Raw genomic sequence first — 56,729 nt, forward strand, 5'->3', positions numbered from 1 at the left:
GGGGCCCGCCCGGGCCGCCTGGGGCTCCTGGTACGCCTCCGCCTCCGCCGGGTTCGACGCCTCCGCCGGGTGGCGGTGTGCATCATGCCGCGACGATGTTGGCCGATCCGAGCATGATGGGTGGCCCCGGTGCGCCGCAGCCTCCGGGCCCGCCCGGTGCTCCGGGTGCTCCTGGTGCGCCGCAGCCGCCTGGTCCTCCTGGTGTTCCTGGGGCGCCGCAGCCTCCGGGCCCGCCCGGGCCGCCTGGGGCTCCTGGTACGCCTCCGCCTCCGCCGGGTTCGACGCCTCCGCCGGGTGGCGGTGTGCATCATGCCGCGACGATGCTGGCCGATCCGAGCATGATGGGTGGCCCCGGTGCGCCGCAGCCTCCGGGCCCGCCCGGACCTCCCGGTGCTCCCGGGATGCCGCCGGGTCAGCACACCCCGCCGCCCGCCGCGTACGGCTATCCGCAGGCGCCGAGCGGTCAGCCGTCCGTCGGCCCCGGCTACCAGGCCGTGCTGCGCTACCGCGGGCCCGACGGCAGCGAGCAGCAGCTGATCCGCCGCTCGGCGCCCGGCACCCCGCACCCCGAGTGGCAGATGCTGCACGAGCTGCGGGCCATGAACGTGCCGCCGCAGCAGGTCATCGAGCTGCACACCGAGCTGGAGTCCTGCGAGCTGCCCGGCGGTTACTGCGCGCGGATGATCCGGGAGACCTGGCCGCAGGTGCGGATCACCAGCGTCGCCCCGTACGGCACGGATCACGCCAGCCGTCAGCAGGGCATGCAGCACCTGCTCACGCACCAGGGCGAGCTGCACCAGGTGGCGGACGGCCCGGCCCGGCCGGCGCCGGTGCGGGCCCCGCTGCCGCAGCTGCCGCCCGCGCCGCAGGTGCCGCCGGAGGCCATCGCGGAGGAGCTGGCGCAGGCGTTCGGGCCGCAGGGCATCCTCCGGTTCGACCAGCGGTCCGTGTCGCGTCAGGGTGTGCCCGAGGAAGTGGCGCGCACGCTGGTGTGGGGCGGGCTGCCGGCGGACTTCGGTCCGTTCTTCTGGGCGCAGCCGGGGCAGCCGGTGGTGCCGACGCTGGCCGAGCTGGCCGCGCAGCGTCAGGTCCAGGCCGCTCCGGACGCGGGGTCGTACCTCGTCATGGGGTCCGACTTCGGGCGGGCGCTCTGTGTGCAGTACGGCACCGCGAACATCGTGGCCGTGCCGGTCGAGGCCGGGCCCGGCGGGCAGCCGGCGCCGCCGCAGTTCGTGAACACCGGGCTGGCGGAGTTCCAGCGGTCGATGGCGCTGCTGGGCCGGATGTGGCGGCTGCGCTTCGGGCTCAACCCGGAGCAGGCGGGCCGTTGGACGGTCGACTTCCAGGCACAGCTGGTGGCGCTGGACCCGGCGGCGCTGGCGTCGCCGGAGAGCTGGTGGTCGGTGCTCCTGGAACAGATGTGGGACGGGTTGCTCTGACCCGGCAGGTTCCGTACGGTGCCCGGCTCCTCGACGAGGGGCCGGGCACCGCGCTGTGCACGGCGGGTCACGGACCGTGCGGGGCCCCGGCCTGTGATGCCCGTCGCTTCCGTCCGGAAAGCAGTTGATCGATTCCGACTTCTTGACCAATTGCCGCATCCTTGACGTAATGCCGGTGGTCGGAGAGTCGGAAAGAGGCGTCAAGGGATGAGTTCTGCACGGGTGTCCGCGCATGGCTTCGTCGGCGTACGGGGACGTGGCTACCGTCCGGAGCAGGTGGACCGTTTCGTGGCCGGGCTCTCGGCCGAGCGGGACGCGGCGCTGGAGGAGCTGTCCCGGCTCACGGCGCTGGTGGAGGAGCTGTCGGCCGAGTCGGTGCGGCTGGGCGAGGCCGTCGCCGCACTGGCCCCGCAGGAGTACGAGTCGCTGAGCGAGCGCGCCCGGCAGATCCTGGCGCTCGCCCGGGAGGAGGACCGGGCCCTGCGCGAGGCGGCCGAGGAGGAGGCCCAGGCGCTGCGGGACGCGGCGGCCGAGGCGGGCGCGGCGCTCGGCGAGTCGGCGCGTACGGACGCCGGGGCGATGCGGGAGGCGGCGGAGAAGTACGCCGACGAGACGCTGGCCGTGGCCCGGGGCACCGCTGACAGGACGGTCGAGGAGGCCCGCGAGGAGGCCGCCCGGGTGCGGGAGGAGGCGGAGGCCATGATGGCCTCGACGGCCGAGCGCACCGCGAGCGTCCTCGCCCACCAGGAGCAGGAGCACGCCGAGCGGTGGCAGGCGGCCGAGCAGGAGATGGCCGAGGCCGAGGCCGCGCAGGCGGCGCGGCACGACGAGGCGATCCGGCGGGCGGAGGACGGCCTGGCACAGGCGCGGCGGGCGCTCGCGGAGACCGAGGAGGCGGCGCGGCACGGCCAGGAGGACGCCGAGGCGCGGGGCGCGGAGCTGATCGCGGAGGCCCGGGTCCGTGAGGAGCGGGTGGTGCGGGAGACGGAGCGGATCCTGCGGGAGCACGAGGAGGCCCGGGAGGAAGTGCAGGCGCACATGACGCACGTACGGAACTCGCTGGCGGCGCTGACGGGCCGGGTGGCCCCGGCGGAGAACTGAGGCCACCGGACCCGTGCCGGCCCGGTACGCCCTGCGGCGCGCCGCATCACGGCGCCCCGGCCCCGTACCGCGTCGCCCGGCCCCGTATCGTGCCGCACCGCGTCGCCCGGCCCCGCAGCGCGCCGCACCGCCCCGGGCCTCCCGTTCCCGCTCCGGGAACCCCCGCTGCGGAGGTTTCGATTCCGCCCAATCGGCGGCTCCTTGAACGCAGTTGGGGTGTTCGTTTGCCCGTTCGGGCTGGGCTAGCCTGTGGCCATGCACGGGGGGCCTGAACAAGAATCACGTTTGCGGGGCAGCGGGGCGGAGCCGACGGAGCCGGACGATCCCCGGCGGATCGGCGCCTTCAGGCTGCTCGGCGTGCTCGGTACCGGTGGCATGGGCCGGGTCTATCTCGGCACCTCGGCGGGGCGGTACGCGGCCGTCAAGCAGGTGCTGCCGGTGCTCGCCGCGGACAAGGACTTCCTGTCCCACTTCGGGCACGAGCTCGACAACCTCGCCAAGCTGCCGGCCGGGGTCAGCGCGCGGCTGCTGGCCAGCGACCGCACGGCGCAGCCGCCGTGGTTCGCCACGGAGTACATCCCCGGCGTGACCCTGAGCGACGCGCTGCGGCTGAACGGCGGCCCGCTGCCCGCCGACAGCCTCTGGCGGCTGCTGCGCGACGGGGCGAAGGGCCTGAGCGCCGTGCACGCCGCCCGCATGGTGCACCGCGACCTCAAGCCCTCCAACGTCATGCTGACCCTCGACGGCGTGTCCCTGATCGACTTCGGGGTGGCCCGGGCGGCCGACCAGAGCCGGGTGACCAGGACCGGCATGGTCATCGGGACGCCCGCCTACATGGCTCCCGAACAGGCCCTGGCCGAGCGGGATCTGACCGGTGCGGCGGATGTGTTCGGACTCGCCGGGCTGCTGCTGTTCGCGGCGAACTGCCGCCCGCCGTTCGGCGACGGGTCGGGGCCGGGCCTGTTCTACCGCATCGTCCACACCGAGCCCGATCTCGGCCGGCTGCCCGGGATCGATCCGGAACTGTCCGCCCTGGTCGAGGCGTGCCTCGCCAAGGACCCCGCGGACCGGCCCGCCGCCGCCGAGATAGCCGAGGCCGCGGACGCCCATGTGCCGGCCGCGGCAACGGAGTTGTGGCCGTCCGCCGTCACGGAGCGGATATCCGAGCGGGCGGTGTTCGCGGCGACCCCGCCACCGGCCGACGAGCCCGAACCGGAGCCCGAACCGGAGTCGGACACGCACGCGGCGGCGGCCCCGGCCGTGAAGATCGACCGGTCGGGGGCGGCCGAGGGGGAGGGGGACGGGGAGACCGGCCCCATGGCCCGCAAGCCGCGCGAGCGCCGCCGCCCCCGGATGCTGCTCGTCGCGCTCCCGATCGTGGTCGTGGGCACGACCGTGACCATCGCGCTCGGGCCCTACGAGATCGGCCCCTCCCGCGGTTCGGGCGACGCCGGTTCGGCGCCCTCGGTCACCGTTTCGCCGACGGGCCCCGGTGCGGACGGCCGGACCCCGGGCTCCGAGGCATCGCCCTCCCGCTCGTCCGGCTCCGCGTCGGCCTCGCGTTCCGCCTCGCCGGGCAAATCCGGCGACAAGTCGAAGAACGGCGACGACGGAAAGGGTGCGGGCGCCGGTGACGGCGGCACCGGGGACTCCGGTTCCGGCGGCGCCGAGGACGGTCCCGGATCGGGTTCCGGATCGGGTTCGGGTTCTGGTTCCGGCGGTTCCAGCGGCTCCGGTTCCGGCTCCGGCGGCTCGGGCGGCGGCGGACAGGAACCGGCGCCCTCGGGGCAGTACTACCTCAAGAACGCCTCCGTGAAGCGGTGCCTGGGGGAGTCCTACTCCGAGTTCGGGGGCTCCATGATCATGAACTCGGTGTGCGGCGAGCCCGCGCACAACGGGGCCACGCTCTACTACAAGTGGACGTACCGGCCCACGTCCGGCGGCAAGTTCAAGCTGGTCGGCCAGGGCAGCGGCAAGTGCCTCAAGTCCAACGGCTACGCGGGGCTGAGCACCGAGGCGTGCAACTCCTCCGACTCCCAGACCTGGCGGATCGGGGCCAGGACCTCGAACGGCCACACCCTGGTGAACGTCGCCGAGAACAGCTGCCTCCAGGCGTTCAGCACCATCGGCTTCCAGATGGCGGCTTGCAACTCCTCGAACGCGGACCAGCTGTGGCGCAACTCCTGACGACCGACGGCCGACAAGCTCAGCCGGACCCGGCACTCCCGGCGTCGCGGAACTGCTGAAGCAGCTCCCGGGCCGGGGCGCTGTCCGGATCGAAGCCGTGGAGCCCTTTCTGCTGGTCCGGGACGCCCGGCCCCCACAGCCGTACTCCGTGGCAGCTGAAGCAGAAGGCCAGTTGGAAGAGCAGGCCGTCGGCACCGTGGACCCGGATGCCCCAGCCCGGGGAGAAGCAGCGGTGCAACTCGCTGTCCGGCAGGCCACCGATCAGGGCCAGGATCCGATCGGTCCGGGGCGCCCCCCAGAGGGCGACCTCGTCGCCGGTCAGGTCCTCGGAACCGAAATGCCTTATCGGATCGGTTATGCGGACGACCTCGATCAGTTCGGCCTTCTCGCGGGTGATCGGAAGCAACATGCGCACAGGATCGCCGATCACGCCAACGTGCACCAGGAGCGCGCACCTCGCACCGCCCGGAACCCGAGCTTCGGGAACCGGGACCCGAGCTCCGGGACGGCCCCGTTCACTCTTCGGTGGGTACGAAGGAGGCTCCCGGAGCCGGGACTTGAGCTTCGGGATTCGAGGGCCGGGATTCGAGCGGTGTTGTTCAAGCGGTTGGTTGGCCGGTTGGGTTCGGGAACACCTCCCGCCCCTCCCTGACCCGTAACGGCCAGCAAGTATGACTAGTTGTGACCGAGTTGCGGCGAAGGGTCACGGCTGTCTACGGTGCCGAACGTAACGACCCCGGACGCGGTGTTGACGCACCGGCCGGGGCCTGACCTCAAGATCGATCCACTGAAAGGCGATCCCGTGGCTGTTGCCGACCTTAGCCCTGCCCTGCACGTACCCGCATCCCCGCGCCCCCGCGAGGGCGCCCGCCCGAACGTCAGGCCGGGTTACGGGAAGCGGACCGTTCCGGAACAACGCCCGCCCCACGTGGACGACTTCGCGCTGCTGCCCGAACGGGAGCGGCACATCGCGGGCTACATCGACGCACTGCCCGAGGGCGGGGCGATGGACATCAAGGCGCTGGCCAAGATCCTGCCGTTATACGGCCAGATGGCCGTCGGCAGCGCGCTGAAGGCTCTGAGCGTGGCCGGTCACCTGCGCCGCGTCCGGGAACAGAGCGGCGAGGGCGACCAGGTCCGCTGGTCCACCCGCACCTACTGGTCGCGGACCGCCCACGACAACGAGTGGTGGACCACCTTCCTCACCACCGAGACCGCGCCCGTACCGGAGCCCGCGCCCGTACCGGTATCCGTCCCGCAGCAACGCACCGCAGAGCCGGAACCGCAGCCGGAGCCCCGGCCGGAGCCGGAAGCGTGCGAAGAGAAGCGACCGTCGCGGGCGTTCATGACCCTGGCCCGCCTGGGCCGCAGGGACGCCCGGCTGGCGCTTTCGGCGGCGGACTGTGCGGAGCTGGAACAGCTGGCGGCCGAGTGGTTCGAACGGGGCGTGGGCGCCGAGTACCTGACGAGTGCCCTGACCTCCGGGCTCCCCGATGCCGTCGGTTCGCCCTTCGGCTTCGTACGCCGCCGCCTGCGCGACAAGCTCCCGCCCCGCCTGCCCGCCCCCACTCCCCGGCCCGCACCGGAAGCCCCCGTACGCCGCGTGCTGGCCGAGTGCACCGAGTGCCGCACACCCGGCCGCCCCGAAGCGTTCATCGACGGCCTGTGCAAGCCCTGCCGCCAACCCGAACCCGACACCGAGCCCGGTACCGGCCCGAGGCCCTGACCATCACCACACCGTGCGGCGGAAGGTGCCGAACACGTTGGTAAGTGTCGCGTTCGCGTCAGGGGGAGTCCGATCCTTGGCCGGGCAGGGGTGGGTTCGTGCATTTGGGCTCCGTGTGAAGGGCGCTCTCGACACCATGGGAGCACTCGCTGTGGAAGAACTCGCGCAAGACCCACCAACTGGAGGCGGTCGTGACCTTACATTTCGTTGCGAAGGACCCGGAGACAAACGGCGACCACTGTCCGACGATCTGGTTCGACGACGTGGCGCAGGAGTTCGTCGTCCAGGGATGGAAAGCTGGCGCGGGGCTGGAGGCGAAGTGCCGGGAGTCCGGCCCGATTCCGGAGACCGAGACGGTTGTGCGTCTCCCGGCACGGATGGCTGAGGCGCTGAAGGAGGTGCTCGATGTCGCGGCCCGTACCGCCGTTCGCTGAGCTGCTCGCCCAGTGCACGACGTCGGCTGTGCACCTGGAGACCAGGGACGTCTACGCGGTCGACGAGGAGGACCAGGACCTGAAGTCCTGGCGCGCGGATGACTTGGCGCCCGTCGGCGACCGTAGCGCCTGGTGGGGGCCGTTCCACGATGCCGTTGCCGAGGCCGTCGGCCGGGGGGTCGTCGTGCAGCGGGCCCGGGTTGTCAGCCTGCCGGCCACTGAGTACATCCGGTTCGAGCACGCGTGCACCCCGCGCAATCTCGCGGCTGGTGAAGACGTGCGGTGGCTGCCCCGGGGGCAGGCGCTCGGTCTGCTCCTGCCCGCCCACGACTTCTGGCTGTTCGACGGCCGGCTGATCCGGTGGCACCACTTTGCCGGTGACGGCGTCCACCTCCATGACGAGCTCGACAACCGGCAGGACGTGGCCGAGCAGACTGCGGCCGTATTCGATGCGGTGTGGAGCCGGGCGACGCCGCACCAGGAGTTCACGATCAGCTGATGGTGCTGTCCCCGTCAACCCGAGTTCAGGAAGCACGCGACCGCGTGGCGAGCCGCCTGCGCGCCCTCCGGATCGATGCGGGCCTGACGGGGCAGCAGCTGGCCGAGCGCCTCGGTTGGCAGGGGTCCAAGGTGTCTCGGCTGCAGTCCGGTCGAACCCAGCCCTCGGCCCGCGACATCGAGGCGTGGAGCAGAGCGTGTGGCGCCCCCGGCGAAGCCATCGACATCGTGGCCGCCCTTCGCCAGGCGCAGGAGATGTACACCGAGTGGCGGCGCGTCCAGCGCGCCGGCCTCCGGGGTGTCCAGCAGGCCAGGCGACCACTGTACGAGCGGACGACTGTGATGCGGGTCTACAGCTCCAGCGTCATCCCCGGCATGCTCCAGACCCGCAGCTATGCCCGGGCGCTCCTTGCCGAGATCTCCCGGTTCAACCGGACGCCGGACGACTCGGACGCCGCCGCCGACGCCCGAGTGGAACGATCGCGCATCCTCCAGCGTGCGGGCCGACGCTTCCCCATCCTCATCGAGGAGTCGGTGCTGCACCGCCAGATCGGCGGAGCGGACGTGATGACCGAACAGCTAGGGCATCTGCTTCGGGCAGCGAGCTTGCCCTCCGTGACGCTGGGCGTCGTCCCGGCACGCTCCGGAGCGATGTGGCCGTTGGAGACCTTCACGGTCTTCGACACCGAGCAGGTGACGGTGGAGCTCCTCACCGCCGCGATCACCATCACTGCGCCGTCCGAGGTGGCGCAGTACCTGGCTTCGCACGACGAGATGAGCGCGGTTGCCGTGCACGGTCCGGGTGCTGTTCGGCTGATTGCCCGGGCTGTGTCCGCCCTCGCGTAGAAACCCGTAGAAACTTCGGCCTTGTGGCTGCTCCTGATCCCTACCGTCGGCAGTACTACTCACCGACCGTGAACAGGGAGGCGGCAGTGGCGGATCATTCAGAGGTCGTAACGTTCGGCTGGTGCGACTGGCACAAGGGCCTGTCTGGTTCTGCGGTGCTGATCGACGTCGGCGGGGAGGAACGTGACCCCTCGATCTCGCGGTACGCGTGCGCGCCGTGCCGGGAGCAGCGCGGCCTTCGACCGTATGACGGCGGGCGGTCGTGACCACGGCGGCGCCGATGCCGGCCCGTTCGCCCGGCGACGACGCGTACCGCGCGCTGCTCGGCCACACCTACAACTGCGCGGCATGCCGTGCGGGGGCGCACTGTGTCACCGCGGTTCGGCTCGGTCGTGCCTGGCGGAAGGCCCGCCGGTGAAAATCTGCGTCGACTGCGACCGGGGCATCACCGGCGACCACGTGACCGTCGCCCGCGGCGACTCGATGCTGGTGCTGCCCCGACGCGCGATCTGCCGCAGTCCCCGGCCCTCCCGGGCGGTAGGTCTGCGCACCCGAACGGGCTCCGCCACCATGTCTCCAGCCGTCGGATCGGACGTCACCACCCATCCAACCGACACGATCACCAAACCGGCCGACCCATGTGGTCAGAGCAATGGACGACATCGCGGACCAGGGCGGCGAAGGCGGCCGTCTCGCTGCCGCCCTGCGCGACGAACTGAACACCGCCAAGGCAGAGCCGTGCGCCACGCTGGAACTCGACCTGGACGCGATCCGCGCGATGTACCCCCCGAAGCCGATCGATGACGGCTCGGACGTGTATGTGCCGCTGCCTCATCGGGTGCACTGGAGAAGCACCGACGAAAGGTGCCTCGTCCCGGTGACGGAAGTCGCTGGTGGCGGGGCACCTTTCCTGGTGTGTCCGGACCTCCTGTCGGGGCTGCTGCTCGATCGCGGGGGCTGAGCGCTTTGCCTCCCCCCTTCATCACACCGATGTGCCCAGGTGCATGATGTGCCTGGACACGGGGAGGACGCATGACGCAGACCACGCCGCCGACATGGGGGCCGACACCGCCGGGGACTCCTGGGAATCCGGGCGTGCCGCCGCCGGGGTTCATGCCCGTGCGGCCTCCGGACGGCGGGAACGTTGCGGTGTTCACCGTCGGGGCTGTGGCAATCGGGGTTGAGACCGTGATCGCCGCGCTGGTCGCCGGCCTGTACATCTTGCAGTTCGAGTCCCACGGAGGCGAAGGCGGCCTCGGATGGCTGTTCGGCACCGTGTTCGCGCTCGTGCTGCTGGCAGTCATTTCGGTGATCGCAGCGCTGGCCGGTTCGGCGATGGCGGTGCTTCCCCTCGTCCTTCTCGGGCGTGCGGTGGCCCGCCGTACGGGTCGGCGCGACAGCTGGCAGCTCACCCTGGCCACTGTGGCGGTCGTTGCCGTCGCCCTGGCGCTGCTCATCGGCTCCTTCATGCTCCTGGTCGGCTTCGGCGACCTGCTCGTTTATCCCGTACTTGCCCTCAGCCTCATCGTCGGGCTGGCACCCGCGACCCTGTGTGCCCGGGCAGCGGGGAACCCCGGGAAGCCCGGGGCCCGATGGCGGGTGCTCGGGGGTGTGGCGCTGGGCGGTCTGGGGCTGCTCGCGGTGACGCTTGCGGGCGGGGTCGCGGCGTACAGCTCGGGGATCCTCAAGATCTACGAACCGCCCCGGCTCACTGAAGCCGACATGGTCGGCACCTGGACGGACGGCGACGGCGGAAGTCTCCGCTTCGAGGCGGACGGCACGGTGACGGCGAAGGGCGTCAACGAGTACGAGGCCACGGGTGAGCAGTCCGGTGCCTGCAACCGCACCGGGAAATGGCAGCTGACCGAGAACGAGGATGCCGGTCGGCCGCTCGAACTCGGCATCGCGGACTGCGAGAGTCTGTCCTTCGGCTGGGACATCGGCGGTACGGAGGAACACCCGACGGTCTTCACCTGGATCGGCGAGCCGGATTCGGGTGAGCGGTACATCCTTACGCGGCAGCGGTAAGCCATCCGGTGCCGAGGTCTCGGGCCTGACCGGGTGCGGGTGTGCGGTCAGGCCGCCCTCGATCCGTGGCCTCCACCGCCACATGGGTCCCGGCCGACTGCCCCGAAGCGACGCCGTGAGCACCACGCGGTACGCAGGAACGTGGGAAACGATCTCCACCGACGTGGGATGGCACTAGGGCTTGTGGTCCGGGACCGGCTCGGGCAGGCCCGCGTACCAGCCCTGGGCGGCCAGCCAGAAGCCGGTCAGCGCCATGGCGACGAGTACGACGCGGCCCGCGTATCCGGCGGCGGGCGGTGGTCCGGTCAGCCATCGTCGGGGCAGCAGCCACGCCGACAGGGCGGCCGCCACCCCGAGGAGAACGGTCAGCGGAAGTTCCGCGTACAGCACGCTCCAGTCCGGCCCCGCTTCGAATCCGGCGCGTGCCCGGAGCTCGGCGTCGGCGGCCCATCCCAGCAGCCCGACGAATCCACCGGCCAGGCCCACCCCGGCACCGCTCAGCGCTTCGACCCGTTCCCTCATGATCATTGGAGACGTCGGCCGCTTCGTGGGAGTTCCCGAGAGTTCGTGGGAGTTCCCGGAGCGGGACGGGCAGGGGTGCCGGGAGGGGGCTGGACGGCCCTGGTGGCGCTGCCGAGGATCTTGGTCGGGGTGATGCGGGCCACGACCCGGACGTGCTCCGGCGGGGCCTCCAGGTACTCCTTGCCGCCGCCCGGGCCGAGGTACTCCTCGGCTATGCGGACGGCCACCGCGCGCCCGGTGTCCTCGGTGACGGTGGCGGTGCCGCGGATCTCGACGTACAGGTCGGGGTCGGTGGGGTCGAAGACGGTCAGGCCGACGCGCGGGTCCCGGATCATGTTCCGTTCCTTGCGCCGGCCCCGCTGGGTGGAGATCAGCAGTTCGCCGCCGGCGCGGCTCACCCAGACCACCGAACTCTGCGGGCCGCCGTCGGGGTTGAGGGTGGCCAGGACGGCCGGGTGAGGTGCGTCGAGCAGGTCGCGCACGGCGGCGTTCATTTCAATGGACATGCCCGGGAGCCCAAGGGGCCGTCCGGGCGGTCGGGCCGGGGCCGGTCATTGCCTTGTGCCACAAGTATCTTGCGGCACAAGACAACGCTCGACTACCTTGTACCGCATGACAAAGGGGCTGCCCGCCAACGGCGACCAGCGTCGCAGCCAGCTGCTGCGCGGAGTGCTCGATCTGTGTCTGCTGTCGCTGATCGCCGAACGGCCGCGCTACGGCTTCGAGTTCGTGGCGGCGCTCGCCGACAGCGGGCTCGATCTCGTGAGCGAGGGAAGCATCTACCCGCTGCTCGCCCGGCTGGAGCGGGACGGGGTCATCTCCTCGTACCGCGCCCCGTCGGCCAGTGGCGGTGCCCCGCGCAAGTACTACCGCCTGACCGAGGCGGGACATGTCGAACTGGCGAGTGGCCGGGCCGTGTGGCATGCCTTCAGCGGGCATGTGGGGCGGATCCTGGCCGTCGCGGAACCCACGGGGGGAAGTGCATCATGACGAACCGGCGAACCATGACGAACGAGCAGGTGCTCGCGGTCTGCCGCAGCAACTGGGCGTACCGGGGCATCGACGACGAGTCCATCAAGGAGATGCTCGACGAGCTCTCCGCCCATCTGGAGGACGCGGTGGCCGCGGGCCGCACGCCCCAGGACGTCGTGGGCGACGACGTCAAGGAGTTCGCCGCGTCCTGGGCGCGGGCCCGCGCCCCGTTCGGCCATCGGCTGCTGCGCGCGGCGGCCATGGCCTGCTCCGCGCTCGGCGGGCTGATCCTGATCGTGTGCCTGATCCGGTGGTCCCCCGAACGGGCCGTGGGCGTCGACGACCTCGTCTTCTGGGGCGTCGTGGCGGCGGTCACGGTCACCTGGGAGCTGCGGCGCGGCAACCTGGGGCTCGGCAGGAACGCGGCGGTCGGCCTGGTCGTCGCCGTGGCCGTGGTGCTGGTGTCGCGGTGGCTGGGCGGCGGCGAGGCACTGTTCACCGTGCCGCTGTGGGCGGCCCCGGTGCTGTTCCTTCCCGGACTGTCGTACGCCCTCGCCGACGCGCGGCGCAGGAAGGCCGCCGCGCCCGGCGCCGACCGGTAGGGCTTCACCGGTCGGTCCGGGCGGGGCGGTCTGGGCGGACCCGGGGTCAGCGTGGTGACACCGGGGGTGCTCCCGCCAGGATCCGGGGCTCCTCCGCCTGGTAGAGGCGGCGGGCCGCGGGGGCCGTGTGGCGGGGGAGGACCGTGCCGAGCCAGCCCGCCAGGAAACCGGCCGGGATGGAGACGAGGCCGGTCGTGGTGTACGGGAACCAGTTGAAGTCGTGGTCGGGGAAGACCGAACTGGGCGAGCCGGAGACCAGATTGGTGCCGGTGATCAGGACCAGCACGGAGAGCGTGCCGACGACGAGGGTGCTGAGCAGCCCGGCTCGGGTGAAGCGGCGCCAGAACACGCTGTAGACGAGCGCCGGGGACAGGGCGGACGCGCCGACGCAGAACGACAGCGTGGCCAGGGCCTGCACGTTCCAGTGCCGGGCCATGACGGCGAGCGTGGTGGCGAACAGGCCGACGACGATCGCGGCGGCCTGGGCCGTACGCATCTCGGACAGGCCGGCCAGCGGCTTGCGGTCCGGGCGGCGCACGCCGTGCAGGCCGTGCGCGAACAGGTCGTGCGCCAGGGAGTTGGCGCAGGCGAGGATCATCGCGGCGACGGAGGCGAGGAGCGTCAGGAAGATCGCCGTCGTCATGGTCGTGACGATCAGCGCCCCCGCCCGGCCGCTGCCCGCGACGACTCCGCTGATCTGGAGGATCGCGCTGTTCCCGGAGGCGCCGGCCTCGGTGATGCGCTCGTGGCCGACGAGGGCGCCCGCGCCGAGGCCGATCACGACGAGCAGCAGACAGATCGTGGCGACCACCCCGACCGCCCAGGACAGCGAGCGGCGCATGGCCGCGGTGGAGCGGGCGCTCGTCATGCGCATGGTGACGTGGGGCAGGCAGGCGGCGCCGAGGACCACGGTGAGTTCGGAGCTGACCATGTCGAGTCCGCTGCCCTCGAACTGGAGCCCCGAGCGCAGATAGGCGGCCCCGGCGCCGCTGCTCTGCCGGGCGGCCCCGAGCAGGGCGCCGGTGTCCCAGCCGAACCGGTCCATGACCAGGACGGCGATGGTGAGCGAGGCGACGAGCAGGACCACGGTCTTCACGATCTGGATCAGCGCGGTGCCCTTCATGCCGCCGATCGCCGAGTAGCCGATCATCAGGATGCCGAGCCCGATGATGGCGCCGGTGCGGAACCCGGAGCTGTCGAAGCCCAGGATGAAGGACAGCAGGTCGCCGCTGCTGGCGAGCTGGACGACCATCATGGGGACGAGCGCGGCGAGGGTGACCGCGCAGGCGGTGATGCGGACGGCGCGGCCGGGGGCGCGGCGCACGAGCAGGTCGCCCATGGTGAACCCGCCCGCGTTGCGCAGCGGTTCGGCCAGCAGGAACATCAGCAGGACGAGCGAGAGCGTGATGCTCAGGGCGAGGATCGTGCCGTCGTAGCCGGTGAGGGCGATGATGCCGGTGGTGCCGAGCACGGTGGCCGCGGAGAGGTAGTCGCCGGCCAGGGCGAGACCGTTGTACAGGGGCGGCAGCGTGCGGGAACCGGTGTAGAACTCGGCGAGGTCGTCGCGGTCCGGGCCGGTCATCACGCAGAGCAGCAGTGCCACCGTGGCCACGGCGAGGAAGGCCACCAGGGACATCGACTGCGCGGAGTCGTCGAACACGTTCACCGGCCCTCTCCCGCTCTTCGGAGCCGGGCGGCGAGCGGGTCGACCGCGCGGCGGGCGGTCCGCTCGTACCGGACGACGGCGAGGACCGTCACGGGGACCTGGCACAGCCCCAGCGCGAGGCCGACGTTGAGGCCGGCGAACAGGGGCCGGCCCATCAGGTCCTTGGCGAAGCCGGAGAGCAGCAGGAAGACGACGAAGTAGCCGATCGCGGTCAGGACCGCGACGCGGCGCAGCGAACGGTACGAGGTGCGCAGCCGACGCAGGTCGCTGTGCCGGCCGGGAACGGGCGGGGGCGGGCCGGACGGGTCGTCGGGCGCCGGGGGGCCCGCGTTCTGCCAGGGCAGCAGATGGTCCGGACCGTGTGGGGGCCGGTGCCGCGGGGGCTGCTGCGGCAGCCGTCCGGGCCAGGAGGAGTACGGGGACGGGGGCGGTGCTCCGTGCGGCATGGGGGGCTGCTCCTTGCAAGGCTCGGTTCCTGGTCCGGACGGCAAGGCAGGAGTGCGTTGGTGCGGTCGGAAGCGCGAACATTACTCGTGAGTACGGCAGTTGGGGAGGGGGGCGGCCCGAATTGCCGGTGGTCATTGTCCAGTTCACGGAGCCGGTGAAACCAGTGGTGCGGATGGTTCCGGCGGAATTCCTTCCCCGTGCACGTACCCGCCGGGGTCGTCCTCGGGCGGGAGGGCCGCGCCGGATGCGGCGCCGCTGCTGAGGGGCGGGTCCGGTGACCGCCGTGGTCCCGGGCGGCTGCACCCGTGGGTGCAGTCCCTGAGAAGGGTCTGCACCCTGGGGGCGATACCCCTAGGGGGAGCTCCCCACATCTGGGCAGGGGCCGTTCCTCCCGGCGGAGGACGTGACCGAGGGGGGCCGTTCCTTAGCGTGTTCTTACATCGAGAAAACGGCTCGAACCCGTCGCGGAAGCGGCGGGCCGCAAGGGGGGAGGGCGGGGGCGACCCCGCCCTCGGGGTGGGGAAAACCCCACCCCGGGACTGTGCCGCGCACCAGTGCGCCGGCCCCGTCCGGACCAGCAGGCTTCATGGCACCGGCACGCCGGGCGACGGGGCCCGCCAAAGCGCCGGCCCATCCCGCGCCGCTCGGCACCCACCGGCCGGCGCCCACACCGATCGACACACACAGGGGGCAGAACCGTGACAACGGCTGTGACCATTCCCAGGCACGGGGGTACTGGCGGGCTTACGGCCGTTGCCGCGCGAGCGCGGCAGGTCGTCAAGGCGTACGGGTCGGGGGAGACCCGGGTCGTCGCGCTCGACCACGTCGACGTGGACATCGCCCGCGGGCAGTTCACGGCGATCATGGGACCGTCCGGCTCCGGCAAGTCGACCCTGATGCACTGCCTGGCCGGCCTGGACACCGTCTCGTCCGGGCAGATCTTCCTCGACGAGACCGAGATCACCGGGCTCAAGGACAAGAAGCTCACCCAGCTGCGGCGGGACCGGATCGGCTTCATCTTCCAGGCGTTCAACCTGCTCCCCACGCTCAACGCGCTGGAGAACATCACGCTGCCGATGGACATCGCGGGCCGCAGGCCGGACGCGGACTGGCTGCGCCAGGTCATCGACACCGTCGGCCTGTCCGAGCGGCTGCGGCACCGGCCCACCGAGCTCTCCGGCGGCCAGCAGCAGCGCGTCGCGGTGGCCAGGGCGCTCGCCGCCCGGCCGGAGATCATCTTCGGTGACGAGCCCACCGGGAACCTGGACTCGCGGGCCGGTGCCGAGGTGCTGGGCTTCCTGCGCAGGTCGGTCGACGAACTGGGCCAGACCATCGTCATGGTCACCCACGACCCGGTGGCCGCCTCCTACGCGAACCGGGTGCTGTACCTCGCCGACGGACGCATCGTCGACGAGATGCGCGACCCGACGGCCGACCAGGTCCTCGACCGCATGAAGGACTTCGACTCGCGCGGGCGGACGTCATGACCGTCTGGAAGACATCGAGACGCAACTTCTTCGCGCACAAGGGGCGCATGGCGCTCTCCGCCGTCGCGGTCCTGCTGTCGGTGGCGTTCGTCTGCGGGACGCTCGTCTTCACCGACACCATGAACACCACGTTCGACAAGCTCTTCGCGGTGACGTCCGCCGACGTCACCGTCAACCCGAAGGGCTTCGAGGGCCACGACGAGGCGGCCGCGGGCAACGGCAGGCCCGCCACGGTGCCCGCCTCCGCCGTCGAGCGGGCCGCGTCGGCCACCGGCGCGCAGTCCGCCGAGGGCGCCGTCGTCAGCATGTCCGTCACCGTCGTCGACCGGCACGACAAGAACATGGGCTCCTCCACGGGCGCCCCGACGATCGCGGGCAACTGGACCAGGAACGACCTGCGTTCCATGGAGATCGCCTCCGGTCACGCCCCGCGCGGACCGACCGAGGTGATGGTCGACGCCGACACCGCCGACAAGCACGGCCTGAAGCTCGGCGACGAGCTGCGCACCATCACCGCCTCCGGCGACATCGAGGCGCGGATCAGCGGCATCGCCGCCTTCAAGGTCACCAACCCCGGTGCCGCGGTCGTCTACTTCGACACCGTCACCGCGCAGAAGAAGCTGCTCGGCAAGTCCGACGTCTTCAGCCTGGTCTCCGTGACCGCGAAGGACGGCGTCGGCGACGAGGAGCTGAAGAAGAACGTCGCGGCGGCGCTCGGCGACACGGACCGCTACGAGCTCCAGACCCAGAAGGAGGCCGCCGCGGCCAACAAGGACTCGATGGGCTCCTTCCTCGACGTCATGAAGTACGCGATGCTCGGCTTCGCCGGGATCGCCCTCCTCGTCGGCATCTTCCTGATCGTCAACACCTTCTCGATGCTGGTCGCCCAGCGCACCCGCGAGATCGGCCTGATGCGGGCCATCGGCTCCAGCCGCAAGCAGGTCAACCGGTCCGTGCTGATCGAGGCGCTGTTCCTCGGCGTCGTCGGCTCCCTCCTGGGCATCGGCGCCGGGATCGGCCTCGCCGTCGGCCTGATGAAGCTCATGGGCGCGGTGGGCATGGAACTGTCCACCGGGGACCTCACGATCGCCTGGACGACCCCGGTGGTCGGCCTCGCGCTCGGCATCCTCGTCACCGTCGTCGCCGCGTACTTCCCCGCCCGCCGGGCCGGGAAGATCTCCCCGATGGCCGCCCTGCGCGAGACCGGCACCCCGACCGACGGCCGCGCGGGCCGGGTCCGGGCCGCGATCGGCCTGGTCCTCACGCTCGCCGGCGGCGCCGCGCTGTTCGCCGCGGCACGGGCCGACGAGTCGGGACAGGGCTCGATGCTCCTCGGGGCGGGCGTCTTCCTCACCCTGATCGGGTTCATCGTGATCGGCCCGCTGCTGGCCGGTCTGGTGGTCCGGGTGCTGAGCGCGGTCATGCTGCGGATGTTCGGCCCCGTCGGCCGGCTCGCCGAACGCAACGCCCTGCGCAACCCGCGCCGCACCGGCGCGACCGGCGCCGCCCTGATGATCGGCCTCGCGCTCGTCGCCTGCCTCTCGGTCGTCGGCTCCTCCATGGTCGCCTCCGCCACCGAGGAACTCGACAAGTCGGTCGGGGCGGACTTCATCATCCAGCCGTCCGGCGAGGGCGGCGGGCTGATCGTCGAGCAGGCCGTGAAGGCGCTCGGGACGGTGCCGGACATCGAGCACCTCACCGAGTACAAGGTGGTCGGCGCCTCCCTCACCGCCCCCGACGGCACCACCGGTGACCAGACCCTGACCGCCGTCGACTCCACGTACCAGGACGACGTCCGCCGCGAGACCGTCTCCGGCGAGCTGACCGGCGCGTACGGCAAGGACGCCATGTCGGTGGGCGAGACGTACGCCACCGAGCACCACGTCCGGGTCGGGGACCGGATCGCCGTCGCCTTCGAGGGCGGCGAGACGGTGAAGCTGAAGGTCGCCGCGATCACCTCGGACGACGTGAACATCGACAAGGGCGCGATGTACATCGGCACCGCGACCGCCGAGCGGTACGTCCCCGCCGACGTCCTGCCGGACAACACGGTCATGTTCGCGAAGGCCGCGGAGGGCAAGGAGAAGGAGGCGTACGCCGCCCTCCAGGACGCCCTCGCCAAGTACCCGCAGTACGAGGTGCGCAACCAGGCCGACTTCAAGGAGCAACTGAAGGACCAGATCGGCCAGTTGCTGAACATCGTCTACGGGCTGCTGGGGCTCGCGATCATCGTCGCGGTGCTCGGCGTGGTGAACACCCTGGCCCTGTCGGTGGTCGAGCGGACCCGCGAGATCGGCCTGATGCGCGCCATCGGCCTCTCCCGCCGCCAGCTGCGCCGGATGATCCGTCTGGAGTCCGTGGTCATCGCGGTCTTCGGCGCCCTGCTCGGCCTCGGCCTGGGCATGGGCTGGGGCACGGCGGCCCAGAAGCTGCTGGCCCTGGAGGGCCTCGGCGTCCTGGACATCCCGTGGCCGACGATCCTCACGGTCTTCGTCGGCTCGGCCTTCGTCGGCCTGTTCGCCGCGCTGGTCCCGGCCTTCCGCGCGGGCAGGATGAACGTCCTGAACGCGATCGCCACCGACTGACGCGGACCCCGCCGCCCCGTCGACGGGGCGGCGGCCCACGTAGGATGACTGACCGGCCCGGCCCCGGGGTGTTCCTCCAAACACCCCGGGGCCGGGCCCGTTCCACGGTGCCGCCGTCAGGCGGGCATGACGGCGGCACCGTACTTGGGGATCCACTGGTCGCGGGTGACGAGCGTCATCGATTCCCGAGGCCCTGCTTGATCGCGATCTCCCACGGGGTCACGGCACCGACATGGACTTCGGGCCCGGTGCGCAACAGGTCCTTCAGACCGTCGGACAGTTCGGACGAGGGCGCATCCCGAACGCGTCGGCGATGTCGTCGGGAAGCTCGTCGAAGTCCTCGGCGATGCGGATCCGCCCCCGGAGCACCCCGTAATCGGTCCGGTCGGCCCTGGGGTGCAGCGGCACGACCTTGGCGATGGGCTCGCCCGCCCTGCTGATCACCACCTCCTCGCCGGTCTCGACCTGCTGCAGTATCCGGGAGAAGTGGGTCTTGGCCTCGTGCACGTCGTACTGCCGAGCTGCTGCCACGACTGCCTCGCAGGGAACGGGCGGAGAGGACCGGATACGGACCAAGGGTAGTTCCGCCGGCACCGGACAGACACCCGGCACCCCTTCGTCACCCGGCGCACCGTTTCGGACACGGTGGCCGGGCCCCTTGCACGAAGCTGCCGCGGGCCGTGCAACAAGCTGACACGACGGGCCCCGTTTCCGTGCCCTTGCCGCTGGCATCGTCGTCGCTGCCGGGAACCCCCGGCGGGACGCAACAGCCGAAGGGGAAAACGTGTTCAGGTCCTCGCTCTCGCGGCGGCGCACCGGCGCTGCGCGCACTGCCGCCGTCACCGGTCTCGTCCTCGTCTCGCTCGCGCTCTCCACCGGGGCCGCCACCGCGGCGGACACCGGCTCCCCGGCCCCGCAGCACCCGGCGACGCACGACGTCGGGGCGTTCTGCGAACGGATGGGGGACCTGACGGACCTGCTCCCCCTGCCCTCCGCACCGGCGACGGTGTGCAAGCTGGTCAACGGCTGGGACTAGGACCGCCGTGATGAGGTTTCAGCTGCTGGGGCCGCTGACCCTCGCCGACGGCCCCGAATCGGTCGTGCTCCAGCCGTCGAAGCCGACGATCCTGCTGGCCGCGCTCCTCCTGCACGCCAACGCCGTGGTGTCCGCCGACTACCTCCAGCGGGCCGTGTGGGGCGAGGAGCAGCCCGCCACCGCCAAGGCCGCGCTCCAGACCTGCGTCCTGCGGCTGCGCCGGCTGTTCGCCAAGCACGGGGTGACCGAGACGTCGATCGAGGCGGTGCCGGGCGGTTACCGGATCACCGCCGAACCGCACTCCCTGGACCTGCTCGGCTTCCGGGACCAGGTGCGCAGGGCGGTGCTCCTGTCGGACGACCCGGAGGCGGAGCTCTGCGCCCTCAAGGACGCGCTGTCGCTGTGGCAGGGCTCGCTGCTGGCCAACGTGCGCTCCGACGTGCTGCACCGGGACGAGGTGCCGCGCCTGGCCGAGGAACGGCTGCGCAGCGTGGAACGGGTCTGCGACCTGCTGCTGGGCCTGGGCCGTTACGGGGAGGCCCTCGTCGAACTGTGGACCGCTACGCGCGTATACCCCGGCCACGAGCGGCTCCACGAGCAGCTGATCGAGGCCCTCTACCGGACGGGACGGCAGACCCAGGCCCTCGCGGAGTACCGCAGGGTCAAGGAGTTCCTGCTGGACGAGCTGGGCGTCGACCCCTCCCCGGCCCTCCAGCAGCTGGAGCTCGCGATCCTGCGCGGCGAGGACCCGGGGACGGCCGGCCGGCCCCACCGGCTCCCCGGCGACGCGCAGCTCCCCGACGCCGACCGGCCGCACGCCGTCGCCGTGCGGGTCGTCGAGGGCGAGGTGGTCGCGGGCCGCGCCCCCGCCCCGTATCCGTCCGCCCCGGCCCCGTACCCGTCCGCCGCGGTCGTGCCGGCGACGGCCGCCGCGGCCGTACCGGAACCGGCCGCCCAGGCCCTGCCGGAAGCGGCCGTGCCCGTGCCCGTACCGGTGCCCGCCGTGCCGAACTTCACCGGGCGGGACGCCGAGACCGCCGCCATGGTGGCCCGCCTCACCGCCCCCGACGCACCCGGCGAGGACGGCCGGCACCCGTTCGCCGTCCTGGTGTCCGGCGCGCCCGGCATCGGCAAGTCGGCCCTCGCCCAGCACGTCGCCCACCTGGTGCGGGACGCCTTCCCGGCCGGCCGGCTGCTCGTCCGGATGACCCGCCCGGACGGCGAACCCCGCCCCGCCGCCGAACTCGCGGCCGAGGTCACGGCGGCCCTGCACCCCGGCCGGACGGCCGGACGCGCCCTGCTCGTGCTCGACGACGTGGTGGACGCCGACCAGGTGCGCCCGCTGCTGCCCGCCGTCGCCCAGGCCCGGGGCGCGGTGATCGTGACCAGCCGGATGGGGCTCGCCGGACTCGTCGCCACGCACGGCGGCTGGGTGCACCGGCTCGCCGCGTTCACCGGCCCGGAGTCGTACGCGCTGCTGCGCTCCGTGCTCGGCGCCGAACGCGTCGAGGCGGAACCGGAGGCCGCGCACCGGCTCGCCGCGCTGTGCGGCCACTTCCCGTTCGCGCTGCGCATCCTGACGGCCCGGCTGCTGACCCGGCCCGCCCTGGGTCTCGGCGACGCCGTCGGCTGGCTGGCCGAGGACCCCCTCGCCCGGCTCGCCCTCACCGACTGCCCGGGGCTCTCCGTGACCGGCCTCCTCGACGGCGCGCTGAACCGGCTCGACCCGCGGCTCTCCGAGGCGTTCTCGCACCTCTCGGAGCTGCCCGGGGACACCTTCGCCGCCCGGGACGTCCCGGCCGTCACCGAAGCGGCGCTGGAACGGCTGGCCGACGCCGGACTGCTGGAGGACGGGCCGCCGGGCCCGTACCGCATCCATGAACTGCTCCGTGTCTACGTACGAAGAACCGACCAGGAACGCATCCGCCGCACAGAGAAGGTGTGACCCCATGGCCGAGAGTGCCGAGACTGCCGCAACCGCTGCGACCGGGACGTTCGACGCGCTCGCCGCGACCCGGCCCCGCGTCCGCCGGGACGTGCTGTTCACCGAGACGCCCGGCGGCGTGCTCTTCCACAACGCCGACGGCGGATTCCACCTGGCCGGCCGCACCGCCTACCGCTTCGCCTCCCTCGTCGTCCCGCACCTGACCGGCCACCACCGGCTCGACGAACTGTGCGCCGGCTTCGGACCGGGACAGCGGGCGATGGCGGCGGAGCTGATCAGGACGCTGTACGAGCGGGAGTTCGCCCGCGACGTCCCCGAGGCCGAGGCCGCGGACGGGCCGGTCCCGGACGAGGTGGCGGAGCGGTTCGCGGCCCAGATCGCCTACCTCGACCACTACGCCGACGGGGCGCCGGAGCGCTTCGCCCGCTTCCGCGCCACCCGGGTCGCCGTGCTCGGCGACGACGCGGTCGCCCGGTGGTGCGCGCTGAGCCTGCTGCGCAACGGGTGCGTACGGATCGGCACGACCGCGCACTTCGCCGAGGTCACGGACGAGGCGGAGCGGACGGCGGCCCGGGTGGACACCGTCGGGGCCGGGGCGGGGGCCGGCTGGGCGGACCTGGAGGGCTACGACGTCGTCGTGGTGACCGGCGCGGGTTCCGGGGCCCGCACCCACCGGCTGCTGGCCGCCGGGGTCCCCGAGGGCCGGACCCTGATCCCCGCCTGGCTGTTCGGCGAACGGCTGCTGGTCGGCCCGCTCGCCACCGCCTCCTCCACCGGCTGCTGGTCCTGCGCCGTGCTGCGGCTGGGCGGCAACGTGTCCGCCGCCCGGGCCGCCGAACTCTGGAGCGGGGTGGCGGGCGCCGCACCGGTGGCCGGGGACGAGGTGTCCGGCCCGGTCGCCGCGATGGTCGGCAACCTCCTCGGCTACGAGATCTTCCGCCTCACCACGGGGGCGCTGCCCGCCGAGACGGCCGGCCGGGTCCTCGTCCAGGACCTGGCCTCGCTCGACGTCGTGTCCGAGCCGGTCCAGCCGCACCCCCGCTGCCTGCGCTGCGCCGCCCCGGAACCGGCGGCACCGGAACTGCCGGACGGACTGGCGCTCCCGGTCACCCCGACCGTGGACACCGCCCGCGACGCGGAGGCCGTGGTCGAGGAGCTGAACCGGATCGGCGCGGCGCTGGTGCGCCCGTACACCGGGGTCTTCAACCGCTACGACGACGAGGGGCTGACCCAGACCCCGCTGAAGATCAGCCGGGTGGAGGTGGCGCTCGGCGCCGGGCCGCGACGCCGGATCGCCGCCTTCGACGTGCACCACCTGGCGGGCGCGCGGACGCGGGCGCTGTACGCGGCGGCCGCCGCCTACGTGGAGCACGTGGTGCCGCTCGGCACGGACGGGGGCGCGGCGGCGGACCGGGAGCTGGGCCCGGACGCGCTGACCACCGGCGGCGGGAGCGGTGTCCGGCCGGAGGAATGGACGGTCGCGACCTCGCTGACCGGCAAGGACCCGGTGCGGGTGCCGGCCGCGGCCGTGCGGAGCTTCGGGGCGCACAACCGGGGCCGGGCCCACCTCGCGACGTCGGCGGGTTCGGGCGCGGGCGCGGACGCCCGGGAGGCGGCGGGCACCGGCCTGATGTCGGCGCTGGCGCACGACGCGCTGCTGCGGGCGGTCCGGGGCACGACGGCGGTGGGTCCGGTGGCCGCCGACGACGACCCGGAGCTGGTGTTCCTGCTGAAGTCCGCGGCCAACCTGGACCTCGCCGTCGAGCTGCTGGACCTGGGGGAGGGGGCGCGCACCTCGGCCCAGGTGGTGCTGGCCCGGGAGACCGGGGGCGAGGGGCGCTGGGCGGTCGGCGCCGGGCTGTCCCGGCGGGCGGCGGCCTGCGCCGCGCTGCGGGACCTGCTCGGCCCGGTGCAGCTGGCGGCCGAGGACCCGGGGGCGGACGTCGACCCGGGTGACCCGCTGGTGCGCGATCTGGCCGCCGCGAGCATCGCGGTGAGCGGCGCGGAGGTCCCGGCGGACGGGACGGAGACCACGTTCGCCGCCGTCCTGGACCGGCTCCGGGAGGCCGGGCGCGACGCGCTGTACGTGCCCACCACCCCGGCCGACCTCGCCGCGGGCGGCATCAGCACCGCCCGGGTGCTGCTCACGACGGACGGCGAGGACGGCCCCGATGCCCGCTGAGACCCCGGTCCGCGAACACCGCGAACACCGCGGACGCACGGGGCCCGGGGCGCCGTCGGTAGCGGACGGGCCCCAGGCCGCGTCCGCGCGCACCCTGGCGGCGCTGCTCCGGGACGCGTTGGCCCACCACGGCACCCCGCCCCCGCTGGACGTCGCCCCGCTCGGCGTGCGCGACGCCTTCGCACCCGGTGCGGCCGAAGCGACCGGTGGGGCCGGTGCGGCCGGCGGGGCTGACGCGCCCGGCACGACCGGCGCCGGGGCCGCCGAACTGCCCGTGTCCGTCCGGTTCTACGGGCGGCACGTCGTCCTCGGCCCCTTCGCGCCCCCCGCGCCCTCCGGGAGCCCCCGGCGCCCCGCCCGGCCCGTCTGCCCGCACTGTCTGGAACGGCGCTGGCAGGCCGCCCGCTCCGTCGCGCTGCGCGAGGCGCTGGAGCTCGGCTCGGGCACCCGGGCGGCCGGGGAGTCCCCCCACCTCACCCCGTTCGCCGCGCACGCCCTCGCCGGGGTCCTCGCCGCCCGGACCGACGGCGCGGGACCGGACACCGGCGCCCTGCCCGCCGTGCACCTGGTGGACCTGGAGACCCTGCTGGTGCGCCACTACCCGCTGGTCCCCGACCCGGAGTGTCCGCGCTGCGGGGTGACGGAACCGGACACCGCCGAGGCCGCCGAGATCGTCCTGCGCCCCGCGCCCAAGCGCCGCCCCGGCGGCTTCCGGGTCCGGGACATCGAGGAGTACGAGCTGCCCGTCGAGCCGTACGCCAACCCGGTGTGCGGCTCGCTCGGCCCCTCCGTCGTCCAGGACGTCTCCTCCACCTCCACCTCCGCCACCATCGGCTGCTTCTCCATGCGGTCGGGGGAGTACCTGCGCGAGACCTTCTGGGGCGGCCACGCCGACACCTTCGCCGAGAGCATGCGCATCGGCGTCCTGGAGGGACTGGAGCGGTACGCGGGCATGCGCGCCCGGTCCCGCAAGGCCCGGACCAGGGACTCCCTGAACGCGCTGCGCGCCCGGGGCGAGCACGCGCTCGACCCGCGGGTGTGCGGGCTGTACTCGGACGCCTTCCACCGCGCCAACCCCCGCGTCACCCCGTTCTCCCCGGACCGGGCGATCCCCTGGGTGCACGGCTGGTCCCTGCGCGACGGGCACGCCGTCCTGGTGCCCGAGGTCCTCACGTACTACCACGCGCCCGGCCTGGAGAACCGCTTCGTCCAGGAGAGCTCCAACGGCTGCGCCTCCGGGGGCTGCCTGGAGGAGGCCGTCTACTTCGGGCTGATGGAACTCGTCGAGCGCGACGCGTTCCTGCTCGCCTGGTACGGGCGGGCCGCCCTGCCGGAGATCGACCCGCGCACCAGCCGCCGCCCGGCCACCCGGCACATGGTCGACCGGCTGGAGATGTACGGCTACGAGGCCCGCTTCTTCGACACCCGGATCTCCTTCCCGGTCCCGGTCGTCACGGGGGTCGCCGTGCGCCGGGACGGCGGCCTCGGCCTGATGTGCTTCGGCGCGGGCGCCGGACTCGACCCGGAGGCCGCCCTGGCCGGGGCGCTGTGCGAGATCGCCACCGACGCGGTGAACCTGCGCCGGCGCACCGAGGACGACCTGGCCCGGCTGTCCGCCATGGCCGGGGACTTCCACCGGGTCGAGGCCCTGCACGACCACCCGCTGGCGTACGGCATCCCGGAGATGGGCCGCCACGCGAGCTTCCTGCTCGGCGAACCGGGGGCGCCGCGCCCGCCCCTGCGCTCCTTCGACGAGCTGTACGGGAACGGCTCGGTGCCGCCCGTCTCCGACGACCTGCGCGAGGACCTGACCCGGTGCGTGGACGCCGTCACCGCCGCCGGGTTCGACGTGATCGTCGTCGACCAGACCATGCCGGAACAGCGCGGCCTCGGCCTGACCACGGTCGGCGTCATCGTGCCCGGACTGCTGCCGATCGACTTCGGCTGGACCCGGCAGCGCGCCCTCGGCATGGACCGGCTGCGCACCGCCCTGCGCGAGGCCGGACTGCGCGCCCACGACCTCGCCGACGCCGACCTCAACCCCGCCCCGCACCCCTTCCCGTGACCGAGGAGCCCGCCATGGGGTACGCCCATGAATACGCCGCCGCGATCCTCCACCGCGGCCGGGTCCCGATGGACCCCGCCGACTTCGTGCCGAACTGGCAGGACGGCCCGCGCAAGACCAAGTTCTACCCCGGCACCGACAGCCTCCCGCTGCCCGACTGCGCCTACCCGGCCGACGCCTCGCTCGACCGGGGCCTGGAGCAACGTACGGACGGGCAGGGAGAGTTCGACCTCGCGCTGCTGTCCGGAATGCTCCGAGACTCCTACGGGCTGACCGGCCGCCGGCTGGGCGTCCAGGCCAACACCGACCTCAGCGCCCTGCCGCACTACCCGCTCGCCAACTGGTCCCGGGGCTCCGCGTCCGGCGGCGGCCTCTACCCGGTCAGCGTCTACTGGGTCTCCGGGCCGAGCGGCCCCGTACCGCCCGGGGTGCACTACTACTCCACCCGGCACCACGCCATGCAGCGGCTGCTGACCGGCGACGTGTCGGGCGACGTGCGCGAGGCGCTCGGGGACGGGGCGCCGGGCCCGGACACCGACCAGTACCTGGTCCTCGGCATCAAGTACTGGCAGAACGCCTTCAAGTACAACAACTTCTCCTTCCACGCCGTGTCCATGGACCTCGGCGCCTGCGTGCAGACCTGGCGGATGTGGGCCGGCGCCCGCGGACTGTCCGTCGAACCCGCGCTCTGGTTCGACGAGGAACGGCTCGGCCGGCTGCTGGGCGTGGACACGCAGGAGGAGGGCGTCTTCGCCGTCGTCCCGCTGAGGTGGGCCGGGGCCGCCCCCCGTCCCGCGTCCGCCGTCCCGGTCTCCGTGCGCCACCGGGACCGCGAACGCTCGCGCACCGTCCTCGCCTTCGACGCGCTGCGCCGGATGCAGGCCGTCACCGCCGCCGGTGCCACCGACCGCCCCGACCCGGCGGCGCTCGCCCCGGCCGCCGCGCACCCCGCCGACCCGGCCCGCGCCGAGGTGGCGCTGCCGCCCGCCCGGCCGCTCGACACCGACGTGCGCACCGCACTGCGCGCCCGCCGCAGCAGCTTCGGCCGCTTCGACGCCCAGCACCCGATCGACGCGGGCCAGTTGGCGGCCTGCCTGGCCGCCTCCGCGGCCGGTGCGCGGCTCGGCGGGGACACCGGGGGACAGCGGCTCGCCAAGCTCTACGCGTTCGTCGGCCACGTCGAGGGGATCGAGCCCGGCGCGTACGAGTACGACCCCGACGCGCACGCCCTGCGGCTGGTGAAGGCGGGCCTGCCGGGCGAGTTCCTGCAGAAGAACTACTTCCTGTCGAACTACAACCTGGAGCAGGCGGCCGCGGTCCTGGTGCCCACCGTCCGCACCGACGCCGTCCTCGACGCCGTCGGGGACCGCGGCTACCGCCTGGTCAACGCCACCGTCGGGGCGATCGCCCAGAGCGCCTACACCGCCGCGTCCGCCGTGGGCACCGGCTGCGGCGTGGCCCTCGGCTTCGACAACATCTCGTACATCGAGGAGCTCTCGCTCGCCGGGACGGGCGAGGCACCGCTGCTGATCATGATGATCGGCAACGAGCGGCCCGCCCCGGCCGACTTCCGGTACGAGATCGCCTGAGGGCCGCCAATTCGGCCCCGAAAGCCGCCACTTCGGCCCGACGACCCGCGACCGGAACGAGAAGGGGAGACCCCGCATGACGCCGGACCACCCACCCACCGCCACCACCACCCGCTCCCGCTTCATGCTGCGGGTCGCCGGGCTGCCGGTCGAGAGCGTGCGGGCCCTGCGCTGCCCGGACAGCCGCCGCTGGGCCGACGAGGTGCTGCACGCCACCGAGCGGTCGCGGGCCGACGGCGAACGGCTCGGCGACCTCGTCCACGGCCTCGTCGGCGGCACCGAGGACGAGGCGCTGCGCCGCACCCTCCTGAGGCTGCGCCGGGACGTCTTCAACAACCGGCTGCCGTCGCCCGCCGCCGCCGACCGGTCCCTCGCCCTGGTGCGCGGGCTCGACGAGGAGACCGGCGCGGCGCTCGCGCGCTGGCTGACCGACCGGCGCCGGCTGGAGGAGCACCGGGCGGCGGGCGAGGCCCTGCTCGCCGAGGAGACCCGGCGGGCCCGCGCCGCGCTGCGCGCGCTGGCCGCCGAGGAGCGGCTGCGCAAGGGGCTGCTGCTGGCGTCCCCGGTCCTGGACGCCCAGCTCGACGCGTACGCGGGAAACACCTCCGACGCGCCCCCGGACAAGAAGCGGCGCAAGATCGAACGCTCGCTGCTCTCGTACCTCTACCGCACCGCGTGCAAGACCAGCCCGTTCTCCACGTTCACCGGCATCGTCCCCGGCACCTTCACGGACGGGACCGACGGCGGGGGAGCGGGGGACGGCGGGCTCGGGGTCCGGGTCGAGGACGACTGGGCGGGGCTGCTGCGGCTCAACGTCGCCGCCGTCGGCCGCCTCGCGGAGGCGGTGATCGCCGACCCGGTCCGCCGCGCCGACCTGCCGGTCGCCCCGGCCTCCGGCTGGAACCGCGACGACGACCGGGTCCGCTACGTGCGCCGCTGGGTCACCCAGGGCGACGAGGACACCGCCGTCACCTTCGACGCAGTGAAGGACCGGCTGTTCTTCCTGCGCCGCAGCGGCACCCTGGAACGCCTCCTCGGCCTGTTCGAGGAGCGCGGCACCCTGCGCTACGGGGAGCTGGCCGGCTGGCTCGCCGAGGACCAGGACGCGGACGAGGAGGAGTGCGCCCACTACCTGCGGGCCCTCCTCGACCTCGGCATGGTCCAGGTCCCCTGCCTGCGCACCGAGGTCCACGACACCGACCCGCTGCGCGCCTTCCAGACCTCGCTGCGCGGCCTGGACCGGCCCTGGGCCGACCGGCTGGCCGACCGGCTGGAGGCCCCGGCGTCCTGCGTCGAACGGTTCGCCACCGCGACCCCGGACGAACGGCGTGCACTGATGGCCGAGCTGCGCACCGCGCTGCGCGCCGTCCAGGAGGAGGAACTCGGCACGGACCGGGCGCGGATACCGCAGACCCTGCTGTACGAGGACGTGGCGGCCGGGCGGCGCACCGAACTGTCCGCCCCGGCCTGGGAGCGGCTGGCGGCCGGCCCGCTCGGCGCGGTGGAACGGGTACTGCCCGCCTTCGACCTGACGCTGCCGCAACGCGTCACGTTCAAGGGGTTCTTCCTCGCCCGGTACGGGCAGGGCGGGCGCTGCGACGACCTGCTGAAGCTGGTCCACGACTTCCACGAGGACTTCTTCGACCAGTACATGTCGTTCACCGCCAAGCGCACCGCGTTCGACGCGGACGGCAACTACGTACCGGAGGAGAACTGGCTCTCCCTGCCGCAGCTCAAGGCCCTCGACACGGCCCGGCAGACCTTCGTGGACCGGATGCGGGCGCTGTGGTCCGACTGGGAGAAGGCGGGCGGGGACACGGCGGGCGGGGGCTGCGACGAGATCCGGGTCGACGCCGAGGTGCTCGACGAGGTTGCCGCCGAACTCGCCTCGCTGGAGACGGAGTTCACCCCGCTCGCGCACCACGTGCAGATCGTGGACCGGCCCGCCGACCCGCTGGTCGTCCTCAACCGCTCCTACGGCGGCGTCTCCTTCCCGTTCAGCCGGTTCACGCACCTCTTCGACGGCCTGGACGGACAGCTCCTCGCCGACACCGCCCGGCTGGTGCCCGAGGGCGCCGTCCTCGCCGAGGTCACCGGCGGGCCCGTCACCAGCAACCTCAACCTGCACGGCCGGCTCACCGAGTACGAGATCGTCTGCCCCGGCGAACGCGGCACCCTGCCCGAGGACAACCGCATCCACCTGGACGACCTCCACCTCGTCCACGACCGGGACGCCGACCGGCTCGTGCTGCGCTCCACCCGGCTGGGCAAGGAGGTGGTCCCGGTCTACCTGGGCTACCTCGTCCCGCTCGCCCTGCCCGAACTGCCCCGCACCCTGCTGCTGCTCTCGCCGACCTCCATGTCCCCGCTCAACGTGTGGGGCGGGGTGCCCGAGGGCGCGGCGGAGGACGGGGTCACCCGCAGGCCGCGGGTGCGGCACGGCAGCGTGGTCCTCGCCCGGCGCAGCTGGAGCGCGCCCGCCGCCGTGCTGCCGCTGCGCGGGCCCGGGACCGGGGACGACGCGTGGTTCCTGGGCTGGCACGCCTTCCGCCGCGCCCACCGCCTGCCGGACCGGGTCTTCGCCACCGTCTCCGACAGCGGCGCGCGCGGGGCGACCGGGGCCAAGCCGGGCTACGTCGACTTCGACAGCCCGCTCTCCCTGGCCGCGTTCGAGGCGCTGATCAAAACGGCGGAGGCCCGGGTCGTGTTCCGGGAGATGCTGCCCGACGAGGACGGACTGCACGCCGTCTCCGGCCGGGGCCGCCACGTCGCCGAACTCGCGGTGGAGACCGTCCCCGCCCGAAGGAGAGAGCAGTCATGACCTCAGCCCCCCTCGCCCCGGACACCGGGCGGACCGCCCCGGCGGGAGCCTGGCAGGCCACCCACGTCTTCTACGCCGCCAACCCCCGGCCGATGCTCACCCACTGCATCCGCCCCCTGGTCGCGGAACTGGAGGCGGACGGACTGCTCGCGGGCTACTTCTTCATCAACTACTGGCTGGAGGGCCCCCACGTCCGGCTGCGGATCAAGCCGTCCTCGCCCGGGGCCGAGGCGGAGGTCCGGCGCCGCACCGAGGCCGCCCTCGACACGTTCCTGTCCGAACGGCCCGCGCTGTACGAGGTCGACTCCGGGTTCCTCAACGACTTCTACAACACCCTGTTCGACATCGAGTTCCCCGGTGCCGAACGCGGCCACTACACCGACGACCAGGGCCGGATGCGGCTGCGCCCCAACAACTCGCGCAGCGCGGAACCCTACGAGCCGGAGTACGGCAAGTACGGCGGCCCGGCCGGGATCGAGCTCGCCGAGTGGCACTTCCGGCACTCCAGTGACCTCGTCATCGACGCCTTCCGGACGAAGAACCTGCATCTGCGGACCGTGCTGCTCGGCACCTCCGCCCAGCTGATGATGGTGATGGCCGCGGCCTTCCTGCCGGACCGGGCGGAACTCGCGGACTACCTCGACAGCTACTACGAGTTCTGGCACCGGGCCTTCCCCGGCACCGGCTTCATCGGCAGCGAGGAGTACGACCGCAACTACGCCTCGATGGCCCCCGGCCTGGCCGCCCGCTTCACCCGGATCAGGGCCGCCGTGGCGGGCGAGGAGGACGCGGCCCGGCTGCCCGGCTTCCTCGCCGGCTGGGCCGAGCACTGCGTCGAACTGCGCGAGCGGGCCGTCGCACTGGCCCTGAAGGGCGAGCTGACGTTCCGCTCCTGGGACGGCGAGCGCGACGAGACGGTCACCGACCCGGCGGCCGCCCTGCCGCTGCTGCTCTCCCCGTACATGCACATGACCAACAACCGGCTGCACGTGACGATCCGGGACGAGGCGTACCTCTCGCACGTGCTCGGCCGGGCCCTGCGGGAGCAGGCGTGAGCGCCGTCCCCGGGGCCGCCGCCGACGCCCTGGCCGAGTACCGGCCCGAGCTGCGGCCCCACGTCCTGCTCAGCGAGGCGCTGCTGCAGGGCGCCGCGACGGTGCACCTGATCAAGGACACCGACAGCGGCAGCTCCTTCAAGGTCGGTCCCAAGGAGCACTTCCTCATCGCCCGGATGGACGGGGAACGCAGTCTGCGGGAGATCGGCGAGGAGTACGCGCGGGAGTACGGGCGCAGGCTGGACGGCGCCCGCTGGCAGCAGATCCTGCGGATGCTCGGCTCCCGCGGCCTGCTGGCCGGGGCCCCGGCGCCCGCCGCCCCGCGGCCCGAGCCCGCCGGGCCGCCCCGCCGCGGGCCGCTGCGCGGCAGCGTCCGGCTGGTCGCCGACGCGGACGCCACCACCGCCCGGCTGCACCGGGCGGTCGGCTTCCTGCTGGCCCCCGGATGGCTGGTGCCCCTGCTGGCCCTGGTGGTCGCGATGGAGGCGGCCGTCGTCCTGAACGCCGGTCAACTCCTCGTGGACACGTGGGAGTCGCTCACCAATCCGGTGCTGCTGGTCGGCATCGCCACCCTGCTCTGGTTCAGCACCGCCCTGCACGAACTCGCCCACGGCGTCGTCGCCCGGCACCACGGCGGCACGGTGGCCGAAATCGGACTGCGCTGGCAGCTGCCCGTGATCATCATGTACTGCACCGTCGACAACTACCTCTACCTGGGCTCCCGTCGGCAGCGCGTCGAAACGGCGCTGGCGGGCGCGGTGATGAACCTGCTGTTCCTGCTCCCGTTCTGCGCCCTGTGGCTGTTCGCACCACTGGACGCGGCCACGCACGACGCGCTCGGCGCACTGCTGCTCCTGGGCAGCGTGCAGGCGTTCGCGATGCTGGTTCCCCTCCCGCCGCTGGACGGCTACCGGATCGTGAGCCAGCTGTGCGGGGCCACCGACCTGGCCGCCTCGACCGGCGCGTACCTGCGCCTGGCCGTCCGCCGCGACCCGGCGGCAGCCGCGTACCCGCGCCGCGCCCGGAACGTCTACCTCGCCTACGGGCTGGGCTCGGTGCTCGTGCTCGTACTGATCATCGGCACGGTCGTGGCCGCTGCCCGCCACCTGCTGACCGTGTGACCACCCACCGCAAGGAGAAAGCCATGACCCCCACCGCCCCGTCCACGTCCCCGGACAGCGGGACCGGCCCGGACGGCGGGCCCCCGCAGCCGGCCGCCGTCGTCCTGGCGGACGTCCACAAGCGGTACGGCGACAAGCACGCCGTGAACGGGGTGTCCCTCACCGTGCCGCGCGGCGAGTTCTTCGGACTGCTCGGCCCCAACGGGGCGGGCAAGACCACCCTCGTCGAGATCATGGAGGGGCAGCGCAGGGCCGACTCCGGGACCGTCACCGTCCTCGGCGCCAGCCCCTGGCCGCGCAACCCGGAACTGCTGCCCCGGCTCGGCGTGCAGACCCAGACCTCGGCGTTCTTCGTCCGCCTCACCGCCCGCGAGCACCTGCGCACCATGGCCGCCCTCTACCGGACCGACCGGGCGGCGGCCGAGCGCGCGCTGGAGTCCGTCGGCCTCACGGAGCAGGGCGACACCCGGGTCGACGACCTCTCCGGCGGCCAGCGCCAGCGGCTCGCCATCGCCTCCGCGCTGGTCCACGAACCTGAACTGATCTTCCTGGACGAGCCGACCGCGGCCCTCGACCCGCAGGCCCGCCGAGCCCTGTGGCAGGTGCTGCGCGACCTCAAGGGCGCGGGCCGCACCATCATCTACACCACCCACCACCTCGACGAGGCCGAGGCGCTCTGCGACCGGGTCGCCATCATGGTCGAGGGCTCCGTCGCCGCCCTCGACAGTCCCGCCCGCCTGATCGCCGCGGCCGGCCCCACCACCCGGCTGGTGGTCCCCGCGGGCCGGCTGACCCCCGCCCGCGCCCAGGAGATCGAGGGCGTGGACCGCGTCACCGAGGAACCGGACGCGCTCGTCCTGGAAACCCTCGAATCGGGCAAGGTGCTGGCCGCCCTCGACGCCCTGGGCGGACTCCAGGGCGTGCAGACGCGCACCGCCAGCCTCGAAGACGTGTACCTGACGCTCACCGGCACCCCGCAGCCGTAAGAACCGCCGGCCGTGACAACCCGTCGGCCGCAACGGTTCCGACCCCCCGCACCACCAGCGATACGGAGACCCCCGATGAGCGCATACGCGGCGCTGAGCCAGGCCGGATACCGGGCCTACACGCGCGACAAGACCACCCTCTTCTTCACCTTCGCCTTCCCGCTCATCTTCCTGGTGGTCTTCGGACTGATCTTCCACGGACAGACCGTCGAGCAGAGCGGCAAGCCCTACATCAACTACATCGCCCCCGGCGTCCTGTCGTGGGGCGTCGGCAACGCGGCCGTGTTCGGCGTCGGCTTCGTCCTCATGCAGTGGCGGCGCGACGACATCCTGCGCCTCATCCGGATGACCCCGACCCCGGTCTCCGCCGTCCTCGCCTCCCGCTACGTCCTGGCCCTGGGCATCGGCGCCGTGCAGTCCGTGCTCTTCGTCGCCGTGGCCCTGCTGCCCTCGTTCGGCCTGGAACTGGACGGCCGCTGGCCGCTCGCCCTGCCGGTGCTGGTCCTCGGCATCACCGCGTTCCTCGCCCTGGGCGTCATCGTCGGCAGCTACGCGAAGACCCCCGAGGCCGTCGCCGCCGTCGCCAACTGCCTGATGATCCCGATGGCGTTCCTGTCCGGCTCGTTCTTCCCGCTGGACGCCATGCCGGGCTGGATGCAGAACCTCTCCCGCGTCCTGCCGCTGCGCTACCTCAACGACGGGATATCCGGTGCCCTGACCGGCGACGGCACCACCGGGGACATCGCACTGTCCTGCGCGGTGCTCGCCGGCTTCGCCCTCGTCCTGATCGCGATCGCGCTCAAGACCTTCCGCTGGAGCGACAAGTCATGACGACCGCCACCGCCGCCGCCCCGCCCGTGCGCGGCGAGAGCCCGCTGGAGGACGCCCGCACCGTCCTCCAGCACGCGCTGACCGCCCGCCACGCCCGGCCGGCGGACCGGGAGACCCTGCCCGCCCCGCTCGTCGTCCCGCTGGGCGCGGCCGACACCCTCGGCTTCGGCCGCCCCGACCCGTACGCCGACCACCGCCCCGCCGCCAACGTCCAGCTCACCTCCCGCGCCGTGCTGATCGGCCCCTGGGGCGGCGACCCGGACGCCGCGGCCTGCGGACAGTGCCTGGCCATGCGCTGGCAGCGGCTGCGCAGCCGCTCGGAGCGCGAGGCCCTGGAACGGGGCGGCGCCCCGCACGGCGCCACCCACTGGCCGGTCCTCACGGACTACGCGCTCGACGCCGTCTGGGCCGCCTACCGCGCCGCGCTGGGCGGCGGCCACGACCTCCCCGACGCGACCCCCGCCGACCGGCCCCTGCCCCGGGTCACCCGGATCGACCTGGTCACCCTCGCCACCGCGACGTTCCCGCTGCTGCCCGAACCCCTGTGCCCCGCCTGCGTCCAGGAGGTCCCCGACACCGCCGAAGCGGCCCGCATGGTGCTGCGCCCCGCCCCCAAGCCCGACCCGGACGGCTACCGGCTGCGGCCCCTGTCCGCCTACCCGCTGCCGACCGCGGCCCTGGCCAACCCGGTGTGCGGCGCGCTGGGTTCGGACGTCTGGATCAACCCCACGTCCACCACCACGGCACCGGTCGCCGGCACCCACTTCGTCCGCGGCTACGCCGGGCTCAACGACGTCACCTGGAGCGGCCAGGCCAACGGCTACGACACCAGCCGGGTCCTCGCCCACCTGGAGGGCCTGGAGCGGTACGCGGGCACCACCCGCAGACGCGGCACCTCGCCCGTCGTGGGCAGCTACCACGAACTGGCCGACCACGCCGTGGACCCCGCCGCGTGCGGGCTCTACGCCCCCGAGACCTACGCGAACGACCCGATGGTCTCCCCGTTCGACCCGGACCGGCCCATCCCCTGGGTGTGGGGCCACTCCCTGCGCGACGACCGCCCGGTCCTGGTGCCCGCCCGGCTCGCCCACTACAGCGCCGGGGTCGAGGCCGACAACTTCGTCTTCGAGTGCTCCAACGGCTGCGCCACCGGCGGCAGTCTGGAGGAGGCGATCCTCTACGGGCTGCTGGAGATCGTCGAACGGGACGCCTTCCTCCTGGCCTGGTACGGCCGCACCCCCCTCACCGCGATCGACCTCGGCGCCTGCCGCTCCCCGGCCGTCCGCACGATGATCGACCGGGCCGCGCTGCACGGCTACGACGTCCACGCCTTCGACACCCGGATGGACCTGACCGTGCCCGTCGTCACGGCCCTCGCGGTGCGCCGGGACGGCGGGTACGGGACGCTGTCGTTCGCCGCCGCCGCCGGATTCGACCCGGAGGACACCATCGGGTCCGCCCTGTCCGAAGTCCTCACCTACATCCCGCACCTGCCCTACCAGGTCGCCGAACGCCACGCCGAACTCGTCGCGATGGAACGGGACTTCACCCTCGTACGACAGCTGAAGGACCATGCCCAGCTGCACGGACTGCCCGCGATGACCGAACACGCGCGGGAGTACCTGGACCCCGTCGCCGTCCGCTCCCCGGCGGACACCTTCGCCGACTGGGAACCGCTGCGCCCCCGCACCGGGGACCTGCTGGACGACCTGAACCTGCTGGTCGGCCGGATCGCCGCCGCCGGGCACGACGTCGTCGCGGTCGACCAGACCACCCCCGAACAGCGCCGGATGGGCCTGCACACCGTCGCCGCCCTCGTCCCCGGCCTGCTGCCGCTGGACTTCGGCTGGACCCGGCAGCGGGCCCTGCTGATGCCCCGGCTGCGCACCGCCCTGCGGACCTCGGGACGGCGGGCGGACGACCTCCCGGAGTCCGCGGTCAAGCGCGTCCCGCACCCCTTCCCGTGAGGGTCCGGGCAGCCCTTCCCGCCGCGGCCCCCGCGTCCCTCCCCGGGACGCCCGCGGGCCCCCTCCGCGCCGTCGGCGCGAAGAGGGCCCGCGTACCCGCGTGTGCGACCGGATCAGGCGCAGCAGGAGGTGGTGCTGGTGGTGCTGGAGCAGGTGGACGTCGAGGAGCAGGACGTCGAACCGGCGAGCACGACCTCGGCCGCGTCCGAGTAGTCCGAGATCTCGAAGGTCTCCGACTCCAGCTCCAGGATCTCGTCGGCGAGGGTGGCGAGCTCGGTCTTGGGGGCCATGGTGTTCTCCCTTGGCTCACGGGGATCGGCCGGCCGCTCCGGCGCTGTTCCCCTGCGGTGCTGCCATTGCAGCGGGGACCGCTGTCAGATCGGCCGCGCTTTCGCTGTCAGATCGCTGGCACCCCATGACAGCGGAACGCCGAACTCCTGAAACCGGACCGGCGCAGGCTCATGACAGGACCCGGTGCCCCTCCCGGCACCGACCCGCCCCAGCGGAACGAGGTGAGATGGCATGACGACGAAGGAGAACCCCGCTCCACCCCCGCCGCCGGCCCCGCCCCCGGCCGTCGCCCGCACGGTCCTGCGCCCCGCGCTGGAGCTGTACCTCGACGTGCACGCCCACCCGGAGCTCTCCGGGGCGGAGGCCCGCACCGCCGACCGGTTCGCCGCCCGGCTGGAGGCGAGCGGCTGCGCGGTCACCCGTAAGGTCGGCGGCGGCCACGGACTCGTGGGCGTCCTGTGCAACGGGCCCGGCCCGACCGTGCTGCTGCGCACCGAACTCGACGCGCTGCCGGTCACCGAGCGCACCGGCCTCGTGTACACGAGCACCGTGCCCGGCGTCATGCACGCCTGCGGCCACGACCTCCATCTCGCCGCGGCCGCCGGGGCGGTGGACGAACTCTCCCGGACGCGCGCGGAGTGGAGCGGCACGGTCCTGGTCGTGGGCCAGCCCGCCGAGGAGACCCTGAACGGGGCGCGGGAGATGCTCGCGGACGGCCTGTACGAGCGGTTCGGCACCCCGGACGCGGCCCTCGCCCAGCACACCTCGCCCGCCCCCGCCGGCACCCTCGCGCACGCCGCGGACTTCCGCACCCCCCTGATGGCGGCCGGTGCGGCGGTGGACATCACCCTGTACGGGCGGGGCGGCCACGCGGGCACCCCGCACCTGGCCGTCGACCCGGTGCTGGCGGCGGCCGCCACCGTCCTGCGCCTCCAGTCCGTCGTCTCGCGGGAGACGGCCCCGGCCGAGCAGGCGGTGCTGGGCGTCGGGATGCTGCGGGCCGGGGAGCGCGGCAACGTGATCCCGGAGACGGCCGAACTGTCCCTGTGCATGCGGGCGTCGTCCGAGCGGGCGCTCGACCGGATGACGGCCGCGGTGCGGCGGATCGTGGCGGCCGAGAGCGCGGCGTCCGGCTGCCCGAAGGAACCCGGCCTGGTCGTCACCGCCCGCTCGCCCGCCCTGCGCACCGACGCCGCCGCCACCGCGGGGGTGCGCCGGGCGCACGAGGCGCTGTTCGGTCCGGAACGGGTGACGGACTGCGGCCTCCTCACGGCCACCGAGGACTTCTCGTGGTTCGGCGCCCCGCCCGGCTTCCCACCGGACTCCTCGCCGGGTTTCCCGTCGGGTCTCCCGGAAGGCTTCCCGCCCGGCTCCCCGGCGGTGGCGACGGTGTACTGGCTGCTCGGCGTGACCGGGGCCCGGCAGTGGCGCGCCGCCCGCGCCGGCGGGCCGCCCGTACCGCCCAACCACGCACCGGAGTTCGCCCCGGACGTGCGCACCGCGCTGCCGGCCGGGATCGCGGCGATGGCCTCGGCCGCCCGGCACGTGCTGAACCCGGAAGGGAACGCGCCATGACCCGCTCCGACCGGAGGACCGCCCCCGCCCCGGGGCGCCTCGCGAACCACGTCGACGTGGTCACCGTCCGCCGGGACAGCACCGCCCCGACCGGGGAGACCACCGTCGTACGCCTGCTGAGCCTGCTCCCCGCCCACTGGGCCTGCACCCCGTGCTCCGTGGGATCCGACCGGATCGCCCTGCGCATCGGCCTGACCCGCACCGTGGACCGGCCGACGGTCCACCGCGCGGTCTCCGGCGCCCTCGCCGACCGGGCGCTGGAGGGCTGGGCGGAGGAACGATGAGGACGGGCCCGGGGCGGGGAGGCGGGCGGGCCCGCCCCGGCCCCGTCCGGCGATCAGATCCAGCCGCGTTCCCGGGCCAGCAGGGCCGCCTGGGCCCGGCTCGCCGCGCCGAGCTTCTGCATCAGGTCGGCCACGTAACGCCGGTAGGTCCGCACCGACAGTCCCAGCTCCCGGGCGCCCGCCTCGTCCTTGCCCACGGTGCACATGGACACCAGCACCCGGCGCTCCGTGTCCGACAGGCGGTCGTCGCCCGCCCCGGCCTCCTCGGCGTCCGCCTTCGACAGGTCCTCGGCCTGGTCCCAGATCTTCTCGAAGAGCGCGATGATGTTGGAGACCAGCCCGCTGCGATGGGCGAGCAGCGCGCCGCGCGAGGTGTCGTGCGGGTCCAGCGGGACCAGCGCCGCCCGGCGGTCGTACACCAGCAGCCGCTCGGCGGTGTGCGCCGTCACCCGGATCGCGGCCCCGTGCTCGACGAGCTCGCGCAGATACGCGGCGGTTGCCGCATCCTGCAACGCGGCCCGGGCGACCACGTTCCGGATGCGCACACCGCGTCGCAGGCACCGCAGGTCCAGCGGGCGGGAGCGGGCGATGTTCTCCGGCGACAGCTTCGTGTACGGCTCCACGGAGAGGATCTCGTCCCGGGCGAAGAAGGCGAGATCGTCGATCCGGTCACGGATCCGTTCGAGCCCCTCCAGCTGCTCGATGCCCGGCGGGGAGGACCTGCGGGCCCCCTGCTCCGCGCGTAGACCGTCGATGACGTGCCGGGAACAGGTGACGCGCTGGAGCTCCTGGTGCAGGGCGTGCAGCCGCAGATCGGTCAGCCGGGTCAGCGCGACCTCCGGATCCGTCGGGAAGATGCGCTGGTCAGGGCCTTCCGGGTGGATCAGCCCGAGATCCTGGAGCCGCTCGACGCACGCGCGGGCCACCTCGGGGGCGGTGTGTAACAGGAGGTGCAGGTCGTCGTCGGCGGCGGTGCCGGGGTTGCGCAGGAAATGCCGGTAGAGCTCCTCCTCGGCCTCCGAGACCCCGAACACGGACATCTCGTTGTCGCCCACGCGTGCCCCCGCTGACTGATCCGTGCATGGCCGTACACCTCCGGGGTCACCCGCGGGGTGCTGGTCGACGGCTGCTCTGCTCACCGGCTGTGGAACCTTCGGCCAAAGCGTAGACGCTGGGGCCGCTCCTGTGAGGATCCCGGACGCAACTGTGTGGGATGTGGAGATGAACGGTGCATGGCCCACGACGAGCGGCCCGGGACGCGCGCCGGACGGTAATCCGGGCCCCGCGCGCGGGGGGAGCGGCCCCGGCCGGCGACACCCCGACGCCCCGCCGAATTCACCGCCCCGCCGGGGTTCGCCGCCCCCGCACCCCGGCGGACACCGGCCGCCGGCCCTTCCCGCCCCGGCCGATTGCGCACGCGGCTGTCACACCGGCGTCGTACGCTGGATTCCCCCGGCCCGTGAGACGTGTCGGGTCCTTCGCGTTGCCCCTCGCGCGGCCCTGGCAGCAGCCGGCTGTCGGGACCCGCCCTCGTTCCCGGACGGAAGCCCTTCATGAGTCTGCACGGTCTGCTGGATGTCGTCGTACGTGATCCGGCACTCTCCGAAGCGGTGAAGGCCGCCGACGCCGGCCACCGGATGCACGTGGACCTCGTCGGCCCGCCCGCCGCCCGCCCCTTCGCCGTCGCCGCGCTGGCCCGCGAGACCGGGCGCACCGTGCTCGCCGTCACCGCGACCGGCCGGGAGGCCGAGGACCTGGCCGCCGCGCTGCGCACCCTGCTGCCGCCGGACACGATCGCGGAGTTCCCGTCCTGGGAGACCCTGCCGCACGAGCGGCTCTCGCCCCGCTCGGACACCGTGGGCCGCCGCCTCGCCGTGCTGCGGCGCCTGGCGCACCCCCGGGAGGACGACCCGGAGACCGGGCCGGTCTCCGTCGTCGTCGCCCCCGTCCGCTCCGTGCTCCAGCCGCAGGTCAAGGGGCTCGGCGACCTGGAGCCGGTGTCGCTGCGCATCGGGCAGGCCGCCGACCTCGGAAAGACGGTCGAGGCGCTCGCGGCCGCGGCGTACGCCCGGGTCGAACTGGTCGAGAAACGCGGCGAATTCGCCGTGCGCGGCGGCATTCTGGACGTCTTCCCGCCGACCGAGGAACACCCCCTTCGGGTGGAGTTCTGGGGCGACGACGTCGAGGAGATCCGCTACTTCAAGATCGCCGACCAGCGGTCGCTGGAGATCGCCGAACACGGGCTGTGGGCCCCGCCCTGCCGCGAGCTGCTGCTCACCGACGAGGTGCGCGAGCGGGCCGCCGCGCTCGCCGAGGCCCATCCCGAACTGGGCGAACTCCTCAACAAGATCGCCGAGGGGATCGCGGTGGAGGGCATGGAATCCCTCGCCCCGGTCCTCGTCGACGACATGGAGCTGCTCCTCGACGTGCTGCCGAAGGGCTCGATGGCCCTGGTCTGCGACCCGGAGCGGGTCCGCACCCGGGCGGCCGACCTGGTCGCCACCAGCCAGGAGTTCCTCCAGGCGTCCTGGGCCGCCACCGCGGGCGGGGGACAGGCCCCGATCGACGTCGGCGCGGCCTCCCTGTGGGGCATCGCGGACGTCCGGGACCGGGCCCGGGAGCTGGGGATGATGTGGTGGTCGGTCTCCCCGTTCGCCGCCGACGACGAGCTCGACGAGGACACCCTCAAGTTCACGATGCACGCCCCGGAGGCGTACCGGGGCGACACCGCCCGCGCGTTCGCCGACACCAAGGGCTGGATCGCCGACGGCTGGCGCACGGTCTACGTCACCGAGGGCCAGGGCCTGGCCTCCCGCACCGTCGAGCTGCTGGGCGGCGAGGGCATCGCCGCCCGCCTCGACCCGGACCTGGCGGAGATCTCCCCGTCCGTCGTCCACGTCTCCTGCGGCGCGATCGACCACGGCTTCGTCGACCCGGCGCTGAAGCTCGCCGTCCTGACCGAGACGGACCTCACCGGCCAGCGCACCGCCACCAAGGACCTGGGCCGGATGCCGGCCCGCCGCCGCAAGACGATCGACCCGCTGACGCTGGAGACCGGCGACTACATCGTCCACGAACAGCACGGCGTGGGCCGCTACATCGAGATGGTGCAGCGCACCGTGCAGGGCGCCACCCGCGAGTACCTCCTCGTCGAGTACGCCCCCGCCAAGCGCGGCCAGCCCGGCGACCGCCTGTACATCCCGACCGACCAGCTGGAACAGGTCACCAAGTACGTCGGCGGCGAGGCGCCCACCCTGCACCGGCTCGGCGGCGCCGACTGGACCAAGACCAAGGCGCGCGCCAAGAAGGCCGTCAAGGAGATCGCCGCCGACCTGATCAAGCTGTACTCGGCCCGGATGGCGGCCCCCGGCCACACCTTCGGCCCCGACACCCCCTGGCAGCGCGAACTGGAGGACGCCTTCCCGTACGCGGAGACGCCCGACCAGCTCTCCACCATCGCCGAGGTCAAGGAGGACATGGAGAAGTCCGTCCCGATGGACCGGCTGATCTGCGGCGACGTCGGCTACGGCAAGACGGAGATCGCGGTCCGGGCGGCGTTCAAGGCGGTCCAGGACGGCAAGCAGGTCGCCGTCCTCGTACCGACGACCCTCCTGGTCCAGCAGCACTACGGCACGTTCACCGAGCGCTACTCCCAATTCCCGGTCAACGTACGCGCGCTGAGCCGCTTCCAGTCCGAGACCGAGTCCAAGGCGACCCTCGAAGGGCTCCGCGAGGGCTCCGTCGACCTGGTCATCGGCACCCACCGCCTGTTCTCCTCCGAGACGAGGTTCAAGGACCTGGGCCTGGTCATCGTCGACGAGGAACAGCGCTTCGGCGTCGAGCACAAGGAGCAGCTGAAGAAGCTCCGGGCCAACGTGGACGTCCTCACCATGTCCGCGACGCCCATCCCCCGTACGCTCGAAATGGCCGTGACCGGCATCCGCGAGATGTCGACGATCACCACCCCGCCCGAGGAGCGCCACCCGGTCCTCACCTTCGTCGGCCCGTACGAGGAGAAGCAGATCGGCGCGGCCATCCGCCGCGAACTGCTCCGCGAGGGCCAGGCGTTCTACATCCACAACCGCGTCGAGTCGATCGACCGCGCCGCCGCCCGGCTCCGCGAGATCGTCCCCGAGGCCCGGATCGCGACCGCCCACGGCCAGATGTCCGAACAGGCCCTGGAACAGGTGGTGGTGGACTTCTGGGAGAAGAAGTTCGACGTCCTGGTCTCCACGACCATCGTCGAGTCCGGCATCGACATCTCCAACGCCAACACCCTGATCGTGGAGCGCGGCGACAACTTCGGCCTCTCCCAGCTCCACCAGCTGCGCGGCCGGGTCGGCCGGGGCCGCGAGCGCGGCTACGCGTACTTCCTCTACCCGCCGGAGAAGCCGCTCACCGAGACCGCCCACGAACGCCTGGCCACGATCGCCCAGCACACCGAGATGGGCGCGGGCATGTACGTGGCGATGAAGGACCTGGAGATCCGCGGTGCCGGAAACCTCCTGGGCGGCGAGCAGTCCGGCCACATCGCGGGCGTCGGCTTCGACCTGTACGTCCGCATGGTCGGCGAGGCCGTCGCCGACTACCGGGCCTCCCTCGAAGGCGGCGTGGAGGAGGAACCGCCGCTGGAGGTCAAGATCGAGCTCCCGGTCGACGCCCACGTCCCGCACGACTACGCCCCCGGCGAGCGGCTGCGCCTCCAGGCGTACCGCGCCATCGCCTCCGCCAGCACGGAGGACGACATCCGGGCCGTACGGGAGGAACTGACCGACCGCTACGGCAAGCTCCCCGAGCCGGTCGAGAACCTCCTGCTGGTCGCCGGGCTGCGCATGCTGGCCCGCGCCTGCGGGGTCGGCGAGATCGTCCTCCAGGGCCCGAACATCCGCTTCGCCCCGGTCGAGCTGCGCGAGTCGCAGGAGCTGCGCCTCAAGCGCCTCCACCCCAAGACGGTCATCAAACCGGCCACCCACCAGATCCTCGTGCCCCGCCCCACCACGGGCCGGATCGGCGGGAAGCCGGTGGTGGGCCGCGAACTGCTGGCGTGGACGGGCGAGTTCCTCACGACGATCCTGGGCTCCTGACCCCGGCGCCCGGTCCCGGCCCGGCGCACACGCGCCGGGACCGGGCGCCCGGTCACTCCGTCACCCCTGCTGCCGAAGGGCCGTACGGGCCTGGGCGGCGTCTATCACGACCGCGAACTCCTCGAACGCCACCCGCATGACGTCGTCGGGAGTGGGCCCCCGGCCCTCGGGGAGGCGGTGGGCGGCGAGCCGGGCCGCGCCCCGGGCCAGGATCGCCAGCCGCCGGTCCTCGTCCAGGGTGTCGTCCTGGAGCGCCGCCAGCACCAGCCGCCACAGCATCAGCAACCGCTCCCGGCCGTGTGGGTGAGCGGGGCGAACAGACGCGCCCCGACGAGGCCGGCCGGGCCGCGCCCCCGGGGCCGCAGGGCCGGGCGCCCGCCCGGGAGCCCCGGCGCGGACAGCGGGCCGCCGCCCGAGGCCGCCACCACCTCACGGGCCGCCCCGTGCGTGTACACGGAGCGCAGACGGCCGACGGAGCCGGCCACGACCGCGACGTCGCCGTCCCCGCGGTGGACGACCCCGGGGTGCTGGGGCCAGAACGCCACCTGGTCGAGGAAGTCGGGGCCCACCCGGACGACGGTCGTACCGTTCGCCTCCCGGCCCGCGGCGGCCCGGCCCACGGGCGGGGCGAACACCAGACGCGCACCGCGGACGGAACCGCGCGACCGCACCGCCACGGACCGGGGCCGGGGCGCCGCCACGGCGGCGATCGCCCCGGCACGCAGCGCCCCGAAGTACAGGACGGGCAGGGCGGGATCGCCGCACACCGCGGCCTCCACCCGGTCACCGGGGCGCACCCCGTGCGCCAGCAGACCACCGGCGACGCGGGCGCTGAGCTCGTCCAGGTCGAGCAGGGTCAGGACCGTTCCCCCGATCCGCAGCGCCGGACGCCGGGGGTGCAGCCCGGCGGCTTCGGTCAGAACAGTGGAGAGGTTGCTCACGTCATTCCGCTTTCATGCGCACACGTCGGTCTCAACATGGCGATCCTCACAGCCACCGGATGCCGCACACCATGTCGACACCTACAGCGACCTCTGTAGCAGACGACAAAGACCTCGTCCCCGTTTCGCCCGTTGTGGAAAGACCACAGTTCAGGCTGTTCTAGGCTCGCACCGTGCCCACGACACCCTCGCGCCTCCTGGTGGCCGAACTCGCCGAGGCCCTGACGCCCCGACTCGATTCCATCGCCTCGACCATGTCGCAACTCATCTACGAGAACATCGACTTCTACCGGTCCATGGTCGTGGGCCCCGAGGACCTGCACGCCTCGATGCGGCTGAACGTCTCCTACGTCCTCAAACACCTCACCGACCACACCTCGGCGACGGTCGACCTGGTCGGCCCCACGGAGACCGGCCGCAAACGGGCCCTGCAGAACGCCCCGCTGCCGGAAGTGCTGCGCGCCTACCGGCTCGGCTTCCGCCACCTCTGGGAGCAACTCCTCGACACGGCACGGGAAGCGGGCGGCGAGGCCCCGGGCGCCCTGCTGGACTCCGCCTCGCACATCTGGGAGCTGGCCGACGACTACTCGACGGCCCTCACCGACGCCTACCGCGAGACCTGCGCGGAACGGATGGTGGAGACGGACCGCAGGCGCTCCGCCCTGGTCTCCGAACTCATCGACGGGCCCTCGCTGAGCAGCGACACCGTCTGGGAGGTCGCGCGCATGCTCGACTTCCCCTTCCAGGGACGGTTCCTCGTCGTGGCGGCGGAGGTCCCGACCAGCGGCGAACCCCCCCTTCCGGGACTGGACCGGCGACTGCGCGCCCTCGACGTGGGCCACGCCTGGCGCGCACAGCCCGGCTCCGAGATCGGGGTGCTCTCCTGCCCGCCGCGGCAGTCGGTGGAGGAGGTCCTCGACGCCGTGCGCGCCGTCGCGACCAGCCGCGTGGGCGTCAGCCCGCTCTACGAACGGCTCGACCAGACGAGCCGCGCCCTGCGCTACGCCCAGGTCGCCCAGCAGTCGCTCACCGCCGACAGCGCGGCGGTGCGTCAGCTCGACGACACCCCGCTGACCGAGCTGGTGATGAACAACCTGGAGACCACCCAGCGCGCCGTGCAGCGCATCCTCGGCGGGGTCCTCTCCCTGCCGGAGGAGGACCGCACCACCCTCCTGGCCACCGCCCGCGGCTGGCTGGAGGCCCACGGCTCGGCGGCCGAGGCGGGCCGCCGCCTGTTCTGCCACCAGAACACGGTCCGCTACCGCATGCACCGCCTGGAGGAGTTCCTGCGGGGCCCACTGGACGACCCGAAGATCATCGCCGAACTGTCCATGGCCCTCGACGCCGTCGGCACCTTCCCCATGCTCCTGGAGAGCAACCAGCCCCACACCCAACCCCCGGGCGCCCGCAGCGCGTGACGCCGCTTCAGGCCCCTCACCGGCGGCCACGGGACGGCGCGGGCACCTCGAACGCGAGCCACACGGTCTTGCCGACGGTGGGATCGTCGACCCCGAAGCCGTCGGCGAGCTCGTTCACGATGCGCAATCCGCGCCCGGGTGGCACACCGTGGACCGGGTCTCCGCGCGGGTCCCGACACAGGAGCAGTACCGGGTGCTGCGGCTGCCCGGCGACCTTCCGGTGCTCCGCACCCTGCGTGTCGTCCACAGCGACGGCGACCGGCCCGTCGAGGCGACCGTCATGGTCAAGGCGGGGCATCTGTACGAGCTGCAGTACGAGTTCACGGCCGGGTGAACGCGGCAGGAGGGGACGCGGGAACGATCAGCCGGCGTCTCCCCGGACTTCCTGAACCTCCTGGACCTCCCGGGCCACCCGTTCCAGCCGGGCGTGGTGGTCCTTCCACCAGGCCGGGTCGTGGGACGGCAGGCTGTCCTGGACCGGGGTGTAGCCGGTGGAGCCGTCGATGAGTTCCCGCACCACGTCGGCGTGGCCGGCGTGGCGCTGGGTGTCGGAGATGACACGGAGCAGGAGGTGGTGGAGCGTCGTCTCCCGGCGCTCCTCGGGCCACCACGGGACGTGACCGGTGGCGTCGAGATCGAGGGCCTCGATGGTGCTGTCGGAGTGCGCCCAGGCCCGGCGGTACAGCCCGACGACGTCCTCGCGGGACTCGTCCGAGGTGGCCCACATGTCCGCGTTGGGCTCCGCGTCCCGCGTGTACCACCAGGACGGCGGCTCCCCGGTGAAGAACGGCCGCCCGAACGTGTCGCCGAAGTAGCCCAGTTCCACGCCCGCGAGGTGCTTGAGCAGCCCGAGCAGGTTCGTGCCCGTGGGGGTCAGCGGGCGGCGTATGTCGTACTCGGAGAGCCCGTCGAGCTTCCACACGAGGGCGTCGCGACCCTGTTGCAGATACTGGAGGAGGTCCGCTTTCGGGTTCGGCTCGATCATGCCGGGCAGTCTCGCACCCGGCACTGACAACGGGGCCGGGAGAAAACCTTCACGGACCCCCGGCGGTCAGCAGATCCGCGGGGGTGAGCGCCAGGTCCGGGCGTACGTCGTCCTCGACCTCCGCCGGACCCACCGTGAGCAACGGGGCCGTCGATGAGTTCGGTACGACGGGTCTGCCTTCCGGGTCTCGACGGATCATGCGTGAGTGAAACGTACATCGACGTAACTCACGTGGATGTACGTTGTCCCGGCTCCGGGGCCGCGACCGGTGCCCCCGGAGCGGTGCGGGATCAGTGCTGGATCAGGCCGCCGACCGGTACGGGGGCGACGTGGCCGGTTGCCGGGGTGGTGCGGGCCAGGGCCAGGCCGATGTCGACCAGGGACGACCGGCGCAGGCCGGTGACGTCGGGGAGCGGGGTCCAGACCGACTCGACGGTGTCGCCGTTCGGTTCGGGGCGGAGCCGGCCGCCGGTGATGCGGACCCGGTAGAAGACGCCGACGTTCTGGTGGCCGGGGCCGCCGGGCACGGCGCATTCGGCGGCGGGGATCAGCCGCGAGTCCACGCCCAGCAGGCGTTCGACCACCGCCTCGCAGCCGGTCTCCTCGGCGACCTCCCGGACCACCGCGTCGAACGGGTCCTCCCCGTGCTCGACCCTGCCGCCCGGAAGGGTCCAGGTCCGCGAGACGTGATGGGCGAGCAGCACGCGCCCCTCCTCGATACACACGGCGTACGCCGCCAGCCGGAAACTCATCCTCGTACCTCCTGCCGGACATTGTGCCGGGGCGGGAGGCGCGGGCGGCCGCCGGGTGTCATGCCTCCGAGGGCACGTCCAGGCGTTGGGTGCCGATGACCGACAGCAGGCGCAGTGCCTCCTCGGACGGCGAGCCGGGGGCGGCGGTGTAGATGACGACCCGCTGGTCCCGGTCGGCGATGTCCAGGACGTCGCAGTTGACGGAGACGGGGCCGACCAGGGGGTGGTGGAAGGTCTTGCAGAGGGTGGGGCGGGCGGTCACGTCGTGGCCCGCCCAGATGCGGGCGAACTCCTCGCTCCCGGCGAGGAGTTCCTCGACCAGGCCGGTCACCTCCGGATCGTCGGGGTAGCGGGCCGCGGCCGCGCGCAGGTGCTGGGCCGAGGTCCGGACGAACTCGTCCGCGTCCGAGACGCCGTACAGCGGCCGGCCGTGCCGGTGCGGGCCGAGGAAGGCGCGCCGGACGAGGTTGCGGTCGCGGCGCGACAGTGCGGAGAAGTCCTCCATCAGGGCCGCGGCCAGGCCGTTCCAGGCGATCACCTCGTACGTCGCCGACAGCACGAGCGCCGCGGCCTCCGGGAGCCGGTCCAGCAGGTCGACGATGCTCTGCCGCACCTCCCTGGAGGGGCCGGGCAGGGGGCCGGGCGGAGTGCCGGCGAGGTGGTGCAGGTGGTCGCGCTCGGCGTCCGAGAGGCGCAGGGCGCGGGCGATCTGGGCCAGCACCTCGCGGGAGGGGTGCGGGGCGCGGGCCTGCTCCAGCCGCGTGTAGTACTCCGTCGAGATGAACGCCAGCTGCGCCACCTCCTCGCGGCGCAGCCCCGGGGTGCGGCGGCGCGGCCCGGCGGGCAGCCCCACCTCGGCGGGGGCGATCCGCTCGCGCCTGCTGCGCAGGAAACCTGCCAGTTCTCGTCGGTCCACCCCTCCAGTGTGCGCGGGCCCCGGCCGGCCCAGCCAGGTACTGCCGGTGCCTGGATGAGGGGTCCGGCCCGGCGCAGGCTCGTCGGCATGAACGACACGACGATCACATCCACCGCACGGCCCGGTCTGCTCTCCGGCAAGGTCGCCCTCGTCGTCGGAGCCGGCCGGGGCATCGGCGCCGCTGCGGCCCGGCTCTTCGCCCGTGAGGGCGCGCGGGTGCTCCTCGCGTCCCGTACGGAGGCCCAGCTGGAGGCGGTGACCGAGGAGATCCGGGCGGCGGGCGGCACCGCGGAGTACGCGCTGTGCGATCTGGCCGACCCGGCGAGCGTGCGCGCGGCCGTCGACCGGGCCGTGGCGGTGTACGGCCGTCTCGACGCCGCCTTCAACAACGGCGCGACGGCCCAGCCGCCCGGCCCGATGGACCGGCTGGCGGAGGCCGACTTCGACCGGGTGTGCGCGGTCGACTTCAAGGGGCCGTGGCTCGCCATGACCGCCGAGATCGCCGCCATCCGGGCCACCGCCGGGACCGGGGCGATCGTCAACACCTCCAGTGTCGGCAGCCTGATGGGCAACCCCTGGCTGCCCGCCTACGGCGCCGCGAAGCGGGCGGTCAACAGCCTCACCGCGTCGGCCGCCGTCACGTACGGCCCGGAGGGCATCCGCGTCAACGCCATCGCGCCCGGCACCACGCTCACCGAGATGGTCCACGAGTGGGAGGCGGACTCACCCGGCATCGTCGAGCAGCTCAACGCCCAAACCCCGCTGGGCCGGGCCGCCGAACCGGACGAGATCGCCGAGGCGGCCGCCTGGCTGCTCAGCGACCGCGCCTCCTACGTCACCGGCACCGTCCTCCGCGTGGACGGCGGCATGCGGGCCTGAGCCGGGCCCGGGGGAGGCCGTTGGCGGCGGGTGTCGGTCGGGGGCTCGTTTTCGTCCGGGGCGGGCTCCCGCCCACTCGGCCCCGCCGGTGCGTTCAGGAACTCTCCGGCACGAACAGCAGCTCCGCGAGGGACCGGAAGACCGCCTCGGGGTCCCGCGCTCCCACCGCCCCGTCCAGGTTGCCGCTGAGCAGCAGCGTGGCGAAGCCGTGGGCCAGGGACCAGGCGGCCACGCCCGCGAGCCGGTCGTCCTCGCCGCGCCCGGTGGCCGGGAGGCCGGTGACGCCCGCGCGCAGCTCGGCCGAGGCCCGGTCCTTCGCCGCGAGCAGCTCGGGGTCGTCGGCGCGGTGGAGCTCCGGCCGGAACATCACGTGGAAGTGCGCCGGATGTTCGGCGGCGAACCGTACGTACCGCACGCCCCGCTCCCTCAGGTCCGGGGCCTCGGCCAGTTCGGCGGCGAAGAGGGCGTAGCCCTCGGCGGCGATGGCGGTGAGCAGGCCCGTGCGGTCCTTGAAGTGGTGGGCGGGGGCCGCGTGGGAGACGCCGGCCCGGCGCGCAAGGTCGCGCAGGCTCAGCGCGTCCGGGCCCTCGGTGCGGATGACGTCGAGTGCGGCGGTGAGGACGGCCCGTCGCAGGTCGCCGTGGTGGTAGGCGCGCTCGCTGGTCATGTACAGCAGGCTACGCGGAATCTTGTCGTTGACAAGTTCGAGGAGGGGGAGCACTCTGGCCATCTAGTCAGTGACAAGATGAGTGATCTCGCGGAGGCGGAGACATGTCCGAGGAGCTGGGCCGGGTGCGGCGGATGTGGCACCTGCTGGAACCCCTGCACGCCGTTCTGTACTACGCGCCGGAGGCGTTCGAGGAGCTCGCCGCGCTCGGTCACCGCACCGACGAGCGCTGGCCCGGCTATTTCGCCTGGCGCGCGGCACCGCTCGGGGAGGCCGGTGCGGGGCGGGTGGCGGACACGTTCCACAGCTTCAGTCCGGCGATGGTGGGCGAGTACGTGCCCGCCATCTGGTCCGTCGCCTCTCCGGACGAGGTGCTCGCGGCCCGGACGCGGGCGGTCGACCGCGCCTGCCGGAAGCTGCTGGGGGACGCGGTCGCCGGACCGGAGCTGGGCGAGGCCGCCGCGCTCGTGCGGCGCGTCGCGGAGGCCGCCGACACCGCCGGCCGACCGCTCGCCGCGGCCAACGCCGCGCTGCCCCGCCCGGACGAGCCACACCTCGCGCTCTGGTGGGCGGCCACGGTCCTGCGCGAACACCGGGGCGACGGTCATGTCGCGGCGCTCGTCGGGGCGGGGCTCGACCCGGTCGAGTCGCTGGTCTCCTTCGCCGCCGTCGGCGCGGCGCGCCCGGAGGTGTTCGAGAGCCGGGGGTGGAGCGGGGCGGAGTGGCGGGACGCCCGGCAACGGCTCGTGGAACGCGGGCTGCTGGACGGGGACGGCGTGGCGACCGAAGCGGGGCGGGCGCTGCGCGCCGAGGTCGAGCGGCGTACGGACGAGGCGGCCGCGGCCCCGTGGCGGGTGCTCGGGGAGGAGGAGCGGGAACGGCTCGTCGAACTGCTGGGATCGCCCTGGGTGGCGGTGATCGGGTCCGGACTGCTGCCTTCCGAGACGACCCTGGGCATCGGGAAGGTGTGAAAGGCGCGAGGGGCGGGAGGATTCGGATGGTGTGATTCCGGCCGCATCCCGGGCGTGGCGTGCTCATGAATACCTGCGACGGGGAAGGCATCCGTACGATTTCAGGATTCTGCTTTCTCCCCGTCAGGACGGCTTCACGTGATATCTCCCCGTGTGTACCGAGCGACCCTGCCCGCCCTCGGCGTGGTGGCGGCGCTGACCCTGGCCGGCTGCGATCTCGAACCGTCGTCCTCCGAGGAGGAGGGCGGCCGGGCCGTCACCGGGTTCGGGGCCAGCCCGCTGGACAACGCCGACGGCACGAAGCCGGGGCTCGCGCCCCTCACGTCCGAGGCGGACCGGGCGGCCGGCCGCAAGATCATCGAGAAGGTGGCGACGAAGGGGCGGGGGCCGAGGACCGGTTACGCGCGCGAGGAGTTCGGCTACGCGTGGAAGGACTCGATCGACGGGCTGGCGCTCGCCCGGAACGGCTGCGACACCCGCAACGACCTCCTCGCCAGGGACGGCAAGAACGTGAAGTTCCGCTCCGGTTCGGAGTGCGTGGTCGTGTCGATGACCCTCAAGGACCCGTACACCGGCTCGACCATCGACTGGACCAAGCAGCGGCCCACCCGGATCCAGATCGACCACGTCATGCCGCTCTCGTACGACTGGCAGATGGGGGCCTCGCACTGGGATCGGGACAAGCGGCAGCGGATCGCCAACGACCCGCTCAACCTCCTCCCGGTGGACGGCCCGGCCAACAGCGCCAAGCGGGACTACGGGCCGGCGTCCTGGCTGCCGCCGTACAAGCCGGTCCGCTGCTCCTACGCGGTGCGGTTCGCGCAGGTCTCGCTGAAGTACGAACTGCCCGTCACCGCCGCCGACAAGAAGGTGATGCTGGCGCAGTGCGGCGGGTGAGCCGGGGAGCCGAGTGAGCCGGGGGCGGGGGCCCGCGCCCCGCCCCCCGGTGTCGGAGCCCCGTGCCTGCGGGTTCAGAGCCCCGCGCCGCCGGTCGCGTCGATCACCCGGCCGGTCACCCAGCGGGCGTCGTCGGAGGCGAGGAACGCCACGACGTCGGCGATGTCCTCGGGGCGGCCGACCCGGCCCAGTGCGGCGAGCGACGCGGCGTGCGCCTCGGCCTCCGCGTTGCCGCGCAGCCAGCCCGCGTTGACGTCGGTGTCGACGATGCCCGGGGCCACCGAATTGGCCGTGATGCCGCGCGGGCCGAGTTCCTTGGCGAGGTTGAGGGTGAAGGTGTCCAGGGCGCCCTTCGTCGAGGCGTAGGCGATGATCTCCGGCATGGCGATGCGGGCCGCACCGCTGGAGACGTTGATGATCCGGCCGCCGTCGCGCAGCCGCCCCAGTCCCTCCCGCACGATGAAGAACGGCGCCCGGACGTTGACGGCGAACAGCTCGTCGAACGCCTCCTCGGTGAGTGACGCCAGATCCGAACTGCGGCCTATTCCGGCGTTGTTGACGATGATGTCCACGCCGCCGCCGGGGACGTGTTCGGTGATCCCGGCATCGAAGGCGGACCACAGGGCGGCCGCGTCGCCGTGCGTGCCCAGTTCCGCCCGGATCGCGAACGCCCTGCCGCCCCTTTCGCGGATGCCCGCCACGACCTCCTCGGCCGCCTCCGTCGTACGGGCGTGGGCGACGGCCACGACGGCCCCGTCCCGGCCGAGCCGTTCCGCGATGCCCCGGCCGATGCCCCTGCTGCCGCCGGTGACGAGTGCGACCTTGCCTTCGAGTGTGTGAGTGGTCATGGCTGTGCCCACTGCCCTTCTTCGGGAGCTCCACTTGTTGAGTGCTCGCTCAAAAATAAGCTAGCACGACTTCTTGAGCGGGCGTTCTAGAATGTGGGGCATGAGTGACGGCGACCGGGGCGGCAGCGGGACGGGAACCAGTGGCGGTACGGGAGGCGGACGCGGCGGCAGGGGCGGTGGCGCGTCGCGCGGCCGTCCCCGTTCCTTCGACCGGGACGCGGCGCTCGCGGCGGCCACCCGGTTGTTCTGGGAACGGGGTTACGGGGCCACCTCGGTCGGTGAGCTGACCGAGGCGATGGGCATCCGGCCGGGCAGTCTCTACGCCGCTTTCGGGGACAAGCGGTCGCTCTTCGAGGAGTCGGTCCGGGCGTACGGGCGGAGCCCCGTGGGGGCGTTCATGGGCAACGCCCTGGAGGAGGAGCCCACGGCGTACGGCGCGTTCGCGCGCATCCTGCGCGAGGCGGCGGAGATCTACTGCGACCCCTCCCATCCGGCGGGCTGTCTGACGATCACCGCCGCCACCAACATCGCCCCGCAGGACGCCGAGGTCGCCGCCTTCCTCCGCGACCTGCGCAACGCCAACATCACGGCCTGGGAGGCGCGGCTGCGGGCGGCGCAGCGGGAGGGCGAGCTGCCGGCGTACGTCGATGTCCGGGTCCTGGCCGGCTACTTCGCGATGGTGATCCAGGGCATGTCGCAGCGGTCCAGGGACGGCGCGGGCCGGGCCGAACTCGCCGGGATCGCCGAACTGGCCCTGGCCGCATGGCCCGGGGGCGGGCCGTCGGCGAAGCCTGCGGGGGAATCTGCGGCGGGGGCCACGAGGGAGCCCTCGGCGGGGGCCGCCTCCTGAAGGGGGCGGGCCCGTACCGTGTGGGCCCGTACCGGACGGATTCGTACCGGACGGATTTGTACCGGACGGGCGTCGGACGCGTGGAACCCACCCCGGGCGGGGTGGGTTCTGGTGGTGCGGCCCATGGGGGAGAGCAGGTCAGGGCTTCGGCTGCTGCACCGTGAACGGCTTGCCGAACTCCGAGAACTCGACCGTCACGGGGGCCGCACCGTGTCCCGTGCCGTCGGGGCCGGGTGCGGCGCGCAGCTTCAGGAGGTAGGGGCGGCCGTCGGTGGCGATGCTCGCCGACCACTTCCGGCCGTCCGCCCCGCCGGTGACGGCCAGGACGGGGGCCGTGCGGGAGGCGGTCGTGTGGGAAGCGGGTGCCGTGGCCTTTCCCTTGCGGGCCGTTCCGCTCGTCGGTGCGAGGAGGCCCAGGAACGTCTCCCGGTCGCAGTAGCGCTCGGCCGTTTTCGCCTGTCGGTCGTCGTCGCCGGGCTCCACCCAGCGGCCGGTGAGCCTCTCGACCTCGGCGTCACCGCGCGGGCCCCGTGCGGTGGAGGCCGCCCGCAGCATCGCGGCGTCGGAGCGGGTGCGGACCGTGCCGCCCGTGCGGACCAGCTCCAGGGTGCCCGCCGCGCCCATGGAGAGCGTGACCGTGCACGCGCCCCTGACGTCCGTGGCGACGTACGCCTCGACCGGTCCCTCGGGTGTCGCCGTCCGCACCGTCATGCGCACCGCCTTGGCCCCCCGGGTCGCCGCGAGGGCCTTGTTGGTGACCTCGGGGCCGGTCAGCCGCGCGTAGGGGGCTGCTGCGGCGTCGGGCGCGTCGTCCGGAAGCAGGTCACAGGCCGTCGCGAGGACGAGGGCGGTCGCGGCGCTCAGGGCGGCCGCCGAGACGCGGGCGGGAAGGCGCATGGTGCATCTGCTCCGGTCGGGGCGGGAAGGGGCGGGGCCCGGGGGTGAGGCCCGGGGCCGGAGCCCGGGGGGAGGGCTCCTGGGAGGGCCGGAGCCCCCGGGGGCGTGGGGCTTCGGCGGGAAGAGAACCTGCGGGTGGGTCAGAGCTTCAGGTCCCACTGGGAGGCGTCGTACGTGAGGCCGGGGTTGACCTCGACCGTCAGGTTCTTGGCGTCGGCGGGGGCGTCGAAGGCGAACTGGACGGTGACCTTCTTGCCCGGCAGGACCGTGCCGCTGAAGCCCGCACCGACCTTGTCGTCGAAGATCTGCTCGGCGTCCACGCCCTCCTTGCCCGCGCGGGCCGTGACGTTGACGAGCGCGGAGTCGAACTTCTCCTTGCCGGCGTTCTCGACGACGACGGCGACCCGGTATGCCTTGTTGCCCTTGGTGTGACCGGCGGCGTACTCGTCCGGGGTGTACGAGGCGGCGTCGCCGACCGTGACCGTCAGGTCGTCGTCGTACACGGCCGAGTCCCCGGCCCCCAGCGCCTCGCCGGTGTCCTTCTTCCCTTCCTTTCCGCCCTTCCCGGCCGAGTCCCCGCCGGGCTTCGGCTTCGCGGAGGCCGTGGTCTCCGAGATCGCCTTGTCGATGTCGTCCACCGCGTCGCCCACGGCCTTGAACGTGATCACCGCGCCCACCACCGAGAGGATCAGCGAGACCAGCCCGAGGACGGCGCCGAAGGTGGTCACGCCCTTGTTGGTGGCCTCGCCGCGCTTGGCCCGGCCCCGGCCCGCCAGCCCCAGGATCAGGGCGATGACGCCGAGGATGCCCGCCAGCCAGAACAGCAAGGGGATCAGCCCCGACACGGCGCCGATGACGCCCAGGACGAGCGCGGCGATGCCCAGTCCGTTACGGGCCGGGCGCACGCCCGGCGTCTGGACCGGGCCGTACGGCTGCTGGGGCTGCGGGGACTGCGTGAACTGGGACATGGCTGTGCCCTCCGGCGAAAAGCAGATGAGTGGTGAGCGGTTCCGTGCATCGCCCCGTTGCGGCGATGGGTCAATAACAGCAGAGCTTGTGAACCGAGTCAACGCGGTTCACGGGGAAGAGGTTGATGCACGCTGTGAATCGATGCCTCGTGAACGGGTCGGTATGCTCGCCGACAACGACGAACCGGTGCCGGGACCAGCGCCGGTGCCGGGGCGAGCGCCAGGACCAGGGAGACAGCCAGTGCCGGAGAACGCGACAGAGGTGACCGCGGCGGGAATCGCACGGCTCGCCGGGGTGGGGCGTGCCGCAGTCAGCAACTGGCGCCGCCGCCACAACGACTTCCCCAAGCCCGTCGGCGGCACCGAGACGAGCCCGTCCTTCGCCCTGTCCGAGGTCGAGCAATGGCTGCGCGACCAGGGGAAACTCGCCGAGGTGCCGCTCCGCGAACGGGTCTGGCAGCAGCTCGCCGGGCACCCCGGGGGCCCGGTCCCCGCCCTGGTCCACGCGGGCTGCGCCCTGCTCCTCCTGCGGACCAGCCCCGCCGCCTGGCGGGAGATCGCCGCCGTGGCGGACGAGCCGATGGCCGGCGTGCTGTCCCTCGCCCTCGACGACCTCCTCACCACCCGCTTCGGACCGGCCTCGGAAGCGGGGCGGGCCGTTCACGCCCCCGGCCGCGCCGAACTCCTCCCGTCCGTCCCGATGCTCCGGGGCGTCGCGGAACTCGCCGCCGAGGGCGGGGCCCCGGAGACCTTCGAGTTCCTGCTCGGCCGCCAGCTGGACGCCAATCCGCGCCAGTACACGCTCACCCCGCCCGGCCTCGCCGGGCTGATGGCCGCCCTGGCGGAGACGGGCGAGCGGCCCGCCCGCACCATCCTCGACCCCGCCGCGGGCACCGGCGCCCTGCTGCGCGCCGTCACCGGGCCGACCGCCCTGTACGCCCAGGAGAGCGACCCCGACCTCGCCGCGCTCACCGCGCTGCGGCTGGCCCTGCACACCGGCGCCGGCTGCACGGTCACGGCACGCACCGGCGACACCCTGCGCGCCGACGCCTTCCCGCGGCTCGCCGCCGACGCCGTGCTCTGCCACCCCCCGTTCAACGAACGGAACTGGGGCCACGACGAGCTCGCCTACGACCCGCGCTGGGAGTACGGCTTCCCGGCCCGTACCGAGTCCGAGCTGGCCTGGGTCCAGCACGCCCTGGCCCATCTGCGCGAGGGCGGCACCGCCGTGCTGCTGATGCCACCGGCCGCCGCCTCGCGCCGCTCCGGCCGCCGCATCCGGGCCGATCTGCTGCGCCGGGGCGCCCTGCGCGCCGTCATCGCGCTCCCGGCGGGCGCCGCTCCCCCGTACGGCATCCCGCTCCATCT

General features: G+C 73.3%; 51 protein-coding genes and 1 pseudogene (1 of these 52 cut by a window edge). 34 read left to right on the top strand and 18 right to left on the bottom strand.

Annotation, left to right across the window (positions count from 1 at the left end; genetic code table 11):
- From ACFYW1_RS16305 to ACFYW1_RS16315, 3 genes are all read left to right on the top strand, one after another.
- The coding region (locus ACFYW1_RS16305) for an SUKH-4 family immunity protein (protein WP_388992375.1) at positions 1–1,439 on the top strand (1,439 nt) is incomplete at its 5' end.
- A gap of 207 nt (positions 1,440–1,646) precedes the next feature.
- On the top strand, positions 1,647–2,540 hold the full coding sequence (locus ACFYW1_RS16310) for a cellulose-binding protein (protein ID WP_388992378.1): 894 nt from the start codon (positions 1,647–1,649) through the stop codon (positions 2,538–2,540).
- 357 nt (positions 2,541–2,897) lie between these two features.
- Positions 2,898–4,727 carry a protein kinase gene (locus tag ACFYW1_RS16315; RefSeq protein WP_388992381.1) on the top strand — a complete coding sequence of 610 codons (1,830 nt, stop codon included), beginning with the start codon at positions 2,898–2,900 and terminating at the stop codon, positions 4,725–4,727.
- Positions 4,728–4,746: 19 nt separating this feature from the next.
- Here ACFYW1_RS16315 and ACFYW1_RS16320 read toward each other — a convergent pair whose 3' ends face one another.
- Positions 4,747–5,136, bottom strand: coding sequence for a hypothetical protein (locus ACFYW1_RS16320; RefSeq protein ID WP_388992384.1), 390 nt, complete (start codon positions 5,134–5,136; stop codon positions 4,747–4,749).
- A gap of 519 nt (positions 5,137–5,655) precedes the next feature.
- Between ACFYW1_RS16320 and ACFYW1_RS16325 the strand changes: the two genes are divergently transcribed.
- The 6 genes from ACFYW1_RS16325 to ACFYW1_RS16350 all read left to right on the top strand — a co-directional run bounded on the left by ACFYW1_RS16325 (position 5,656) and on the right by ACFYW1_RS16350 (position 10,259).
- Positions 5,656–6,453, top strand: a complete 798-nt coding sequence (locus ACFYW1_RS16325) for a MarR family transcriptional regulator (RefSeq protein ID WP_388992387.1) — start codon at positions 5,656–5,658, stop codon at positions 6,451–6,453.
- Positions 6,454–6,644: 191 nt separating this feature from the next.
- The gene (locus tag ACFYW1_RS16330; protein WP_388992390.1) at positions 6,645–6,887 is read left to right on the top strand and encodes a hypothetical protein; all 243 of its coding nucleotides are present in this window, start codon (positions 6,645–6,647) and stop codon (positions 6,885–6,887) included.
- Positions 6,859–7,386: a DUF6879 family protein gene (locus ACFYW1_RS16335; protein ID WP_388992392.1), complete on the top strand. Its 528-nt coding sequence runs from the start codon at positions 6,859–6,861 to the stop codon at positions 7,384–7,386. Before ACFYW1_RS16330 ends, ACFYW1_RS16335 begins: the two co-directional genes overlap by 29 nt.
- Entirely contained in the window at positions 7,386–8,231 is an 846-nt protein-coding gene (locus ACFYW1_RS16340; RefSeq protein WP_388992395.1) for a helix-turn-helix domain-containing protein, read from the top strand. Before ACFYW1_RS16335 ends, ACFYW1_RS16340 begins: the two co-directional genes overlap by 1 nt.
- A 652-nt stretch (positions 8,232–8,883) precedes the next feature.
- Positions 8,884–9,192 carry a hypothetical protein gene (locus ACFYW1_RS16345; RefSeq protein ID WP_388992398.1) on the top strand — a complete coding sequence of 103 codons (309 nt, stop codon included), beginning with the start codon at positions 8,884–8,886 and terminating at the stop codon, positions 9,190–9,192.
- Between the two features lie 206 nt (positions 9,193–9,398).
- Positions 9,399–10,259 (top strand): hypothetical protein, encoded by an 861-nt coding sequence (locus tag ACFYW1_RS16350; RefSeq protein ID WP_388992401.1) that lies wholly within the window; start codon positions 9,399–9,401, stop codon positions 10,257–10,259.
- Between the two features lie 174 nt (positions 10,260–10,433).
- Here the strand turns inward: ACFYW1_RS16350 and ACFYW1_RS16355 are convergent, their stop codons facing one another.
- Positions 10,434–10,781, bottom strand: a complete 348-nt coding sequence (locus ACFYW1_RS16355) for a hypothetical protein (RefSeq protein WP_388992404.1) — start codon at positions 10,779–10,781, stop codon at positions 10,434–10,436.
- Positions 10,782–10,783: 2 nt separating this feature from the next.
- A complete protein-coding gene (locus ACFYW1_RS16360; protein WP_388992407.1) occupies positions 10,784–11,287 on the bottom strand; it encodes a PPOX class F420-dependent oxidoreductase in 504 nt (167 codons plus the stop codon).
- 106 nt (positions 11,288–11,393) lie between these two features.
- On the opposite strand from ACFYW1_RS16360, the gene ACFYW1_RS16365 reads away from it, so the two are divergent.
- On the top strand, positions 11,394–11,771 hold the full coding sequence (locus ACFYW1_RS16365; RefSeq protein WP_388992410.1) for a PadR family transcriptional regulator: 378 nt from the start codon (positions 11,394–11,396) through the stop codon (positions 11,769–11,771).
- Positions 11,768–12,355, top strand: coding sequence for a hypothetical protein (locus tag ACFYW1_RS16370; protein ID WP_388992413.1), 588 nt, complete (start codon positions 11,768–11,770; stop codon positions 12,353–12,355). The genes ACFYW1_RS16365 and ACFYW1_RS16370 overlap by 4 nt, the downstream gene beginning before the upstream one ends.
- A 46-nt stretch (positions 12,356–12,401) precedes the next feature.
- On the opposite strand, the gene ACFYW1_RS16375 is transcribed toward ACFYW1_RS16370, so the two are convergent.
- Positions 12,402–13,991, bottom strand: a complete 1,590-nt coding sequence (locus tag ACFYW1_RS16375) for a cation acetate symporter (protein WP_388992751.1) — start codon at positions 13,989–13,991, stop codon at positions 12,402–12,404.
- A gap of 26 nt (positions 13,992–14,017) precedes the next feature.
- On the bottom strand, positions 14,018–14,467 hold the full coding sequence (locus ACFYW1_RS16380) for a DUF485 domain-containing protein (protein ID WP_388992416.1): 450 nt from the start codon (positions 14,465–14,467) through the stop codon (positions 14,018–14,020).
- A 699-nt stretch (positions 14,468–15,166) separates the two neighbouring features.
- Here ACFYW1_RS16380 and ACFYW1_RS16385 point away from each other — a divergent pair.
- Together ACFYW1_RS16385 and ACFYW1_RS16390 are read left to right on the top strand one after the other, a co-directional pair.
- The gene (locus ACFYW1_RS16385; protein WP_388992419.1) at positions 15,167–15,955 is read left to right on the top strand and encodes an ABC transporter ATP-binding protein; all 789 of its coding nucleotides are present in this window, start codon (positions 15,167–15,169) and stop codon (positions 15,953–15,955) included.
- Entirely contained in the window at positions 15,952–18,540 is a 2,589-nt protein-coding gene (locus ACFYW1_RS16390; protein WP_388992422.1) for an ABC transporter permease, read from the top strand. Before ACFYW1_RS16385 ends, ACFYW1_RS16390 begins: the two co-directional genes overlap by 4 nt.
- A gap of 264 nt (positions 18,541–18,804) precedes the next feature.
- Here ACFYW1_RS16390 and ACFYW1_RS16395 read toward each other — a convergent pair whose 3' ends face one another.
- Positions 18,805–19,071, bottom strand: coding sequence for a type II toxin-antitoxin system Phd/YefM family antitoxin (locus ACFYW1_RS16395; RefSeq protein ID WP_388992425.1), 267 nt, complete (start codon positions 19,069–19,071; stop codon positions 18,805–18,807).
- 253 nt (positions 19,072–19,324) lie between these two features.
- Here ACFYW1_RS16395 and ACFYW1_RS16400 point away from each other — a divergent pair, with 253 nt between their 5' ends.
- The 11 genes from ACFYW1_RS16400 to ACFYW1_RS16450 all read left to right on the top strand — a co-directional run bounded on the left by ACFYW1_RS16400 (position 19,325) and on the right by ACFYW1_RS16450 (position 36,138).
- Positions 19,325–19,576 (top strand): hypothetical protein, encoded by a 252-nt coding sequence (locus ACFYW1_RS16400; protein WP_388992428.1) that lies wholly within the window; start codon positions 19,325–19,327, stop codon positions 19,574–19,576.
- Positions 19,577–19,586: 10 nt separating this feature from the next.
- Positions 19,587–21,521, top strand: coding sequence for a BTAD domain-containing putative transcriptional regulator (locus ACFYW1_RS16405; protein WP_388992431.1), 1,935 nt, complete (start codon positions 19,587–19,589; stop codon positions 21,519–21,521).
- A 4-nt stretch (positions 21,522–21,525) separates the two neighbouring features.
- A complete protein-coding gene (locus ACFYW1_RS16410) occupies positions 21,526–23,703 on the top strand; it encodes a TOMM precursor leader peptide-binding protein (RefSeq protein WP_388992434.1) in 2,178 nt (725 codons plus the stop codon).
- Complete coding sequence (locus ACFYW1_RS16415) at positions 23,693–25,768, top strand: TOMM precursor leader peptide-binding protein (protein ID WP_388992438.1); 2,076 nt, start codon at positions 23,693–23,695, stop codon at positions 25,766–25,768. Before ACFYW1_RS16410 ends, ACFYW1_RS16415 begins: the two co-directional genes overlap by 11 nt.
- Before the next feature lie 14 nt (positions 25,769–25,782).
- On the top strand, positions 25,783–27,357 hold the full coding sequence (locus ACFYW1_RS16420) for a nitroreductase family protein (protein WP_388992441.1): 1,575 nt from the start codon (positions 25,783–25,785) through the stop codon (positions 27,355–27,357).
- Positions 27,358–27,433: 76 nt separating this feature from the next.
- Positions 27,434–30,178 (top strand): lantibiotic dehydratase, encoded by a 2,745-nt coding sequence (locus tag ACFYW1_RS16425; protein ID WP_388992443.1) that lies wholly within the window; start codon positions 27,434–27,436, stop codon positions 30,176–30,178.
- Complete coding sequence (locus tag ACFYW1_RS16430; protein ID WP_388992445.1) at positions 30,175–31,233, top strand: lantibiotic dehydratase C-terminal domain-containing protein; 1,059 nt, start codon at positions 30,175–30,177, stop codon at positions 31,231–31,233. Before ACFYW1_RS16425 ends, ACFYW1_RS16430 begins: the two co-directional genes overlap by 4 nt.
- Complete coding sequence (locus tag ACFYW1_RS16435) at positions 31,230–32,354, top strand: site-2 protease family protein (RefSeq protein ID WP_388992448.1); 1,125 nt, start codon at positions 31,230–31,232, stop codon at positions 32,352–32,354. Before ACFYW1_RS16430 ends, ACFYW1_RS16435 begins: the two co-directional genes overlap by 4 nt.
- Positions 32,355–32,377: 23 nt before the next feature.
- The gene (locus ACFYW1_RS16440) at positions 32,378–33,340 is read left to right on the top strand and encodes an ABC transporter ATP-binding protein (protein ID WP_388992450.1); all 963 of its coding nucleotides are present in this window, start codon (positions 32,378–32,380) and stop codon (positions 33,338–33,340) included.
- Positions 33,341–33,415: 75 nt separating this feature from the next.
- Complete coding sequence (locus ACFYW1_RS16445) at positions 33,416–34,171, top strand: ABC transporter permease (protein WP_388992453.1); 756 nt, start codon at positions 33,416–33,418, stop codon at positions 34,169–34,171.
- Positions 34,168–36,138: a TOMM precursor leader peptide-binding protein gene (locus ACFYW1_RS16450; protein WP_388992456.1), complete on the top strand. Its 1,971-nt coding sequence runs from the start codon at positions 34,168–34,170 to the stop codon at positions 36,136–36,138. The genes ACFYW1_RS16445 and ACFYW1_RS16450 overlap by 4 nt, the downstream gene beginning before the upstream one ends.
- A gap of 113 nt (positions 36,139–36,251) precedes the next feature.
- On the opposite strand, the gene ACFYW1_RS16455 is transcribed toward ACFYW1_RS16450, so the two are convergent.
- Positions 36,252–36,428 (bottom strand): thiazolylpeptide-type bacteriocin, encoded by a 177-nt coding sequence (locus tag ACFYW1_RS16455; protein ID WP_073790073.1) that lies wholly within the window; start codon positions 36,426–36,428, stop codon positions 36,252–36,254.
- Between the two features lie 232 nt (positions 36,429–36,660).
- Here ACFYW1_RS16455 and ACFYW1_RS16460 point away from each other — a divergent pair, with 232 nt between their 5' ends.
- Positions 36,661–38,004 (top strand): amidohydrolase, encoded by a 1,344-nt coding sequence (locus ACFYW1_RS16460; RefSeq protein WP_388992462.1) that lies wholly within the window; start codon positions 36,661–36,663, stop codon positions 38,002–38,004.
- On the top strand, positions 38,001–38,288 hold the full coding sequence (locus tag ACFYW1_RS16465; protein WP_388992465.1) for a hypothetical protein: 288 nt from the start codon (positions 38,001–38,003) through the stop codon (positions 38,286–38,288). Before ACFYW1_RS16460 ends, ACFYW1_RS16465 begins: the two co-directional genes overlap by 4 nt.
- A gap of 53 nt (positions 38,289–38,341) precedes the next feature.
- Here ACFYW1_RS16465 and ACFYW1_RS16470 read toward each other — a convergent pair whose 3' ends face one another.
- On the bottom strand, positions 38,342–39,343 hold the full coding sequence (locus ACFYW1_RS16470) for a LuxR C-terminal-related transcriptional regulator (RefSeq protein WP_388992468.1): 1,002 nt from the start codon (positions 39,341–39,343) through the stop codon (positions 38,342–38,344).
- 498 nt (positions 39,344–39,841) lie between these two features.
- Here ACFYW1_RS16470 and mfd point away from each other — a divergent pair, with 498 nt between their 5' ends.
- Positions 39,842–43,372 (top strand): transcription-repair coupling factor, encoded by a 3,531-nt coding sequence (gene mfd / locus ACFYW1_RS16475; protein WP_388992471.1) that lies wholly within the window; start codon positions 39,842–39,844, stop codon positions 43,370–43,372.
- 60 nt (positions 43,373–43,432) lie between these two features.
- Here mfd and ACFYW1_RS16480 read toward each other — a convergent pair whose 3' ends face one another.
- The gene (locus ACFYW1_RS16480) at positions 43,433–43,651 is read right to left on the bottom strand and encodes a hypothetical protein (RefSeq protein WP_388992474.1); all 219 of its coding nucleotides are present in this window, start codon (positions 43,649–43,651) and stop codon (positions 43,433–43,435) included.
- Positions 43,651–44,313 (bottom strand): AMP-binding protein, encoded by a 663-nt coding sequence (locus ACFYW1_RS16485; RefSeq protein WP_388992477.1) that lies wholly within the window; start codon positions 44,311–44,313, stop codon positions 43,651–43,653. Before ACFYW1_RS16485 ends, ACFYW1_RS16480 begins: the two co-directional genes overlap by 1 nt.
- A 173-nt stretch (positions 44,314–44,486) precedes the next feature.
- Here ACFYW1_RS16485 and ACFYW1_RS16490 point away from each other — a divergent pair, with 173 nt between their 5' ends.
- Together ACFYW1_RS16490 and ACFYW1_RS16495 are read left to right on the top strand one after the other, a co-directional pair.
- Entirely contained in the window at positions 44,487–45,731 is a 1,245-nt protein-coding gene (locus ACFYW1_RS16490; protein ID WP_388992479.1) for a PucR family transcriptional regulator, read from the top strand.
- A 145-nt stretch (positions 45,732–45,876) separates the two neighbouring features.
- A pseudogene (locus tag ACFYW1_RS16495) lies at positions 45,877–46,065 on the top strand (UTRA domain-containing protein); the annotation flags it as partial.
- 27 nt (positions 46,066–46,092) lie between these two features.
- On the opposite strand, the gene ACFYW1_RS16500 reads toward ACFYW1_RS16495, so the two are convergent.
- The 4 genes from ACFYW1_RS16500 to ACFYW1_RS16515 form a co-directional block, all read right to left on the bottom strand.
- The gene (locus ACFYW1_RS16500) at positions 46,093–46,716 is read right to left on the bottom strand and encodes a DinB family protein (RefSeq protein ID WP_388992482.1); all 624 of its coding nucleotides are present in this window, start codon (positions 46,714–46,716) and stop codon (positions 46,093–46,095) included.
- A gap of 49 nt (positions 46,717–46,765) precedes the next feature.
- Positions 46,766–46,915, bottom strand: coding sequence for a hypothetical protein (locus tag ACFYW1_RS16505; RefSeq protein ID WP_388992485.1), 150 nt, complete (start codon positions 46,913–46,915; stop codon positions 46,766–46,768).
- A 91-nt stretch (positions 46,916–47,006) separates the two neighbouring features.
- The gene (locus ACFYW1_RS16510; protein WP_388992488.1) at positions 47,007–47,468 is read right to left on the bottom strand and encodes an NUDIX hydrolase; all 462 of its coding nucleotides are present in this window, start codon (positions 47,466–47,468) and stop codon (positions 47,007–47,009) included.
- A 58-nt stretch (positions 47,469–47,526) separates the two neighbouring features.
- Positions 47,527–48,384, bottom strand: a complete 858-nt coding sequence (locus ACFYW1_RS16515; protein WP_388992491.1) for a helix-turn-helix transcriptional regulator — start codon at positions 48,382–48,384, stop codon at positions 47,527–47,529.
- Positions 48,385–48,471: 87 nt separating this feature from the next.
- On the opposite strand from ACFYW1_RS16515, the gene ACFYW1_RS16520 reads away from it, so the two are divergent.
- The gene (locus tag ACFYW1_RS16520) at positions 48,472–49,263 is read left to right on the top strand and encodes an SDR family NAD(P)-dependent oxidoreductase (RefSeq protein ID WP_388992494.1); all 792 of its coding nucleotides are present in this window, start codon (positions 48,472–48,474) and stop codon (positions 49,261–49,263) included.
- A gap of 94 nt (positions 49,264–49,357) precedes the next feature.
- Here ACFYW1_RS16520 and ACFYW1_RS16525 read toward each other — a convergent pair whose 3' ends face one another.
- Entirely contained in the window at positions 49,358–49,930 is a 573-nt protein-coding gene (locus ACFYW1_RS16525) for a TetR/AcrR family transcriptional regulator (protein WP_388992754.1), read from the bottom strand.
- Between the two features lie 104 nt (positions 49,931–50,034).
- Here ACFYW1_RS16525 and ACFYW1_RS16530 point away from each other — a divergent pair, with 104 nt between their 5' ends.
- On the top strand, positions 50,035–50,901 hold the full coding sequence (locus ACFYW1_RS16530) for a hypothetical protein (RefSeq protein ID WP_388992497.1): 867 nt from the start codon (positions 50,035–50,037) through the stop codon (positions 50,899–50,901).
- Between the two features lie 138 nt (positions 50,902–51,039).
- Positions 51,040–51,798 (top strand): HNH endonuclease family protein, encoded by a 759-nt coding sequence (locus ACFYW1_RS16535; RefSeq protein WP_388992500.1) that lies wholly within the window; start codon positions 51,040–51,042, stop codon positions 51,796–51,798.
- A gap of 74 nt (positions 51,799–51,872) precedes the next feature.
- Here the strand turns inward: ACFYW1_RS16535 and ACFYW1_RS16540 are convergent, their stop codons facing one another.
- On the bottom strand, positions 51,873–52,646 hold the full coding sequence (locus tag ACFYW1_RS16540; RefSeq protein WP_388992503.1) for an SDR family oxidoreductase: 774 nt from the start codon (positions 52,644–52,646) through the stop codon (positions 51,873–51,875).
- A 100-nt stretch (positions 52,647–52,746) separates the two neighbouring features.
- Between ACFYW1_RS16540 and ACFYW1_RS16545 the strand changes: the two genes are divergently transcribed.
- Positions 52,747–53,496 (top strand): TetR/AcrR family transcriptional regulator, encoded by a 750-nt coding sequence (locus ACFYW1_RS16545; protein WP_388992506.1) that lies wholly within the window; start codon positions 52,747–52,749, stop codon positions 53,494–53,496.
- Between the two features lie 138 nt (positions 53,497–53,634).
- Here the strand turns inward: ACFYW1_RS16545 and ACFYW1_RS16550 are convergent, their stop codons facing one another.
- The gene (locus ACFYW1_RS16550; RefSeq protein WP_388992509.1) at positions 53,635–54,393 is read right to left on the bottom strand and encodes a hypothetical protein; all 759 of its coding nucleotides are present in this window, start codon (positions 54,391–54,393) and stop codon (positions 53,635–53,637) included.
- Between the two features lie 140 nt (positions 54,394–54,533).
- On the bottom strand, positions 54,534–55,361 hold the full coding sequence (locus ACFYW1_RS16555) for a DUF4190 domain-containing protein (protein WP_388992512.1): 828 nt from the start codon (positions 55,359–55,361) through the stop codon (positions 54,534–54,536).
- 241 nt (positions 55,362–55,602) lie between these two features.
- Here ACFYW1_RS16555 and ACFYW1_RS16560 point away from each other — a divergent pair, with 241 nt between their 5' ends.
- Positions 55,603–56,729, top strand: partial view of an N-6 DNA methylase gene (locus ACFYW1_RS16560; RefSeq protein ID WP_388992515.1) — the 5' portion only. It continues 1,003 nt past the right edge of the window; 1,127 of the gene's 2,130 nt are visible here — the first part of the coding sequence; it begins with the start codon at positions 55,603–55,605; its stop codon lies beyond the right edge, outside the window.

Source organism: Streptomyces sp. NPDC002669, from assembly GCF_042889165.1.
Taxonomy (GTDB): domain Bacteria; phylum Actinomycetota; class Actinomycetes; order Streptomycetales; family Streptomycetaceae; genus Streptomyces.

Coding starts and splice junctions, on each gene's coding strand:
- ACFYW1_RS16360 (WP_388992407.1), bottom strand. CDS start 11,287: ATGTCCATTGAAATGAACGCCGCCGTGCGCGACCTGCTCGACGCACCT.
- ACFYW1_RS16510 (WP_388992488.1), bottom strand. CDS start 47,468: ATGAGTTTCCGGCTGGCGGCGTACGCCGTGTGTATCGAGGAGGGGCGC.
- ACFYW1_RS16405 (WP_388992431.1), top strand. CDS start 19,587: ATGAGGTTTCAGCTGCTGGGGCCGCTGACCCTCGCCGACGGCCCCGAA.
- ACFYW1_RS16420 (WP_388992441.1), top strand. CDS start 25,783: ATGGGGTACGCCCATGAATACGCCGCCGCGATCCTCCACCGCGGCCGG.
- ACFYW1_RS16390 (WP_388992422.1), top strand. CDS start 15,952: ATGACCGTCTGGAAGACATCGAGACGCAACTTCTTCGCGCACAAGGGG.
- ACFYW1_RS16555 (WP_388992512.1), bottom strand. CDS start 55,361: ATGTCCCAGTTCACGCAGTCCCCGCAGCCCCAGCAGCCGTACGGCCCG.
- ACFYW1_RS16500 (WP_388992482.1), bottom strand. CDS start 46,716: ATGATCGAGCCGAACCCGAAAGCGGACCTCCTCCAGTATCTGCAACAG.
- ACFYW1_RS16410 (WP_388992434.1), top strand. CDS start 21,526: ATGGCCGAGAGTGCCGAGACTGCCGCAACCGCTGCGACCGGGACGTTC.
- ACFYW1_RS16520 (WP_388992494.1), top strand. CDS start 48,472: ATGAACGACACGACGATCACATCCACCGCACGGCCCGGTCTGCTCTCC.
- ACFYW1_RS16355 (WP_388992404.1), bottom strand. CDS start 10,781: ATGAGGGAACGGGTCGAAGCGCTGAGCGGTGCCGGGGTGGGCCTGGCC.
- ACFYW1_RS16345 (WP_388992398.1), top strand. CDS start 8,884: ATGGACGACATCGCGGACCAGGGCGGCGAAGGCGGCCGTCTCGCTGCC.
- ACFYW1_RS16425 (WP_388992443.1), top strand. CDS start 27,434: ATGACGCCGGACCACCCACCCACCGCCACCACCACCCGCTCCCGCTTC.
- ACFYW1_RS16340 (WP_388992395.1), top strand. CDS start 7,386: ATGGTGCTGTCCCCGTCAACCCGAGTTCAGGAAGCACGCGACCGCGTG.
- mfd (WP_388992471.1), top strand. CDS start 39,842: ATGAGTCTGCACGGTCTGCTGGATGTCGTCGTACGTGATCCGGCACTC.
- ACFYW1_RS16480 (WP_388992474.1), bottom strand. CDS start 43,651: ATGCTGTGGCGGCTGGTGCTGGCGGCGCTCCAGGACGACACCCTGGAC.
- ACFYW1_RS16525 (WP_388992754.1), bottom strand. CDS start 49,930: ATGACCAGCGAGCGCGCCTACCACCACGGCGACCTGCGACGGGCCGTC.
- ACFYW1_RS16335 (WP_388992392.1), top strand. CDS start 6,859: ATGTCGCGGCCCGTACCGCCGTTCGCTGAGCTGCTCGCCCAGTGCACG.
- ACFYW1_RS16320 (WP_388992384.1), bottom strand. CDS start 5,136: ATGTTGCTTCCGATCACCCGCGAGAAGGCCGAACTGATCGAGGTCGTC.
- ACFYW1_RS16370 (WP_388992413.1), top strand. CDS start 11,768: ATGACGAACCGGCGAACCATGACGAACGAGCAGGTGCTCGCGGTCTGC.
- ACFYW1_RS16365 (WP_388992410.1), top strand. CDS start 11,394: ATGACAAAGGGGCTGCCCGCCAACGGCGACCAGCGTCGCAGCCAGCTG.
- ACFYW1_RS16310 (WP_388992378.1), top strand. CDS start 1,647: ATGAGTTCTGCACGGGTGTCCGCGCATGGCTTCGTCGGCGTACGGGGA.
- ACFYW1_RS16530 (WP_388992497.1), top strand. CDS start 50,035: ATGTCCGAGGAGCTGGGCCGGGTGCGGCGGATGTGGCACCTGCTGGAA.
- ACFYW1_RS16440 (WP_388992450.1), top strand. CDS start 32,378: ATGACCCCCACCGCCCCGTCCACGTCCCCGGACAGCGGGACCGGCCCG.
- ACFYW1_RS16505 (WP_388992485.1), bottom strand. CDS start 46,915: ATGATCCGTCGAGACCCGGAAGGCAGACCCGTCGTACCGAACTCATCG.
- ACFYW1_RS16375 (WP_388992751.1), bottom strand. CDS start 13,991: ATGTCCCTGGTGGCCTTCCTCGCCGTGGCCACGGTGGCACTGCTGCTC.
- ACFYW1_RS16430 (WP_388992445.1), top strand. CDS start 30,175: ATGACCTCAGCCCCCCTCGCCCCGGACACCGGGCGGACCGCCCCGGCG.
- ACFYW1_RS16380 (WP_388992416.1), bottom strand. CDS start 14,467: ATGCCGCACGGAGCACCGCCCCCGTCCCCGTACTCCTCCTGGCCCGGA.
- ACFYW1_RS16550 (WP_388992509.1), bottom strand. CDS start 54,393: ATGCGCCTTCCCGCCCGCGTCTCGGCGGCCGCCCTGAGCGCCGCGACC.
- ACFYW1_RS16450 (WP_388992456.1), top strand. CDS start 34,168: ATGACGACCGCCACCGCCGCCGCCCCGCCCGTGCGCGGCGAGAGCCCG.
- ACFYW1_RS16545 (WP_388992506.1), top strand. CDS start 52,747: ATGAGTGACGGCGACCGGGGCGGCAGCGGGACGGGAACCAGTGGCGGT.
- ACFYW1_RS16445 (WP_388992453.1), top strand. CDS start 33,416: ATGAGCGCATACGCGGCGCTGAGCCAGGCCGGATACCGGGCCTACACG.
- ACFYW1_RS16540 (WP_388992503.1), bottom strand. CDS start 52,646: ATGACCACTCACACACTCGAAGGCAAGGTCGCACTCGTCACCGGCGGC.
- ACFYW1_RS16455 (WP_073790073.1), bottom strand. CDS start 36,428: ATGGCCCCCAAGACCGAGCTCGCCACCCTCGCCGACGAGATCCTGGAG.
- ACFYW1_RS16460 (WP_388992462.1), top strand. CDS start 36,661: ATGACGACGAAGGAGAACCCCGCTCCACCCCCGCCGCCGGCCCCGCCC.
- ACFYW1_RS16465 (WP_388992465.1), top strand. CDS start 38,001: ATGACCCGCTCCGACCGGAGGACCGCCCCCGCCCCGGGGCGCCTCGCG.
- ACFYW1_RS16415 (WP_388992438.1), top strand. CDS start 23,693: ATGCCCGCTGAGACCCCGGTCCGCGAACACCGCGAACACCGCGGACGC.